This is a genomic window from Thalassovita sp. (genome assembly GCF_034670005.1).
GTDB lineage: Bacteria > Pseudomonadota > Alphaproteobacteria > Rhodobacterales > Rhodobacteraceae > Thalassobius.
In genome coordinates, this window is the sequence record NZ_JAXMOH010000007.1 from 1 (window position 1) to 57,671 (window position 57,671).

The following is a 57,671-nucleotide window of genomic DNA, read 5'->3' on the forward strand; positions in this document are numbered from 1 at the left end:
TCTCGACCGCACCAGTTTTTCAACGCAAATCGTTGAAATTATTGAAGGTTGTAGGGTGGGGTAATGATGTAGCCCCCATTCAGCCCTTAATTTTCAATCACTAAACTAAGTAAGCTTCGCGATAATGAACACACCAATAGCGTGACCGATTGCCTTGCCAAAGATCATGTCGATGATCGAAAGGATCGTGCTGATCGTCCAGGCAACCCAAACCTGCCCCATCCGTACCTACTGAAAATCCACGCGACAAGAGGCAACCCCAAAACCGTCACGCGCCGCCAAAGGATACATCCGTCGAATGCGCCGTATACAGGATGTAAAGATGGCGGGTGATGACAGAACCGAATTTCGAACAGCTTCAGAGAAGGACTGCAGAAGTTTGGCATCCGTCGCCAACAAATTACGCAGCAGTCGTGTGAGCTCGAGCTGTACACCCTAATCGGAGCGCGTCCGGTTGCAAATGTTTACCTAGTCCAAACCTGACAGTCTTTCGTTGAGCTCAGCCTCAAAGCCGGCATCGCGCAGGTGGGTGGCGTGACCACTTAACCACACCATGTCAGTCCCGTCGTTCCGCCTTAAATGGATTGAAACTGCGGTCCAAGATCTGCCGACAAGTCCGACGGCCGTAGGTTCGTCGAAACGATGTGAAGTTATGTGAAAATCGCCGTGAGTTCCAATCCTTATAGCCTCGAAGGTGTAAAACGAGAGATCGGTTCTAGCGATTGCATAGGCTGTCTCAGATGTCTTGGGCTCGATCCATCCGCCGTGCGGCACCAAGATTACTGCCTCTGAACCACGATCCAAGGCTCGAATGCGATAGTCGATGTCGAGCCGCTCGTTGGCGGCAGGTTCGTTGAAGGATTTGTAGCGGTCGACCATTAAGCATCTTTCAGGCATTTGAAAGAACGCGTCATCCAATCACAAACTCCCAGATGATGTCGGCCCATGCCGGCCTTTCGTCTGTCTCGTACCGAATGACTGCTCCCAGCCCATTCTGTTGAAAAAGTCCCTGTGCAGCTCCGTGCCCTCCAAAATGTAGAACAATGTTCCTGCCTGGCGGTCTATTTTCCGGATTTCGAGGTCCTTTGCGAAGATGTCGGAACAGCTTCCCTCAGCTTTGCTCCTTCGAACGTGGTTGCCGAGTTTTTCAACAGAGTTAGCCCGAAGCAGACATCTAGTCGAAGGCTGGGCACATAGGTCGTACATGCATTTCGGGCGGAAAGCCGAGGAACGCTACGCCTCTCATTACCGCGAACCTATGGGACTAAACCGCCGCAAATTGGATTCGGTAACTTGCAATGGCAGCGCCCAAGTCAACATTCCTCCGGTCGCCGCCAAAACGACAAAACGCTGTCAGCCGTCCGGCGTCGGGCTGGCTTGAGATCTCCTTCGAAAGTGCCGATGGTTATGAAACCAACAAGATGTGCCCCTTCCCCGAGGCCAAAGGCTGATCGCAGCGCCATACTCCCAACGCGCCGACCACTGACCACCTTTCCCCTGCACCCTAATGCCGCGAGCGCCAGCAGGACGTTTTGCAGGCCCGCGCCGACCGAGATCCATTGTTCACTGACAGGCACCAATGGGTGGCCATCATCAATATTCGCAACGACGGCAATCAGGGTCGGAGCGGCGAGCGAGCAGCCGCGCGACCGGTCGAGGTCTTCGTCCGTGGCAGCGGGATCCGCTTCGAGCGCGGCTGCGGCAAAGACCTCGGCCAGGGCGGCACGGTCTCCGTGGGCCACGGCGACCAGATGCAAGGGCCCGAGTCTGCCGTGGTCGGGGGCGGCCGCCGCGGCCTCAGCGAGCAAGGTAAGTTCTTCGTCAGACAGGGCACGACCCGCCAAGCGGCGGGGGCTGACCGATCTGCGTGCATGGATCGTGGCCAGGATCGGACTCATTCGAGAAGCGGCTCCACCTTCAGCGGTTGGCCCACACTGACACGCGGCATCTCCTTGTCGATGACGGCGATGCCGCGCGCCATCGCGATCGGACCAAGGCTAGCGGATGCCCCCCGGCCAAGACGCTGAAGGATTGGCCTGCCCATTGCATCGCGCTGATCCCAGGTCACTGGGACATATTCACGCCGGCCTGTCCTGCGGGAATAGTCGAATCCGGACACGGCCGGAAGCCAGATGTCCGACACCTCGGTCATCCCGGCGGCCTTGCGCAGCGCGGGCCGCGCGATCTGGCTGAAGGTCACCGCCGCAGCATAGGGATTGCCCGGCAGGCCCACATAGAGCGCGTCCGCGACCCGGCCCACGGTCAAAGGCTTGCCCGGCCTGATCGCCACTTTCAGCACGTCAAGCGTGGCGTCCTCACGGCGCAGGGCGTCGAGGATATGATCCTCTTCGCCCGCCGACACCCCGCCCGAAGAAATGACGACATCATTCTCTTCTGCGGCGCGGCGGATGGTGGCGCGGATCGTGTCGGCGTCATCGCGAAGGATGCCGTAATCGGTCAACTCGATCCAGGGCTGCGCCAGCAGGGCGCGCAGCATGACGCGGTTGGAATTGTAGATCTGGCCGTGCTGCAACAGCGATCCCGGCTCTCGCAACTCGCTGCCCGTCGAGAATAGGCCGACGCGCAATTTCCGGAAAGCAGAGATCTCGGGAATGCCGGTTCCCGCGAGAAGGGCCAGGCGCGGCGCGGTCAGCAGGTGTCCGGCAGGCAGGGGCCATTCTCCCGCGCGGCAATCCTCTCCCCGGCGCCGGATGTTTAGCGATGTACGCGGGGCCTCGGCAACGATCAGCGTGTTGCCGTCGCGGCGCACGCGTTCCTGCAAAATAACGGCATCCGCACCTTCGGGGATCGGGGCGCCGGTGAAAATCCGTGCCGCCGTTCCGGGCCGAAGGATGACTGATCTTGTGTCGCCCGCCACGATCCTGTCCGAGACGGGAAGCCGCCAAGGGCCATGCCCGGAAAAATCACCGGTCGAAACCGCATAGCCGTCCATCGCGGCGTTGTCGAAAGGGGGCAGGTTGACCTGCGCGGAGGGGGGATCAGCCAGAACGCGGCCAAGGGCAAAGTCGAGTGGCAGCGTCTCCGCCTCGCGCATAGGAGCTACGGCGGCGACGGTTCTCAGACGCGCCGCATCGACCGACAGCGTTGCCCCCGTATTCCCGGTGGAACAAAAATCTGGCTGGGCCATCGCGCTCTCCCCTTCGCGCATGGAAAAAACGCCCGCCCCGGTTTCGGGGCGGGCGCGGTTTGCGATGCTCAGAGCACCACTTCCTTGGACTTGAAGGATATCGCCTGCGTCTCGGGCGTCGCGTTCGCGATCTTGCGAATGTCGCCCCAGCAGTGCTTGTAGTCGGGCAGCACCAGTTCGTTCACACCGGGATTGACCACGTTGCCCTGGCTGCCCGCAGGCGAGCCGAACACCATCGCCACCTGGCCGCGCTTGGCCGTCGGCGTCGGATAGGCCATGCCCTGGGTCACGCCGTTGTCGTTGACGATCTCCAGCAGGTCGCCCGGGTTCAGGCCCAGGTCGACCATGTCGTCGGGATTCATCTCGACGAAGGGATGCGGGAACCGGTCCTGGATGAAGTCGTTTTCCTGATCCAGGAACTGGTTCTGCCAGAAGATGTTGGCCCGGACGTTGTTGATCCAGAACTTGTGGGCGGCCTTTTCGCGCGCCTTGCCCGGCGCCTGCCAGCCCCGCCAACCGGCGGCACAGAACAGCGCCTTCTTGTCATCGCGCCCGTGCCGGTCGAAGGTGCCCTCGGCATAAAGCCGTTCGGTCCCGACCAGTTCGCCGTTCTCGAAGCCCACGACCGGTTCCTGAACCCCATTGTTCCCCATCGCGCGCAGGCGGTCATAGGTCACTTCCGGGTTGCCCTGGTTGTAGCCGTCCATGAAGGCGTCTTCCTCGGTCTGCCAGTCATAGCCCTTGAACTGATCGGCATAGGCATCGTTGCCCATCTCGCGCAGCACACGTTCCATGTTCTGCGCGACGCCGGCCGCGATCAGGCAATCCGGCTTGGAATTGCCGAACGGGTCCATGTAGCGTTCCGACAGGCGCATCCGCCGCTCGCCGTTCATCGAGGTGAGGTTCATCTCGTTGGCTTCGCAGGCGGGCAGGATGACATGGGCGTTCTGGCCGATCTGGCTGTGGATGATGTCCACGTCCACCACGAACAGCCCGCCCGCGTTGATCGCCGACACGATCGCGTCGACAACCTGTTCACGGGTGCCGCCCGCGGCGGCGTCGATGGCGTCCTTCACCATGTCCGAACGCCGCTTGTGAACGCGCTTGAACTCGGATGCGTTCAGCGTGGTCTTGTAGTGGTCGCAGGCCCAGATGTGGTGCACGCCGCCCAGACCCCGGATCAGGAACTGGTCGATATATTCGGCGGGACGGCCGACATGCGCATCCGACGGACGGTAATACCCTTCCTGATGCCCACCCAAGCGGCAGACCCCACCGCCTTCGCGGCCGATATTGCCGGTGGCCAGGGCGATGTTCACCAAGGCACCGATGGTGCGATAGTTGTCGTTGCCCCAGATGATGCCCTTTTCATAGGCGGTGACGCATTTGCGGCGGCTGCCATCGTCATGCGGTTTGGCGATCCATTCGGCTGCCTTGACGATATCGGCCGCCGGAACGCCGCAGATATCCGCCGCTTCCTCGACCGAGGTGCGGCAGCTTTCCATCGCGAAGTCGAGGCTGCCAAGCCCCGCCGGATGGGCTTCGTCCTGCGCCACCGCTTCGCCGCTCTGGAAGGTCGAATTGGCGATGAACTCGGCATCCACCCAGCCGTTGTCGACGATATGGGTCAGGATGGCGTTGAACAGCGCCATGTCGGTGCCTTCGTTGATCGCAAGATGCAGGACGTTCTCCTTACCCGCATATCGCTCGGAGGCGCTGATCGTCAGTGTGCGACGCGGGTCCACCGCGATGAACTTCGCCCCGTTCTGAAGACCGGGCACCATGTGGTTCAAATAGAGGTTAGTCTGGGTCTCCATCGAGTTCGCGCCGACCATGAAGATGGTGTCGGTCAGCCCGTAATCCTTGTAGGCGTAGTTCAGTTCACCCACGCCCATGTCCCGGGTCGAATGCACCTCGGAATTGTAGGCCGGGCGGTTGTGGATCCGGCAGTTCTTGACCTTCATGCTGTCGAAATAGAGTTTTCCGGTGCCCCAGGTGTTTTCGTACCCGCCGGCCGAACCGCCGTGGTCGAACATCGACACGACAAGATCGTCCTCGGAGCCTTCGGTCACCACCCGCGCCGTCACCCGCGCCACGAGGTCGAGAGCGTCCTCCCATGTCGTGGGCTGCCAGACGCCGTTGCGCCAGACCATCGGATCCGACAGGCGCTGCTGCTGCGTGCCCGTAACCTTGGAGGGACGGTTTTCAGCCATCCGTGCCCCGCGGATCGAACCAAGCCCGGAATTGACTTCGCAGTTCACGTCCGGCTTGACGACCAGCTGCACATCTTGGCCGTTCTGCTTGACGATGTTGTACATCGACGGCGCGTACCAAGCTTCGGTATCCTGATACTGCTGTTCGCTCAGGTCGACGCCGAACTTGTTCTCGCCGGGGGCCGTGCCGCCCTGCTTGTTCATCGGCCATGTGTAGGCCTTGTAGCCGCAGCCGACGATGCAGTAGTGGCAGGTTACGTTGTGTTCCTTCGCATCCGCCGGGATGATCGGAAGCCGGTCTATCTGTCTTTTGTAAGCCATGATCTTTTCCCCCTCACAACACGTTGGACAGACGGCCGTAAATCAGCTCGTCCACCCCTTCGGCATGAATGTCGCCCTTGTCGTCCACGCGCAGGACGAATTGCGGCAGGTTGTTGGTGGCATGGCCCCATATCTGCTGGCCGCCCGCTTCCGTATCGAACCGTGAGTGGTGACCGGGGCAGTTCAGCGTCCGATCCTCAGCGCTATAGCTGAGTATCCATCCCTTGTGCGGGCAGAGCACAGAATAGGCGACAATATCGCCATCTGGTCCGACACCGCCCTCGACCGCTTGTCCGAGTTTGAGCAGCACGCCCGGGCTGTCTGCGTCGGGATATTCGATGTCCATCGGCTCGTTGACCACGAGGTCCGAGACATTGGCGATCCTGTTGGGCGGATAATCCACCCGTGCGAGGCTTCGCGCCTGCGCCTGTTGCGCAGGCAGCACCGTGGACGCCGCAGCCCCCGCAGCGCTTATTAAGCTGCCGCGAAGGAACTGACGACGGCCCGCATCGACCAGCCGATTGCATTTCATGAAAAAAATCCTCCCTTGTTTTTCTGTATACCATGGTAGGCGCTGACACGGCCCCTGCCGACGCCCAAGAGAGGAATGCCGCAGTGCGGCTGTTGACTGATTTTTAAAGGTTTTTTTAAGCGTTCGGAAATCCGAACATTTTCAGCAGCAGATCAGAGGCCGAATTTCTGCATCTTTTCCCACAGAGTCGTGCGTGAGATTTTCAGCAGCTTGGCCGCTTCGAGGACATGACCATCCGTCCGCGCCAGCGCCGCGATGATCTGCTGCCGTTCGGCGGCGTCGCGCGCCTCGGATAGCGTCGAGAAGCGGTCGTTCTCCGCTCCGAGTTCGGGGAAGATATCGGAGGGGAACACCCATTCTCCCTGAGCCGCTTCGACCGCTCGAAGCAGCCGCGCCCGAAGCTCCCGGCCGTTGCCGGGCCAGTCGTGGACGCGGATGGCGCTTTCTGCATGCGATGACAGCCCTTTCAGGGGCAAATTGCGCCGCTGGTTGAGCGCCTCGAAGAACTGTCTGGCCAACCATATGGCATCGTCCTGTCTTTCGGTGAGCGGAGGAATGAAAACCTCATGCGCCTTGAACAGATAGAGAAGGTCCGCTCTCAGTTCCCCTGCGATGATATGCTCGTCGACGGTGGGCCAGACCGACGCCACGGCGCGAAACGGTGTGTCGGCCGCCAGAGTTTCAATGAGATGGTCCTGCGTTTCCGCTGCAAGGCTTTCCAATCCATTGAGATACAAAGTTCCTTCGCCCACCTCGGCGACGGCCGCTGTCAGCGCCTGATCGTCAATATCATTTCGATGCGCACGAACCTCTATGAAGGAGGCGGCACGCCGGTCCGACAGGTCGTGAATCCTGCGCGCAAGACGTGCCTTGCCCAATCCCTTGTCGCCCCGGATCAGGATCGGATGGTCACCTTCGGCGTATTCGGCGGCCAGTGCATCGACCTGACGCGCGGCTACCGAAATCCCGGTTTGATGTGGCAGGTCGACATTTTCTTCGGGGCGCAGGATCCGCGCCAGCCGGTTGAGGAAACCGCCCATATCGAACGGCTTGGTGATATAGTCTGCAGCTCCCGCCCGCAACAGCCGCACAGCCTGGTCGATCCCCCCTTGGCCCGTGATGAACAGAAAGGGTGGCGGGGTTGTCGTGCGGCACAGCGTTTCGTACAGTTCTTCCCCGGTCCCGTCCGGCAGGCGGATATCGCAGACCACGCCGTCGACCGGCTGTCGCGGTGTCCTGATCGCGGATAGCCCGCGCCCCATTTGCTTGATCCAGGTAACGGAGGCACCTTCCAGCTCCAACCGCTGATGAATCGATCCGCCCATGATCTCGTCATCTTCGACGAGCACGATATGCCGGCCTTTCAGTGTCATGCAGTCTTACCCTTGGGAAGGATGACCGCCAGCGAGGTCCGACCTGCCCCCGTGGTATGCAGGATGTGCCCACCGAGCCCGCCAACAAGATCATGAACAAGCCGCAAGCCGACGCCGCCGCCCGGCGCGACCGGGGCCGAAGACATCAGGCGGTCGAGATCCTGCGTGCTCAGCCCCATACCATCGTCGGTGATGGTCAGTTCCACGCTATCATTATCGGAAGACTGTACGCTCAGGCTGATGTTGCCGCCTTCAGGCGCCGCAGCCGATGCATTCAGAAGCAGATTGAGAATAATCTGCCGCACCGGCGCTGCTGGCAGGTACGACAGATTGTCAGTGTCCGCCCGCACATCCCATTCAAGGCGCTGACCCTTCTGCGCCGCCTCGGGCTCGAACAGCAATTTCAGATCATCGAAATCCATTGGCTGCAAAGGAAGGCCAGCCCGGTCGAGGCGGTTCTCCTCCAGAATCGCCTGGCTCACGTCCTTCAGATGCACAAGGCCGCGTTCCAGAAGATCGACGGATTTCTGCACCACTTCGGGCCGGCTCGCATAGGTGCGGATCGTGTCCACGGTATTCAGAAGCCCGCCCAGCGGATTGTTGATCTCATGCGCCAGGGACGAGGACAACCGCCCGAGACTGACGAAGCGTTCACGTTCCGCGAGGCGCCTTTCGGCCTCGGTCCGTGCGTCGATCGCCCCCATCATCGTGTTGAATGTCCGAAGCAGTCGGGCCAGTTCGGTGTCCGACTTCGGTATCTCGGATTCCGGTATCCGGCTGGGCGCGCCGCCTGCGTTATCCATGTGCTGGGCCAGCAGCGTCACCGGCTTGAGCATCCGCGCAACAAGGAAATACCCCGCAAAGACAAGCAAAGAGGTAGCCCCCGCATTGGCGAGAAGAAGATAAAGCGTAATCCTTTGCCGTTCGGCCACGAGGTCGCCGACATCTATTTCGCTGACGATCTGACCAACAATGCGTCCGGCCACCAGAAGTGGCGCGCGAACCCGGACCTGTGGCGCGTTTCCCGATGCGGTCAGTCCCGACAGGTCCGACGCATTTTCGGAAAACGGCGTGGCATCGCTGTCGACTGGTGCGCGCAACGGATCGGTCGCGGCCAGAACCCTGTTTCGGTCATCCGCCACGACCGTGAACAGCATCCGCTGCCCATCAGATGCCACCCGCGCCCGGTCCAGCGTGTCGTAGACCTCCCACACATCCTTGTGCAGGACGAGAGGCCCAAGCGCGACCGACAGCCCTTCGACATGCAGCCGGGCAATTTCCCGCAACCTGTCGTCGTGCAGGCGGCTGAGTGAACGGAGCACCTGCTGTGATGCGACCATTCCCAACACGATCATCAGAATGCCCACAGCAAGGGCGACCCGAAGCGTGATCGGGATTCGGTTGATCGTTCCGTGCCTCATCCCGCCTGTTCCAGTACCGACATGCGCGAGGCAATGCCGTCGAATAGACGGATGTCAGGTTCCGCGATCTCATCAAGGAAAAGCAGATCGAGCGCCGCGCGCCCGGCGTCGGTTTGATCCATCGAAAGCAGCGCGTTCTGGAGCGACGAGACATCTGCATCCGCCATCCGGTCGGTCCGCGCTGCGAAGGGTGGGAATCCCAGCCATTCGGACTTTGCCACGATCCGCGTTCGCGCCACGAGGTCGGGTTCGACCTCAGCGAGGGTTTCCCAGACATAACCATCAACGCTGCCCGACCGGACCAGACCACCAGCGACCGCCCGCACCACGTTCCTGTGTCCCCAGGTGAAGATGGTACGCGCGAAATACGTGTCAGGCGTTTCACCCATCCGGGCGAGATCCGAGGCCGTGACAAGGAAGCCGGAATTGCTGTCGGGGTCAGAGAAGGCGTGCATGCCGCCGCGTAGGTCTTCGAGACTGGCAGCCATATCTGCGACCGAGGCGATAAGATAGGACTGGTACCGTGGCTGGCCGCGCCAGACCGGCACGCCGAGCAGGTTCAATTGGGCGCGGTGCTGCAGGAAGGGATAGCCACAGACCCATGCGGCATCGACGGAGCCATCCAGAAGCGCACCGGTGATTTCCTGGTAGGTCCTGCGCTGCACAAGGTCGATATCACGCCCCATTCCTTCCGAGAGCGCGTCGCGAAGCCGTGCGATCACCACCGCGTCGTTATCAAGGAACACCGGCGTCAGGGCGAGCCGGAAAAGTTGCTCGGCCCGCAGCACAGAGGGGGACGACAGAACGGTCGATGCGGCGATCGCCGCGATCAACTCCCTTCGCTTCATGAATATTTCCTCCCGCTTGACAGCCTACGCCTCATGCGCGCGACAGGGCAATCCCCCCTTCTTGCCGGGCTTCCCGGTTTGACACCGGGAGTTTCAATGGGCATTCGTCTTGCCCGGGTTCTGTTCGCAAAGGCGGCAAGAGAAAGCATCACCGTGACCTTCACCAGTACGTTCACAACAGTGGCCAAAGCGGCGCCGGAATTCAGGCTGAAAAGGCTGATCGCTACGGCGACAGCAAGTTCGAAGAAGTTTGATGTTTCGATCAAAGCGCAGGGCGCTGCGATCCGGTGCGGCACTTTCAGAAGCCAGGCCGAGGCTTAAGCCAGAAAGAAAATACCGTAGGATTGAAACAGGATCGGGACCGCGATCAGCGCAATTACCAGCGGCCGACCGAGGATGTCGTTGGCGCGTACCGCAGCGAAGGTCTGGAATGAGCCCGGAGCTGAACTTCGTTGGCTCGATGACCGCTGTCCCGGAGCATGTCCGAGACCTGCGCCAATGATCCGCTCTGGAGTGATTTCACAAGCGAGTAATTTCGGCTCCACTGCAATGTGGATAGCGCGAGCATCCGAAATGCGCCGACAAGTTTGCCGATTGCCTGAGGAACAGGTTCCGAACCTTGGTTCGGGCAATTTTTCCGGCTGTCACCGGCGGCGCTACATTGAGTAGCGCCGCTGATATTTATTGCTGCAAATCGACAAAGATTTGCGAGTCGACACCTGCTTCAAGCAATGCATCCTTGATCTGATCGACCGCATTGACGTCGGCCGAACTGACGATGACCACATCATTGACCACCAGTGAATACAGCGGCGCGTCAGGCTCGAGGTTTGCCAGGTATTTCTCGGCGGCCAGCTTGGACTTTGGCCCCCATTTTCCGTCATGGCCGACGCCGATCGTATACTGCACGTCCATGATCATTTCCTTGCTGACCGACTTGCCGCCGTTCAGATCCAGCAAGGCCTGTCGAAGCCTTTCCTCATCCGTGACGCGCTCGGGAATGAAAACGTTCGTGCAGGTTTCGACGTCTTTGTATTTGGTGACGGTCCTCTTGCTCGTCTCATTGGCGACGGCGCCGCCGATGATGGCGCCGGCGGCAGCACCGGCATTTTCCTTTGTCACGACTTTCCCGAGCACCCCGCCGATAATCGCCCCGCCGATTACTTTCTCGGGAGTTCCGCCTTTGACGGTTTCCTGATACGGCACTTTCGTTGTCTCGCATCTTACCTCGTACGAGCCGGCAAATGCCTGAGATGCAACCAGAACAGCCGTCGCTGTTGCTATCAAGAGTTTCATGTTCTTGCTCCTTCTTACCGCAGGTCGCGGTGGTAGTATGGCGCTTGTGCTTCAGGATTGTCGCCAGTTCGCCGTGTTGCCAGACAAACGCGTTAACCGGTCGTTTGTCGTAATCTTGTGGCCAACAAGATATGACCTCACGTGTTAGTCAATAACCCTCAAGTGTTATTCAATAACATGGGTGGGATTCCGCCAGTTCCGCAGGGCTGGGTAGGCATTCGTAGCGCTCCGACAGGGGGCAAATGCCTTTCCTCTGAAACAAGTTGCCGAGGGGGGGCGAAGCGTCCAGGCCGCAGTGTCAGCAAGCTCCGCGTAGCCTATGTTCTCATTGGGCGTGGCGAACGACCGCTTCACACCCGAACCGGTCATGCGTGCGATTTGACGCGAATGGCCGGTTCCCGCCCTTCGCTCCGAAATTTCTGCAAGCTGGGGGGCATGAAGTGCAACGGTCTGGCGTTGGACCTGTCGCGGGATTGTGCCGCTCCTTTGACCACGTATCGTGTCGCAAAGGAGAACAGATATGGCATCACGACCGAGAGAGGAATTTCGCGCCAAAGCAGTGCGCGTAGCGTTGAGCAGCCCATTCCTTATATTCAGCGATCCTTAGAATTACTGCGCCTTGATCAAACGGCTTTTCCTCATTCATCTGCTCCTTTGCGGTTGGTTCTATTAAATCAAACTGAGGGACCTCTGGGGTAGGCAAGCTGCGATACTTAGCTGCCGAGGTAATCCCCCATTAAAAATGGGGGGATTACCAGATCATTTCGAATTGGTCTGCCCGCTCTGTCAAAAGCGATAATTTAGCGCAACCGTGAAGACGTCTGACGATGTATCGAATTGATCAACACCCGTGCCATAATTGACCTGATGTGTTCCGTGATCGAAGTGCGAATAGTCGAGCTGAAGATGGGTTTTTGGGCTGACAGCGATTTCAAGCCCGGCACCAATGCGAGTACCATTCAAATTAACGGTCCCGGCAGTTACGATTCCAGATTCAAGATAACTGCTGTCAAAACTGGAACGGACCAATCCTGCCCGAATATAGGTTAGGACACTATTGTTGATCACATAGCCCGCGCGCAGCGATGCCCCGATGGAGTTCTTCTTCTTCAGCGAGTACACCCTTCCAACCGGGCTTCGCTCGATATTCCAGTTGGCGGTCGAGGCCTCAACGTCAACTTCGCCACCAAGGTAAAACGCACCAAATTGCTTTCCATATCCGCCTTGAATACCCAGTGAAAACCCTTGTCCCGAGCGCGTTGCGTCAAGTGTGAAAGCTGGTGCGGATCCGCTTGGTCTTGGGCCAGTGTTATTGCTTTGCAATGTACCATGACTAAGAAAGCCGCCTGCATAGAGGCCCGAGAAATCGACGGGTTCGGCCTTGATCTCGTTTTGGGCGTTGAGGCGATACAACAAGCCAAATCGGGCGACTGCCTGGACATTGGCAAAATTATCGTCGTTCCCGCCACCAAGAGGCGCACCGATCAAGTAATCGTCGTAGGCCCGGATTAGGTACTCGACACGACCGGATAAACCGCCGCCCAGTGGAATTTCCGCCCCCACGCCCACATCGAAACCAAGCTTTCTGTCATTCAACACAGAACTGCTTCCGTGCTGTTGATAGTGACTGGTGAACTCCGTGCTGTTCAGGCCAAAGCGACCGTAGACGAAATTGCCGTGTTTGGTCCGAAACCCGGTGATTGCCGACAGCCCAACCGCGTTCCCGGCCTCAACCGAGAAGCTTCGGTTCGCATTGTGGCTCCAAGTCGTCTTCCCAAGCTCCGCATCAAGCTCAACCCCAAGCACGAATTGATCAAAACCCACACGATAACCGGCAAACACACCACCAATGGTGTTGCTGCCGCCAAAATCTGCAATCAGGTTCCCGCCCGAGCCGCGCGGACTATCCACTCTGGTTTGGAGAGCGCTGATCCCGGTCATGGCGCCCGCATAAAACTCGCTCGAACCGAATGAAGCGACGTCACCGGCGCGTTTCTCGTAGCGGGGTTTCAAGTCGGTGCCCAATCCAAAGAACAACCGGTGCTCGTCAAAGTCAAAACCCGCTGAGTCCGACGATCTTTGTCTGTAACCATATGAAAAATCAATATAATTACGTGGATTCAGGTTATACCTCAGGTCAATCCCGGCTTCTCCGAGGATGTCTTTTCGGTTGATTCCCTGATAGTCATTCTGGGTCAGGAAAAAATAGCTGCCCAGAGAAAAATCCTGCGCGATGGAATGGCTAATTCTTACCCCTGCCGTTGTCGCGATGTAGCCAGACGCGCCGAAAGCCGTCGTTTCTTCGAGGGTCCGTTTTACTTTCCCAGTTATCCGGGTTTTCGGTCCCGTACGCCAGGCAACATCAGCACCGATCGTTGGCGTGGTCACAGTGCCAAACCGCGGGTCGTCATAGTTGCGGCTAAGTACCCCCACCTGTGCCTCGCCTGTCAGAGATCCGATTTTACCGGAGTAACCCAGGATGGCATGAAATCCTTTGGACGATCTTTGGAACCCGAAATCGTCGATCGCAGTGTCATAGTCGCGCTGTTCGTAGATGCCTTGCAGGAAAATTTCGCCTGTCGCGGTTTTCTGAAGGCCGAAGCGTCCACCAATCTCGACGTCTCGACGATCTCGGTCGTCATTGTTGACCGTTAAGCCGCCGGCTGCCGGAGTGTCGTCGAAATCCAGGTTGCGTACATTCACGCCCAACCTGAAAGACCTGCCGTTTTGATTGCCGCCAACGCCGAAATACCCGGTGGCTTCGCGTAATTGCGTTGGCCCAAGCCCATTCACGTCATCCGGAGAGGTGCGATCCTCATGTTCCCAAGCGTGGTCAATACCTCCAAAAACGAAAATACCATTCTCCATCCGGTACCGCGCATCCATACCGATCTGGTAGTCTTCGGTGTTTTCAGAAGCGAAGCTCGAATAGCGACTGATTTCCGCGTTGGCGTTCAGATCGAGTTTGAAGTCTTGGGTTCCGTACGACCAGGTCAGCCATGGTGAAACAGTCGTGACAAAATCGCTGCGCTTGAAATTGGATGTCAGAAAGACGTTGTCAGTGAAGGTCTCGGCAACCTCAACACCCATATTGAATTCGATGTTTGGGTCATCTGCTTCGGAAGCGGCAGGTGAAACGGTTGCGAAAGCGGTGCTTGCCGACAACACGAAGATCACCTTGGTCTTGTTTGCCATTTTCCCCAAGTCTCCGGCTTCGCCTCTGCGTTAGGTTCTTTCCCGATATTCAACTTCCGTGAACCAGCATGAAGTTGCTCAAATGGCGACGTGAAAAGTGTAATATAGCATTTTCTAACAGTACAACCCCTTCGTCTTTGTTCCAAATCAAAACTTGAATGTGTGTTTTTTTGTTATCATTTGCTGGCAGGGCGGCTGTTAGAGTGCCCTTCGTTTTTTTTAATCTGGATGGCTTGGGAGGAAAATCGATGCGTGCTCAGAGGAACATTTTGAAAACTGTCAGAACGGGGCTTTTTACAGGTTGTGCGTTGTTAGCGCTGGAGACTTCGCCCTTAGTTACTAACGCCGCTTATGCAGAAAACGACAACGGTGCCCGTAATCAGGGTCAGAACGCTGGCGGCATGGGCAACGAAAACGCAGGCCGCAACGCGCGTGACTCTGGTGGGGGCGGCTTGAATGATATCTTCCGAAATATCACCGGAATGGGCAACGGTTCGCAAGCCGCCGACCCGGTGGCGCCCTCGGCGGGGGGCGCAGGGAATTCCAACCGCCCGGCAGCTTCGGAAAGCGATGAGGACTCCGATCGCCCCGATTGGGCCGGTCAGCCCGGTGGAAAGGACGGTGCCGGTGGCGGACGACCCGCTTCGGCAGGTTCGAATAAGGGGGATCTTTTCGGCGATCTCTGGATCATTCTTCGTGATGAAAATGGGGTTCCGATCCTGACACCGGAAGGTTTTGTCCAGCCTTTGGATTCAGAGGGCAACCTGATACCGCTGGACGAAGAGGGCCATCCTGTGGATGAAACCCTGACGATGGAAGTCGAACTGGGCCGGTTGAATGTCGGACGTTCACCTTCTCAGGTGCTTGACACGCGCGCAGACGAAGTTATCGCCCTTCTGAACGCAGCCACGGCCATTACTTTGGATCCGGCTGGGCGAATTGTTCTTACCGTCGATGGTGTCGATAAAACAATCGATTCTCCGCTTGAAAACTTGGCGATTTATGTCGCCTTGCTTACAACCGGTACTATCCCGGGTGTTGCCGATCTTCCTGGAACAGAGTTTGACTTTTTGGTTGATGGTGTCTTCACCGCCGAAGATCTTGCCGCATCGACTGCTTTCCTCGCGGCGGCTACGGACAAGACCGGCGTGTTCACGGCAGACGAGATCGCCTACATCAATGCGTTTCTGGGTATCAACACCGCGACGATTGGCAGTGTGACCTACTCGGAGATCGATTACTCGACCTTCACCTATAGCCGGTTGGACACCTATGGCGACGTCACGGCCGTGGTGCTGATCGAGCAACCGGACGGCAGCTTTGTCCCGACCGAGGTCAACATCTACGACGCTGTTTTCGGAACGCTCGATGCAAGCGCTGCAGGTAGTTTGGAAGCCTACACCCTCGCGGCAGACGATGCTCGCATGGTCGTGGAGTATATTCACGAATATGCGGTGCCTGAAGATCTGTGACCTGCTCGAAAAAAGCCGTTGGGCTGCAGGAATTTCCTGTGGCCCTTCCCGGTCTGGAAAAGGAGCCCAATATGACTCGTTTTGAAATACGCCGCTCTTTTCTTTTGGCTGGTGCCGCATTTCTAACTAGCGGCGCCTTCATGACATCAGGTGTTAGTGCGCAAATTCGCCCTGCCGAGACGGATCAGCAAAGCCCTGAAGAGCGAAGCGGGGCAGGTGGCAATCACGAAGACGGCGGTCACGAAGATGGCGGTCACGAAGATGGCGGTCACGAAGATGGCGGTCACGAAGACGGCGGTCACGAAGACGGCGGTCACGAAGATGGCGATCATGAAGATGGTGACCATGAAGACGGTGGGCAAGGCAGCCGTGGAAATGGTCCACGTTACTATGGCGGGCGCAACTTTCAGGGGTCTGGCGGCAATCGCGGGCACACTTTGGAAGAGCGGATTTTGAAAGTGCCGTTGCCAGACTAGCAACTGTTCTGTCAGCCTTGCTGAGCTGATGGGATGAACTGCCTTCCCGCCAGATCGCCGCTAGTGTTGCGGGGATAGTGCGTGGAAAACGTCATATACTTAAGTCGATAATTTACCTAAGTCGATAAATGCTGTTTTGCTTCTGGCGACCGGCATCGTCTACGCATTTGGAACTTTCGGTATTGAACCGATGTCACTGATAGGAGGATTTGCCATCGGGAAAGAGCATAGTTAGCTGATTGAAAAATTTAGTCTTGGATGCTGCGCTAGGTTCCAGACTCATTGCCTCTCACAGCCGGCCACCCTGCTCTTAGCGGGCCGCCGAGAAGTGCTGCTGCGCTGGTGTCATCGCTCACATGGTCGGCGGTCATGAAGAGCCGGATCGGGCGCCCTTTGGTGGTGGTAACTGCGTGGAGCTTGGTGTTCAAGCCTCCTTTGGTTCGCCCGACCAGTCGTCCACGCCCCCCTTTTTTGCCGCGCAGACTGGAGGCCCTGAGATCGGCTTTCAAATAGGTTGCGTCCACTGGCCGGTAACGGCCACCGGATCGAGCAGGCTAAAGAACACCAAACTTATCGTAACTTTGTGGCCCTTTCTTCCGGCTTGTGGCGTTTGATTCCCCTGTTTTTGGCTCCGTTATCTGACTATGCGGGCTGACCACTTCTGCGGGGAACGATTAGGTGATTTTTCGTGGCATAACCACATCTCGTTCCAGATCAGACTGGATATTTGGCTCAGACCCATTTGAAACGTCCTGCTGATGCCGCTGGCACGGTGTCAAAAATCCAATTTAGTTCAATTCTTTAGCGGTTTCCGCTTTGAAAATCTGCGACTGATCTCGCTCGTTCCTGACATACTGGGGAACGGGCCGTTGCGTTTCCACGATACGGAAAATATTTCCATAATTGGCGAATATACTTTACCAATTCTTGCCCGGTTGTAACACTCAATCACTGACGCGTGCCCGGATCGCTGAGATTTCGGACGAACGTCAGAAAATGGGAGGAGAACCATATGACCAGCAAACCAATTTCCCGCCGCGCCGCGCTGAGCGGTTTGGCGACTGCGGGTGCGGCCAGCTTGGCAGCACCGTCGCTTGCAACCGCTGCGGGCCAAACGACGACCTGGAAAGTTCAGACGTCCTGGCCGGGCGGTATCGGGCTGCAGATATTCAAGGACTGGGCGGCTTCGATCGAAGAGAAAACTGGTGGCGAACTGGCCTTCAAGCCTTTCGGTGCCAATGATGTCGTCGGCGATTTTCAGCTTTTCGATGCCGTGAAAAACGGCGTTCTGGACGCGGTGAACCCGTTCACCATCTACGCTCAGGGCATCATTCCCGCGGCCATGTTCCTGACCAGCTACCCGCTGGGCCTGCGCAACCCGCATGAATTCGACGTCTATTACTACGGTCTGGGCGGTCTGGAACATGCGCGTGAACTTTACGCCAGACAGAACATGTATTTTGTCGGCCCGATCCATCACGGCCCGAACATCATCCACTCCAAGGTGCCGATCCGGTCGGTCGACGATTTCGCCGGCCGCAAGATGCGCGCGCCCGGCGGTATGGTGGCCGAACTGTTCTCGGCGCTCGGCGCCAAGACGACGCTGCTGCCCGGTTCGGACATCTTCCCGGCACTGGAAAAGGGCACCATTGACGTGGCCGATTATGTCGGTCCGGCGGTGAACTATGCTCTCGGCTTCAGCCAGGTGACCAAATACATCTCGATGGGCCCTCCGGGCTTCATGTCGGTGTATCAGCCGGTCGATATCATGGACCTGACCGTGGGCATGGACAGCTGGAACGCGCTGAGCCCGCAGATGAAGCAATTCGTCGAAATGGAAACTCACAGCTATTCCGACGCGCATCACGCGGCGATCCAGAAAGCCGACCAGGAAGCCTGGAAAAAGTTCGAGGCCGACGGCACCGAAGTCACCCGTCTCAGCCAGACCGACGTCGAAATCATGACCGAAGTGGCCGTGCCGATCTGGTTCAAATACGCAAACCGCGACAAGGATGCCGCGCGGGTCTTCAAGACTCAGCTCGACTACATGATGTCCGGTTCGCTGGGATACGTGACGCCCGAAATGGTCGCAGGGCAGACCCTGGACCTGTAATCCGGATCGCAACCTGAAAACCCGTCGCGCCCCCGGACCAATCTCGGGGGCGCACTTCATCCGACAGACCGAACGGAACCACCCATGCCAAGCATTAGCTTCATCCTGCCCCATTGGGTCTATTGGGGCACGCTGATCGTTTTCCCGATCGTCGCCATGATCATGGCACGGCGGACAAAGACCAGCGGCTATTCAAGCCCAATCGCCTACATGATCTTGATTTCCGGGGGAATTCTTGGACTTCATCGCCTATACCTTCGCAACCTGTGGGGGCTCCTTTACTTACCGATCTTCTTCGCCATCCTGTTTGCGAACGCGCAGGGGAAAGTCGCGCGCGAAGCCGAATCTCAGGCGGCCAACGAAGTAAATAGCGCTCAACGTGTGATCGAGCGCCTGGAACCGAAACTCGCCGCAGCCGATGGCAAGATCGCGACGCTGCGCGCCAACTTGGCCGACGCCGAACAAGGCAGTTTCGCCGAGAAACGCGCGAAACTGACGTTGGAAAAGGCCGAACAGTCCGTGATCGACGACACCGCGCGGATTGAAAAGGCGCGTACCGGCAAGAAAGCCGCTGAACCGGCTTTGGCAGAGGCCAAAGCCGCGCGCGCCAACTGGGCGAACAGGGCCTTCTATGCCTTCATGATTATTTGCGCCTTCATGCTGGTCGATGTGGCCCTGCTGCCGGGCCTGGTCAATCGGGCCAACCTGCGCAGCGCCGAAGAGGGCGAAGACCCCTCGGGGGGCAGTCTGGATGCGATCGAACACGAGGCGGTGGAACGGCTTGAACAAGTCGAAGCCGAAGAAACCAAGAAGGACGAGGATCATATCGGCACCGGCTGGACTGGCGCGATCGACCGGCTGTCCTTCTATACCGGGGAATTTGTCAGCTACTGGATGGTGATTGCAGTGATCGCCTATTACTACGAAGTGGTGGCGCGCTATGTCTTCAACTCGCCCACCATCTGGGTGCATGAAGGCATGTACCTGATGTTCGGCATGCAATATCTGATCGCGGGCTCTTATGCCGCGCTGACCGATGCGCATGTCAAGGTCGATGTGTTCTATGCGGATTGGTCCCCTTTGCGCAAAGCGGTGGTGGATCTTTTCACCTCGATCTTCTTCTTCATCTTCGCAGGCACGTTGCTGGTGACCGGTTGGATCTTCGCGATGGATGCAACGGTCGTGGACGAGGTTTCGTTCTCGGAATGGCAAATCGCCTACTGGCCGTTCAAATGGGCCATCGTCGTGGGGGCTGTTCTTCTGATCCTTCAGGGGATTTCCAAGCTTGCCTCCGATCTCAACTCAGTCCGCAACAGCCTTCAGGGAGCGTAATCCATGGGAATTGAAATGGAAATTGGCTGGCTGACGGCCCTTATGTTCGGCAGCCTCATGGCCCTATTGATGGCGGGCCTGCCCTTGGCCTTCGTCACCGGTGGTCTGGCTTGTGTGTTCCTGTTCATTCTGGGCGACGCGCAGACCCTGAACATCGTGCCGTCGCGGATCTTCCCGTTGATGACGAACTATCAGCTCTCGGCGATCCCGCTCTTCATCTTCCTTGCAGCGATGCTGGAAAGGGCGGGGATCATCAACGAGATGTTCGATGTGATCTACAAGCTGATGGGCGGCGTCAAAGGCGGCCTTGCGGCGGCGACGATCATCGCTTCGACCATCCTCGCCGCCATGGTCGGGGTGATCGGCGCGGCTGTGGTGACGATGGGCATCATCGCCCTGCCGGCGATGCTGGAACGTCACTACGATCCGAAGATCGCGATGGGATCAATCATGGCAGGCGGTACGCTGGGCATCCTGATCCCGCCCTCGATTCTGGCGATCATCTATGCCGTGGTGGCCGAACAATCGGTGGGCGAACTGTTCATCGGCGCGGTCCTGCCCGGTCTGCTGTTGTCGGGCATGTACATCTTCTACGTTACCGCGATGTGCTATCTCGATCCCAAGAAAGGCCCGCCGATCCCGGTCGAGGAACGGATCGACACCCGTGAAAAGCTGCGCCTTCTGGGTAATATGGCGGCACCGATTACGCTGATCTTCGTTGTTCTGGGCGTGATCTTTGCCGGCGTGGCGACCCCGGTGGAAGCGGCTGGTATCGGCACATTCGGGGCGTTCATCGTCGCGGCGATCCATCGCAAGCTGAGCTGGCAAACCATCCGCGAAGCCTGCATGACCACGCTGAAAGCCAGCGCGATGGTGATCTGGATCATGTTCGGCGCGACCATCTTTGTCGGGCTCTACGTTCTCGAAGGCGGCCAGCAATTCGTCGAACAGACGATGACCGGTCTGGGCCTTGGCCCTTGGGGCATCCTGATCCTGATGCAGGTCGTGCTGATCATCCTCGGCATGTTCCTCGACTGGGTTGGCATCTTGCTGCTCGCGGTTCCGATCTTCGTGCCGATCATCCGGGCGCTTGGCGCACAGGCCTTCGGTCTGGGATCGGAAGGTGATCTGGTGCTGTGGTTCGGGGTTCTCTACCTTGTGAACATGCAGATGAGCTTCTTGTCGCCGCCCTTCGGCTATGCGCTGTTCTACCTGCGCGGTGTGGCGCCGGCGGAAATCCCGATGAGCGACATCTTCAAATCGGCCCTGCCTTTCCTCGCGCTGCAAATCGTCGGGCTGGTGCTCTGCATGGTATTCCCACAGATCATCACCTGGCTACCGCGGCTCGTCTATGGCGGGTGATCGCGAACAGCGGTGATCGTATCGTGAAACCGAAAGGAGCCCGGGTTTATCCCGGGCTCCTTTTGCATTGCTGACACTGCATCCCGACCGGGGCAGATGCCCCGTTACGGAGCCGCTTTCAAGCATATCATGTTTTGGAACCGGTCCCGGGATGCTTGATGGGCCGCATCGTTTGCTTTTGCGCTGGCCGGGTCCCGCAGTCGGTCCAATGGCAGTTGCGGCGGTCGAAAATCTCATCGCCAGATTGATCGGGGGCTTTTAATAAGCCACGATCCGGCGTTCAATGCGCCGGGCCCAAAACGGCAGAACGGCCGAACCGGCGGCAGCGCCGCCTCGCGCCGGGGCCAGACGTGAATGTCCATAGATCCGGATCGGTAAAGATGACGCAAGCCTCAGCCACCGCAGACGCTCTCGCCAAAGCGATCCGATCCATTGGAACAGCGGACTTCGTTCCTTCGGTTCTGGACTATATGCGGACGGTAACGCCGTTTCGCGGCGCATTTGTCAGCCGACTCAGCCCGGGCGCATTGCCCGAACACATTTTTGATAATGTCAGGCAGGAACGGCGCTCTGTCGTCGTTGACAGATGGTTGGACCGGGCCTGGCTGCTGGACCCGTTCGTCGTCAGCTTCATAAGCGACCGTTTCGACCCCATCATGGTGCTGGACGATGTGGCGCCGGACCGGTTTTCGCAGACCGACTATTTCCACATTTACTACAAATCCGTCCGCCTGAAGGATGAGTTGGCCGTTTTTGTCACCCTGTCGGACAGCACACTTTTCTTCTCTTTGGGGCGACTGGTCGGAGAAATGCGGTTCTCGCGCCGGGATGTGAACCGATTGTTGCAGGCCCATCAGGTCATTTCGGCCCTGTGTGAGCAGCATTTCCATCGCAGCCCACGCACAGCCCCGGATCAATTGAGCGGCGCCATGCACCTGGACACAATGATTGAACAGGTTTGCAAGGGTCTGACCAGCCGCGAAATCGAAATCGTTCAGCATCTGTTGCGCGGCCATTCCAGCCAGTCGATCGCCCTGTTGCTGGACCTGTCGCCAGCGACCGTCAAAGTGCACCGCAAAAACATCTACCGCAAACTGGGAATCTCATCTCAGTCGGCGCTGTTTTCGATCTTTCTGCAATCGGTCATCTGACCCGCGCTTACCCCTTTGGGGGTAGGCCGGATACCCTTCTCTAGGGGTATTTCCAAGACCGTGTGCCCGGTCTTAGGGTGAGTCCCAACAGCGCCAAAAGGGAAGTGCCGGGACAAACCATGATTGACGTGAGACATGTGACCAAAAGATTTGGCGAAGGCGCTACGGCGGTGACGGCGCTGGAAAATGTTTCGCTGGCCGTTCCGGAGGGTAGCTTTTTCACCCTGCTTGGGCCGTCGGGCTGCGGCAAGACCACTCTGCTCAGACTGATCGCCGGTTTCGAACTGCCCAGCGAGGGTGAAATCCGGCTGGACGGGGAATCGATCGGTCATTTGCCGCCGCATAAACGGCCGGTGAACACGGTGTTTCAAAACTATGCCCTGTTTCCGCATATGAGCGTTGCCCGCAACATTGGCTTCGGGTTGGAAATGCTGAAACGGCCAAAGGCCGAAATCGCCGCGACGATCGAAGAAATGCTTGATCTGGTCCAACTGGGGGCCTTTGCCGCGCGCCGGGTGGATCAGCTTTCGGGCGGGCAACAGCAACGCGTGGCACTGGCCCGCGCCCTGGCCCCAAGACCAAAGGTGTTGCTGCTGGATGAACCGCTGTCTGCGCTGGACCTGAAGCTGCGTAAGGGGATGCAGAGCGAATTGAAGCGGTTGCAGAATGAAACCGGCATCACCTTCGTTTTCGTGACCCATGACCAAAGCGAAGCTTTGGCCATGTCCGACCAGATCGCGGTGATGTCGGCAGGGGCGGTGCAGCAGGTCGGCACGCCCGAAGACATCTATACCGCCCCGCAAAGCCGCTTCGTCGCTGATTTCATCGGCGATACCAATATCGTGACCGGTGAATTGCTGGGATACGAAGGCCCGATGGCCCGGATCAGGTTCGCAGATGGCCCGCCGCTGACCGTCAAGACGGCCAGCGCCACGCTGGTGCCGGGCCCCGTCCATATCGCGCTGCGCCCTGAAACCATCACGGTTTGCGATGCGGCGTCCGAGGCCGCGTTGCTGAGAGGAACCGTGCGCGACGCCACCTATTTCGGAGCCGGGTCGCAGATGCTTGTCTGCCTCGACGACGGCACCGAAATTCAGGCTCAGGTCGACCGGCCAAGTCCGGTTGGCACCGTGGTCGGTCTGAGCTGCGATACCTCCATGTTGCAGGTTCTGGCAGACTGATGGCAGAGCTTGTGCAACAGATCCCGAAAGCATCGGAAAACCTGCAACAGGCGTTGCACGCGCGTGCCAAAGGCAAGCGTCGCGTCAGGCTGTTTCTTCTGCTTCCCGCGCTGATGATCATCGGGATATTCGGGTTGGCCCCGTTGTCGATCGCGCTGATCTATTCCTTTCTGGAACCGGGCACATATGGCGGCGTTGAATGGGTTTTTTCGACCGACGCCTATGTCCAGTTCCTGTTCGAGCGGGACATCTTCGACGACACGCTGAGTTTCAACAGCGCTTACCTGCAGATTTTCGGGCGGTCCTTCGGGCTGGCGATATTCACGATGTTCGGCACCTTGATGCTGGGGTTTCCGGTGGCCTATTTCATCGCTGCCCGCCCGCCTGAACAGCGCAACGCCTGGCTTTTTGCAATCACCCTGCCGTTCTGGACAAACCTTCTGATCCGAACCTATTCGATGCTGCTGATCGTGCGCGACGAAGGTTTTATCAACCTCGCCCTGATGAAGCTGGGCGTGATCAGCACGCCGATGCAGATGCTCTATACGGATGGTGCCGTTCTGGCCGGTCTGGTCTACAGCTATCTGCCCTTCATGATCCTGCCGATCTATGCGTCGCTGGAAAAATTCGACTTCTCCCTGCTGGAGGCGGGCCACGATCTCTATGCCTCGCGGATGCAGGTTTTCCGTCAAATCGTCATTCCGATCAGCCGCCCGGGCATCGTGGCGGGGTGTGCTTTGGTGCTGATCCCTGCGCTTGGCGCCTATATCACGCCCGAGCTTCTGGGCGGGGGCAAGAAACTGATGATCGGAAATCTGATTGCGATGCAGTTCGGGTCGGGGCGCAACTGGCCGTTTGGCTCTGCCGCGGCTCTGATCCTGATGGGGGTGGTGCTGATTGCTTTGCTGCTCTCCTTGCGTGCGGGTGCAGAAAAGGAAAACCGTCATGGCTGAACCTCTCCGCAGAAAACCAAACTTCCTGACCCGTGCGACCGGCACCCGTGAATTACGGCGCCAACCCTTGTTTACCGGCCTGTCTTGGTTTGTTCTGCTGCTGCTTTATGCGCCTATCGCCATCCTGATCGTGTTTTCGTTCAACGACAACCGATCGGTGGTGCGCTGGACCGAATTCAGCCTGCGCTGGTACGCGGCGGCGATGGATAACGGGGATATCCGGCACGCGGCGGGCATCTCGATCCAGGTGGCGCTGACCGCCACTGTGGTTTCGACGATGATCGCAACCATGGCGGCCCTGGCGACAACACGGGGCGGCGGTTTTCTTGGCCGGTCGGCGGCCATTGCCCTGATCAATCAACCATTGATGATCCCTGAAATCGTGACTGCGATTGCCACGCTGGCGTTCTTTTCAATGCTGCGTCAACTGACCGGACTGACCGGGCTGGGCTGGCTTATCCTTGCGCATACGGTGTTCTGTATCCCGTTTGCCTTCATGCCCGTCCGTGCCCGTCTTGCGGATATGTCCGAGACCTTCGAATCCGCCGCGGCCGACCTCTATGCCACGCCTTGGCAGGCTTTCCGCCATGTGACGCTGCCCTTGCTGATGCCGGGCATTCTGGCCGGGGCGATGCTGGCTTTCGTGGTGTCGCTGGACGACGTGATCATCACCTTGCTGGTCGCAGGGCCGGGCGAGACGACTTTGCCAATTTATATCCTTGGCCAGATCCGCCGCGGCGTCACACCAGAGGTCAACGCGGTATCGACCGTCCTGATCGTGCTGACGGTCGCAATGGTGGCGATGACCTTCCTGCTTCAACGCAACCGCAAATAACCAGAAGCCCGTGCGACACGGGCCAATCCCAACCAACGAGAGGACCTGAAATGAACTCGAAACTATTCAAGGCGGCGGTCACATCCGTCATCGCCCTAACCGCTGTGCAGGCACAGGCCGAAGGCAAGCTGAACATCTATAACTGGGGCAACTACACCAACCCCGAGATGATCAAGAAATTCGAAGCGCAATACGACATAGACGTCACGCTGGATGGCTATGACAGCAATGAAACCATGCTGGCCAAGGTCAAGGAAGGCGGCACCGGCTATGACATCGTGGTGCCGGGCGATTACATGGTCGCCATCATGGTGGAAGAGGGGCTTCTGGCCGAAATCGATGCCTCGGAAATGGAAAACTTCAAGAATCTCGATCCGAACTGGGTCGATGTTTACTGGGATCCGGGCCGCAAATATTCGGTGCCCTATCAGTGGGGAACCACCAGCTTCACCGTGGATGCGGACGTTTACGGCGGCGACATCAACACGCTTGAAATCGTGTTCAACCCGCCGGCCGAACTTAAGGGCCGCATCAACATGCTCAACGACATGAACGATGTGATCAACGCCGGTCTGCGCTATCTGAATTATCCGCGCTGCAACTCGAACCCGGAACAGATGAAAGAGCTTCTGAACCTGTTGGTGAAGGCCAAGGAAGACTGGCGCACGATGGACTATGCGGTGATCGAAAAACTGACGTCGAAAGATGTCGATCTGTCGCAAAGCTGGAACGGTGCTGCGATGCGTGCGCGCAACGATCGTCCGACCCTGAAATACGCCTATCCCAAGGAAGGTTTCACCGGCTGGATGGACAATGTGGCGGTGCTGGCTGACGCGCCCAACATGGAAAACGCGAAACTGTTCGTGAATTTCATGATGGAACCGGAAAACGCGGCCCTGACCTCGAATTTCGCGCGCTATGCCAACGGTGTTCTGGGGTCGGACAAATTCATGGATGCCGAAATGCTGGACGCCCCGGAAATCGTGATGCCTGCGGATGCACCGGCCCCGGACTTTGTCAAACCCTGCGATCAGGACGTGGTTGAGCTGTACAACAAGGTTTGGACACGCCTGAAGCAATAATCCAACCCGGCAACAACGTGGTGGCCGCCCCTTGGCCACCACACAAATATTGACTGTGGTCCACCCCCTGTGGGCCGCCCAGCGGGAGCGTGCCGAATGCAGCGGACATCAAACAGCCTGAAACCCAAGACAGCGCGGGAAATCGGCATCATGCAGGGCTTTCCGCCGCCGCCGGAAAAGCGGCCGACGCTGGAAAATTGGGATCTGGCACCGTTCAACCGCTGGTCCTTCCAGAACATGCGCACCCTGTTTCCCACCGTGGATGTGCGGGCCGGTGGTGGCCCTGTTCGGGGATTTGACCACGCCGCGCAGGACTTGTCGTCGATACGGTTCGACAGCTTCGACGGGCGGTCCCTGCCGATCAGCGATTGGATTTGGGAAAGCTATACCGACGGTCTTCTCATTCTTAAGGGCGGGACGGTCGTCACAGAATTTTATGCCAATGATTTCAACTCCGAAGCCGCGCATCTGGGGCAATCGGTTTCAAAATCTGTTATCGGGGCCTTGGCTGGTATCCTGCATGGCGAAGGTCTGTTGGATCTGGCCGCCCCGTTGCAGGACATCATTCCCGAACTGAAAGGCACAGGTTACGCGGGATGCACGGTGGATCAGGCGCTCGACATGTTGTCGGGGGCGCGGTTCAGCGAAGATTACGGGCTGGCAGGCAGCGACATGACCCGGGTCGACGTCGCCTCTGGCTGGCGCCCGGTTCGCGACGGTGAAATCAAACCCACGATCCGCGATGTGATCCTGACCTTGCCGCAGGAACGTGCGCACGGGCTCAGTTTTTCCTACCGGTCGATCGAAACGGATGTGATCGCCTGGGCTTTGGAACGCGTCGGCAGTGCCGATCTTGCCTCCTTGCTGTCCGACAGGATTTGGCGGCATTTGGGGTGCGAACATGATGGGTTTTTCACGGTTGATGACGCGGGCACCGCGCTGGCCGATGGCGGTTTCAACGCGACGCTGCGCGACTATGCCCGGTTTGGCAAGATGATGCTGGACGGTGGCCGGGTGGGCGATCGGCAGGTCGTGCCCGGGGGCTGGATCGACGCCATTTGCGGCGGTGCCGACGCGTCGAAATTCGGCGCACCTTACGACCAGTTGTCACCGGACGGGGCCTATCGGCGGTTCTGGTGGGTTCATAATCCCGAACGGGGTGTTTTCATGGCGCGCGGCGTCTTCGGGCAGATGATCTTTATCGACCGCAGCGCGGATGTCGTGATCGTCAAACTGTCCAGCTGGCCGGATTACCTGATCCCCTCATTCGGTCAGGATGCCGTCCGCGCCTGCGAAGCCATCGTCGACGGCCTGTAAAATTCATCCCCGGGCGGGACTGTTCAAGCGGCGCATATGGGCCTTGCATCGCAAATTTGCTACCTTCATGGTTTATGCCACCCATGACCGGATCGAGGCGATGACATTGGCCACCAGAATTGTCGTGAAGAAGGGCGGCGTGATGCAGCTGATCCCGGTCACGGCGCTTAACCGTAATGGTCAGGCCTGGCCCGGCACGCCGCATCCGTTGTCTTTTGACCGGAACAAGCTGTCCTGTCTCGCGCCGGATACCGGCAAGTGGCTGAACTGACCCGATGCGCTTGGTAGCCGATATCGGCGGGACCAATTCCCGCCTTGCGCTGGCACAGCAGGGTATGGTTCTGCCCGGTACGGCCCACAGCTACTGCAATGATGATTTTACCGGCTTCGACGCGGTGGCGGACCGGTTTCTGGACGATACCGGCGAGGCGCGGATCGACGAAATCGTGGTGGCGGTGGCGGGGCCGGTGAACGGTACGCGCGCGCGGTTGACCAACCGTGACTGGCTGTTCGATGCTGACCTGATCACAGCGCGTCTGGCCGGCGCGCAGGTGCGCCTGATCAACGATTTGACCGCTTTGGGCCATGCCGTCCCGGTGCTGGACGATCAGCAATTGCTCCGGGTTGCACCGGGCATCGTGCCGGACGGACCGATCCGGCAGTCTCTGGTCGTCGGCATCGGCACCGGCTTTAATGTCAGCCCGGTGATCCAGTCGGGCGGCGCGGTGCTTTGCCCGAGTGTGGAAATGGGCCACGTGACCCTGCCGGCGGGGATCGGCGCGGCGCTGGAGGCACGGCAACCGGGGCTGTCCCCGGCGTTTCCGACGGTCGAGGATTGCTTTTCCGGACGCGGCCTGTCCCATCTTTGTGCGGCGCTGACCGGACAGGGCGATCTGACGCCTGCACAGATCATCGACGGCTATGGTACTTCTGACGAATTGACCGGGCTGGCCGATTTCTACGGCGATCTGATCGGCTGGCTGCTGCGAGATCTGCTGTTGGCCTATATGCCGATGGCAGGTATCTATTTCGCTGGCAGCGTGGCCCGCGCGGTGCTGTCGCTGCCTGCCGCCACCCGGACGATCGCGACTTTCCGGCAACCGTTGCCTATCGACACCCGGGCGCAATGCCCGCTCTGGATCATCCAGGACGACCGCGCCGGATTGCTGGGATGCAGCAGGATCGCGTTCTAAACGCTTGGTTCCACAGGGATTTCAATGAAAACTATCGGTGCGGGCGTACTGAATGGATACCTCTTGCTTTGGTGGTGCGGGCTGTACTTTTGAGATTGAAACGCTCCAAATCTAAGCTTGTTTTGCGCCTCCGGCTGGTCTTAGCTCAATTGAGCAGAGAATTTATCAGGTTATCCGATGGTATCCTTGGCGGAAGCTGCATTTGAATACGCGCCCTATCCGATGGCTGTGCTGGACCGGACCGGTTCTGTGGTACGGCACAATTCGGCGATGTCCCAGTTTCTGAATATCGAAAACGCAGCGCCGACCGGAAACATGCTCACCGCCCTGTGGACTGGACCCGATCCCGAGGGATTGGCAGATTTTCTTCAAAACCTGACGGTTCAGAACGACGACAGCCTTCTGACATGGGCGGCCCGGACAAACAGCGGTCCCGGCACCGCAATCAGTTTGACCGGGCGTGTAATTGACGACGGCGCAGGCCGAAACCTGTATCTCATTTCCGTCGATCCGACGGCTCCCCCCGGCAATCAAAACCGGGCGCAATCAGCCGGGCAAACAGATGCAGCCATTCCCCTGAGAACAGCAACAGATATCGGTTTCTGGTATATCGACTTGAAAACCGGCGAAGGGGGCTGGTCGCAACGCGAGATGCAGTTGCTGGGCTACACAGAAGAGGATTACGAAGATTTCAGCGAACACCGGCTGGACGTTGTGCATCCGGATGATCGGGACAGAATGTTCAAGGCTATCGAAACGGCCGCCGAAACCGGTGAAACTGGTGAAATCGTCCTGCGTATCCGCGATGCCCGAGGCAAATACCGTTCGATACATCACAGCTTCAAGATGGTTTTCGACGATGCGGGCGAACCGTTGCGCCTGGTCGGAACCGAACATGATCTAACCGAACTCCTTGATGTGCAGGACCGCCTGATCAGGGCCGAAAGCGTCGCCGGAATTGGCACTTGGGAAGTCTCCCTGAAGACCGGTGAAATCTATTGGTCGCCCGGTGTCTACAGGCTTCACAACTTCGATCCCGAAACGTTTCAGCCCACACAGGAAAACATTACCAGCGTCTTTCATGAAGACGACCGCCAACTTTTCCTGAATGCGCGTCAACGCATGATGGTCGACGGCCGCTTGAACAAAGGCGATCACGACGTTGTCCGGCTGCGCATTCTGCAAGCTGACGGCAGTTTCAGGCATGCAGAATTGAACAGCGCCCATATCCTCGATGATCAAGGTGAAGCCATCGGTCTGATGGGCACGATGCATGACATTGACGATCTGGTCAAAACCCAAGCGCAGTTGTTGCAGGCGCAGAAAATGGAAATCGTTGGCAAATTCTCTGGCGGCGTGGCGCATGATTTCAACAATCTTCTGGCAGTCATCGTCGGCAATCTGGAACTGATACAGGACAGCGAGGACCGGCAGGAAATCGAAGAATGCATCGAGTCCGCTCTGGCCGCTTCGAAACAGGCCAGCGACCTGACCCGCAAACTGCTCAGCTTCGCGCGCAAGGCGACGCTGGACCCGCAATCGACCGATCTGAACGGGCTGATCGGCGATATGAAGTCGATGCTAGAACGGGTTCTGCCTGATCGCATCGATCTGTCGACCTCTCTCGATGACGCGCTCTGGCCGGTTCATATCGACCGCAGTTCGTTCGAAAGCGCCCTGCTCAATCTGGTGATCAACGCCCGCGACGCGATCGGGGACCGCGGGGCGATCACTATCGAGACCGGCAACAAGGTGCTGACCGAGGTCGATATCGACGGCGGGCTCGATCATCTGCATCCGGGTCCATATGTCGTGGTTTCGGTGTCCGACAGCGGCGAGGGAATTCCCCCGGAAGTTATGTCGGAAATTTTCACCCCGTTCTTTTCAACCAAACCAATGCATCAGGGCAGCGGCTTGGGATTGTCGATGGTGCAGGGGTTTGCCGAACAGTCTCAAGGCGGGGTGCGGGTCTATTCCGAACCGGGGAACGGCACTTCGATCAAGCTGTTCTTCCCCGCCTCGGTGAAGGACACGTCAATCATGAAAATGGCTCAGGCCGGCCTGAACGGGTTCCAGATTGAGGGGAGGGTTCTGCTGGCTGAAGACAATCCGTCTTTGAACCAGCTATTGCAGCAGAATCTGCATGGTTTCGGGCTTGACTGCATCGCCGCCTCTTCGGGCGATGAGGCGTTGCAACTCTACAATCTCCATGGTCCGTTCGATCTTCTTTTGACCGATATCGTCATGCCCGGCACGCTCCGGGGGGCGGCTTTGGCGCAGCGGCTGCGCCAATTTCAACCCGATCTGAAAGTGATCTTCATATCCGGCTTTCCGAACGAAGCAGCGCTTCATGGCAACGTGATTTTGCCGGACGACATCCGGCTGATGAAGCCGATCAATAAATCCGATCTGTACCGGGCGCTGCAGCGCGTCTTTGCCATCAACCGCGACGACTGATCCTGTCAGCTTTCGCTGAGCGGCTCGCCCCCGGATTCTTTCACCGTCTCCATCGCCACATAGGTCGAACTGGATGCGACATGGGGCAGGGTCGAGATATTTTCGCTCAGAACCCGGCGGTAATCACCAATATCGCGCGCCCGCACCTTGATCAGGTAATCGAACCCACCCGCGATCATGTGGCATTCTTCCACTTCGGGGATTTTGCGGATCGCGGCGTTGAACGCAGACAGCGCCGCTTCGCGGGTGTCGCTGAGTTTGAGTTCGATAAAGGCGACATGATCCAGCCCCAGCTTCTTGGTCGACAACTGCGCCCGGTAGCCGGTGATATACCCGTCTTTTTCCAACCGCCGGACCCGCGCCAGAACCGGGGTTTTTGACAATCCCACCCGCTGTGCCAGATCGGTCATCGAAACCCGCGCCTCGACCGACAGAATCTGTAAAATCCGACGGTCGAACCTGTCCAGCCCGGGCAGGGTTTCGGTCTTCTGCGCCATTGGTCCAAGTTCCCTGACTAGTATGGTCTTATTGACTGGGAATTTAATTCCTATGGACGAAAAGAACAATATTTTTGCGATATCATTATCGAAACGTTACCCTAGCTTCCCGAGGCCAGCATGATCGACCTTGACCCCCGTTGGGACCGCAATAAACGCCAGAATGAAACCGAAACCGTTTCCGCGCTGATCGCGCAGGCGGATCTGGATGCCGCCGCGCGAAAAGCGATTTCCACCCGCGCGGCCAAGCTGGTCACCCGTATTCGCAACGACGCGGCACCGGGGCTGATGGAGGTGTTTCTGGCCGAATACGGCTTGTCCACCGATGAAGGCATCGCGCTGATGTGTCTGGCCGAAGCGCTGCTCAGGGTGCCCGATTCCGTCACCATCGACGCGTTGATCGAAGACAAGATCGTGCCGTCAGACTGGGGCAAGCATCTGGGCCATTCGGCTTCACCGCTGGTCAATGCCTCGACCTGGGGTCTGATGCTGACCGGGCGGGTGCTCAAGGCTGATGCGCCGGGACTGGCAGGCAATCTGCGCCACGCGGTCAAGCGGTTGGGCGAACCGGTGATCCGTACCGCCGTGGGGCGCGCAATGCGTGAAATGGGCCGTCAATTCGTGCTGGGTCAGGACATCAAATCCGCCATGGATCGCGCCAGAGGGCAGGAAGCCAAGGGCTATACCTATTCCTACGACATGCTTGGCGAAGCGGCGATGACGATGGAAGATGCCGAACGCTATACGGTGTCTTATGCCACCGCGATCGAAGTGATCGCCAAGGGCTGCACGCATTCCGATATCCGCTCCAATCCCGGGATTTCGGTCAAACTCTCGGCGCTGCATCCGCGCTATGAGGTCGCCAAAACAGACCGTGTGATGGATGAACTGGTGCCGGTGCTGCGCGATCTGGCCCGGAGGGCGGCAAAGGCTGGCATGGGGTTCAATATCGACGCCGAAGAAGCCGACCGTCTTGGCCTGTCGCTGAAAGTGATCGAAGCCGTGCTTGCCGATCCCGAACTGGCGGGCTGGGACGGGTTCGGCGTGGTGGTGCAGGCCTATGGCCGCCGCGCCTCGGACGTTCTGGACGGGCTTTACGAACTGGTCAGCCGACTGGACCGCCGGATCATGGTACGACTGGTCAAGGGCGCGTACTGGGATACCGAAATCAAACATGCGCAGGTCGAAGGGTTGACAGATTTCCCGGTATTCACCCGGAAATCTGCCACCGATGTCAGCTATATCGCCAATGCGCGTAAACTGTTGCGGATGACCGACCGGATTTATCCGCAATTCGCCACCCATAACGCCCATACCGTGGCTGCCGTGCTGGAAATGGCTCAGGGCCTGCCACGCGATACCTTTGAATTCCAGCGCCTGCACGGCATGGGGGAAGCGCTGCACGATCTGGTGCTGCGGGACGAAGCCACCAAGTGCCGGATCTACGCGCCGGTCGGTGCACATCGTGATTTGCTGGCCTATCTGGTGCGGCGGCTGCTGGAAAACGGCGCCAATTCTTCCTTCGTAAATCAGATCGTCGACGAAGACATCCCCGCCGACACCGTCGCCGCCTGTCCCTTTGCCCAGCACGAGCGGGAAATGGCAGCACACGGACCTACAATCGCCACCGGCCCAGAACTGTTCGGGACGCGGCGCAATTCCGCGGGCTTTGACCTGTTCGACGTGACCGAACTGGCCCGCATCGACGAAGCCCGCAGCAACGATTTTCCGACCAGTGCCGAACCGCTGATCGCCGGTCCGTTGCAGGGATCTGCCCCGGTGAAGGCCACAAACCCCGCCACCGGCGACGTGATCGGCAAGGTCGTCACCGCCAACGCCAAGGATGTCGAAACCGCGCTGGCGGCGGCGCGGCCCTGGGCCGCCCCGGCGGTCAAACGCGCCGCCACCCTGCATCGGGTGGCCGATCTTTATGAACAGAATTTCGGTGAAATTTTCGCCCTGCTGGCGCGAGAAGCGGGCAAGACGCTGATGGATGCGGTTGGCGAATTGCGCGAAGCGGTCGATTTCCTGCGCTATTATGCGGTGCAGGCGGAAAAGCTGGAACATCCGGCGCGTGGTGTGTTCACCTGTATCAGCCCGTGGAATTTCCCGCTGGCCATCTTCACCGGTCAAATCGCGGCGGCGCTGGCGGCTGGAAACGGTGTGCTGGCCAAACCCGCCGAAACCACGCCGCTGATCGCCTCCTTCGCGGTCCGCCTGATGCACAAGGCCGGTGTCCCTGCCTCGGCGCTGCAATTGTTGCCGGGCGAAGGCCGGGTGGTTGGCCGGGCGCTGACCTCGGACCCTCGGATTTCTGGCGTGGCCTTTACCGGCTCAACCGCGACGGCGCGAATGATCCAGGCCGCAATGGTTGAAAACATGGCTCCCGGCGCGCCTTTGATCGCCGAAACCGGGGGGCTGAACGCGATGATCGTGGACAGCACCGCCTTGCCCGAACAGGCGGTGCGCGACATCGTCGCCTCGGCGTTCCAGTCAGCCGGTCAGCGCTGTTCGGCCCTGCGCTGCCTTTATGTGCAGGAAGATGTCGAACCGGCTTTCCGCAAAATGCTGATTGGCGCGATGAACGAACTGGAACTGGGCGATCCGTGGGCGCTGGAAACCGATATCGGGCCGGTGATCACCGAAACAGCCCGCGCCGATATCGACGGCTATATCGCCGAGGCACAAAGAACCGGGCGCCTGCTGCACGCTCTGACGACGCCGAACCGGGGCAACTTCGTCGCGCCGACACTGATCCGGGTCAACGGCATTGCCGATCTGGAAAAGGAAGTGTTCGGCCCGGTGCTGCACCTTGCGACCTTCAAGGCTAGCAAGGTCGACAAGGTCATCGCAGACGTCAACGCCACCGGCTATGGGCTGACCTTCGGGCTGCACACCCGGATCGACACACGGGTGCAGGACATTGCCGACAGCGTGAATGCCGGCAATATCTACGTAAATCGCAATCAGATCGGTGCCATCGTCGGCAGTCAGCCCTTTGGTGGCGAGGGCCTGTCGGGCACCGGCCCGAAAGCAGGCGGGCCGAATTACCTGCCGCGCTTCACGTCTGACAAGGTGGAACAGATCGGTGCCGAAACTGGTGAACCGATCGACCCGGCGCAGCTTGAAGCCGCCATCGCGGCGGCGCAGGCGGACTGCGCCAAGCTTGCCAAACGGCAGATCGACATGCCGGGGCCGACCGGTGAACTGAACCGCCTGACGCTGGTCGCACGCGGTCCCGTCCTCTGCCTCGGCCCGGGACAGGTCGCGGCGGCGGAACAGGCGGCGCAGATCGCCGCGCTGGGCGGTGCCGCAGTCGATCTCGGTGCCTACGCGGTGCCTGCCGGTCTGTTGCGCGATATCTCCGGGATCGCCGGGGTGGTGTGGTGGGGGGGTGGCGAAACTGCCGCCTCCTATGGCCGTGCGCTGGCGGACCGTCGCGGCCCGCTGACCGCGCTGATCACCGATATGCCCGATACCGGTCACGCGGTGCACGAACGCCATCTGTGCGTTGACACCACCGCAGCGGGCGGCAATGCCAGCTTGCTGGCTGGGTTGGAAACGGCCTGACCCAATGCCGCTTTAGCTGGGGCGGCGCCGTATCGCCGCTCCAGCCCCAAATCTTCCGGTTCTTCTTGGTCGCAATACTCCGGGGGGACGCGGCAAGCCGGCTCCAGCCTGCGCTTCGGTCGTCCGCTTACGGGCCGATCATGGTCACGCCGGGAATGCGTGAAATCTGGAACACGTCCTCATCGTACAAATCGGTCAGCTCGTCGACCAAAGCATCCGACCAGCCGGGCAGATCGACCTCTTCCTCGACCTCGTCATCGATCACGTATTTGTCCAGAAAGGCCGCGATCACCCGGCGTTTCTGGATTTCGTTCATGTCGGGATGTTGTTTCAGATAGGCGCGGAACCGCTTCATGCCTTCCTTGGACATGATATCTGACAACAGATCGAAGCCACCGATGATCTTGGCGTTATGTTCCAGCCCGGCCAGATCGCGGATCAGCTGGGCCCAGATCATCGGCGTGTCCTCGTTGCACCAGATCGTCATCGGCACGTCGGGGGCCTGCGTCCTGAGCCGGGCGATCAGTTCGCTCCAGCGGATCTGCCGGGGATCGGCACCGGACATAAAATCCAGGAAATCCGCCCCCGGTGACTGGGCAAACACGGCGGGCAGAAACGTCGCAGGATTGCGGATTGCCAGAAACAGTTCGACCTGATCGCCGCTGAACAATTCGCACAGCCGCGCCAGCTTGCTTTCCGCGCCGGGATAGATCACGCCCTTGTTGATCGCCGCCTTGGGGACCGAAAAGAAATTTTCATTCGACAACAACAACCGGTCCGGCGTTTCGCCGTCGACGATCGCATCGACCAGCAAATCGCGCGAATCGGACGAGGTATGACCGGTTTCCAACGCGTTGACCGTATCGCGGATCAACCTGCGATATCTTGATGGTCCCGGCACCGCCACGCCGATCTTGGAAAGATCGCCCGCGTTTTTCAGCAGGCACTTGATCAGCCTGTCGTCATCGGTGTTATGGGCGCCTGCGTGTAGTACGACCTGCATGAATGTTCCGTGACGTGGTTCTTGTTTATTTCCTGCACTATAAGGTGTTTTCTGGACAGTTAAACCGGTTTCCGGCAAGAGACGGGTATGAGTGCCGCTACCAAATCCAATTTTTTCCGCAATCGGTCCCGGTTCCGGGTGAACCCGTGGTCCGCCGGGGCCGCGGTGATCGCGGCGCTGGTGCTGCTGCCGATCGCGGCGGTGATCTGGATCGCCTTCAATCCCAGTGACAATATCTGGCCGCATCTGCTGTCGACCACCTTGCCGCGCTATATGCGTGACACCGTGGTGCTGATGCTGTCGGTCGGGGTGCTGGCTGGCGGGGCGGGCACCGGCGCGGCCTGGCTGATCGCGCGCTACCGGTTTCCGCTGTCGCGCTGGCTGGAATGGCTGCTGTTGCTGCCATTGGCGATCCCGGCCTATGTCGGGGCCTATGCGCTGGTTGATCTGCTGGAATATGCCGGACCGGTGCAGACCGGGCTCAGGACGGTGATGGGCTGGCAATCGGCACGCGATTACTGGTTTCCCGAAATCCGGTCGCTGGGCGCCGCGGCGGTGGTGCTCTCGGCGGCGCTTTACCCTTATGTCTACCTGCTGGCACGCACCGCGTTCCGTGAACAATCCGGCGCGACCGAAGAGGTTGCGATGTCGCTCGGGGCAGGGGCCTTTGGCCGCTTTTTCCGGGTCGGGCTGCCGCTGGCGCGCCCCGCCATCGCCGCCGGAATGGCGATTGCGATGATGGAAACGGTGAACGATTTCGGCACCGTCGATTATTTCGCGGTACAGACCCTGACCACGGGCATTTTCACCGTCTGGCTGGAAAGCAACAACGCCGGTGGCGCGGCGCAGTTGGCCAGCGTGGTGCTGATGCTGGTGATCGTGCTGGTGTCGCTGGAAAAGGTCAGCCGCCGCAAAACCCGGTTTTTTGCGATGTCAAACCGTCACCGGGTGATCGAACGGACACAGCTGGCACCGGGGGCGGGGTTGATTGCGACGCTGCTCTGCCTGATCCCGTTCGTGATGGGGTTCTTGCTGCCCGCCGGGGTGATCCTGCGCCACGCGCTGGCCAATGCCGAACTGTGGGCCGATCCCGACCTGATTTCGGCGCTGTGGAACACCGTCGTGGTGGGCGGCATCGCGGCGGTGATGACGGTGCTGGCGGGGGTGTTCATGGTCTATGGCGTCAGGCTGTCGGGGCGGGCGCTGCCCCGGCTGTTATTGCCGCTGACCACCATCGGCTATGCCGCGCCGGGCGCGGTTCTGGGGGTTGGTATCCTGATCCCGCTGGCAACGCTGGACAATGCGCTGGCCGACGGGATCGAGGCGTTGACAGGCTATGATATCGGTCTGGTGCTGACCGGGTCAGCGGTGGCGCTGGTGCTGGCCTATAGCGTGCGGTTCTTCGCCATCGCCCAGGGGGCCGCCGATGCGGCGATGGGGCGGATATCGCCCAGCCTGCCAATGGCGGCGCGCTCGCTTGGCCGCAGTCAGGGGCAGGTGCTGGGGCAGATCTATGCGCCGCTGATCCGCGGTTCGGTCGGGTCGGCGCTGCTGCTGGTCTTTGTCGATTGCGTCAAGGAATTGCCTGCCACGCTGTTGCTGCGACCGTTTAATTTCGACACGCTGGCAACCCGGGTGCATGAACAGGCGTCGCTGGAAAACCTCGGCGATGCGTCGCCCGCAGCGGTTCTGGTGATCGCGGTCGGGCTGGCGGCGGTGGCCATGCTGGCCCGCGCCAACCGTTAGGCCCGGCAGTCCCGAAAATTTGTGATCCCATCCAACCGCTAAGGGTTTCGGATTATTTGCGCACGCGCTAGGCTTTGGCGGCCGGGGCAGGATAATTGCGGGGGGGAATCGCGCCATGCCACAACAGCCGCAGCGTCTGCCGTACCAGCTTGGCACGGTTATTGCGCACTGGGTGAAGGTGGGGTCCGTCAACTGCGCCGGGCATCCCTGAACAAGTAAGGAAGGACGCAGGCGATGGAACGCTATTCAGTCTTTGGATTGGTAATTCTGCTGGCCGTGTTGTCATTGGTCGGATTGATTTTCAGCGGGTGGTTCCTGATCCCCTATATCCTGTTTTCGCTGCTGATGATCCTTGGCATCCGGGACGTGGTGCAACCGCGCCACGCGATCCTGCGCAATTATCCGATCATCGGGCATATGCGCTTCATGTTCGAAGGCATCCGGCCCGAAATCCGCCAGTACCTGATCGAAAGCGATCAGGACGAAGAACCGTTTTCCCGCGATGAACGTTCGCTGATTTATCAGCGCGCAAAGGGGATCGAGGACAAGCGCCCCTTCGGCACCAAACAACGGGTTTACGATTCGGGGTTTCAGTGGCTGACCCATTCGGTCATGCCGCATCATATCGAGGACCACGATTTCCGCATCCATGTCGGCGGCCGCGACTGCAAACAGCCCTATGACCTGTCGATCTACAACATCTCTGCAATGAGCTTCGGTGCGCTGTCGGCCAACGCGATCCTGGCGTTGAATACCGGCGCCAGGAAGGGCGGCTTTGCCCATGACACCGGCGAGGGTGGCATCAGCCGCCATCACCGCGAGGGTGGCGGCGATCTGGTCTATCAGGTCGGTTCGGGTTATTTCGGCTGCCGCACCCCCGAAGGCCGCTTCGACCCGGAAAAGTTCAAACAGCAGGCCCGCGACCCGCAGGTCAAGATGATCGAACTGAAGCTGAGCCAGGGCGCAAAGCCGGGCCATGGCGGGGTGCTGCCAGCCAAGAAGATCACCGAAGAAATCTCCGAAGCGCGCGGCGTGCCGATGGGGGTCGATTGCGTATCCCCGCCCAGCCATCCGGAATTTTCCACCCCGATCGAAATGTGTGAATTCATCGGTCGGCTGCGCGACTTGTCGGATGGCAAACCGGTGGGTATCAAGCTGTGCATCGGCCATCGGCGCGAATTCATGTGCATGGTCAAGGCGATGCTGGAAACCGATATCGTGCCCGATTTCATCGTCATCGACGGCAAGGAAGGCGGCACCGGCGCCGCCCCGGTGGAATTCGCCGACCGTCTGGGGATGCCATTGGTCGAGGGGCTGACCTTTGCCCATAACACCCTGCGTGGGGTGGGGCTGCGTGACCGGATGAAAATCGGCGCTTCGGCCAAGATGGTGTCGGCCTTCGATATCGCACGTATCCTGGCGCTTGGGGCCGATTGGGCCAATTCGGCGCGCGGCTTCATGTTCTCGATCGGCTGCATTCAGGCGCAGGCCTGCCATACCAACAATTGCCCGGTTGGCGTCGCCACCCAGGACAAGCTGCGGCAAAAGGCGCTGAACGTGACCAATAAATCCGAACGGGTCTACCGGTTCCATCAAAACACGCTCAAGGCGCTGGCGGAAATGACCGGCGCGGCGGGGCTGGACCATCCCGGACAGTTTCAGCCGCATCACCTCTTGATGCGGGAAAAGTCCCGCGACATGGTCACCGGCGACGAAGTTTACCCCTACCTGCCCGAAGGCTTCCTGCTGCGCGGCGAAGATGTGGGGTTCGGCTATCTCAAACGCTGGACCCGCGCCCGCGCCGAAAGCTTCGCGCCGGTCGATTACATGCCCTGAGCGGGCCGCCGGGCTTTACTGTCGTTCACGCCGCCGGAAGAACGGTATGTCCTTTCGGCGGCGCAAGACCTTACGGCCAGACTGGCGCTCCCTCCAGTCCGGCGGTTTCGGGCAGGCCGCAGATCAGGTTCGCATTCTGCACCGCCTGACCGGCCGCGCCCTTACCAAGATTGTCGACCACGCCCATCGCGATCACCAGGTTGCGCTCGGGATCGGCCGCGTAGTTGACGAAGGACAGGTTCGAACCGGTCGCCCATTTGGTCTGCGGCGGCTTGTCGGTCACCCGAACGAACGCCCGGTCCGCATAGAAACGCCGGGCCGCATCCTGGCACTGCTCCGTTGTGGCGTGGCCACGGCAGTAGATGGTGGTGAGCAGGCCACGGGTCATCGGCACCAGGTGCGGTGTGAACACCAGCCCGGCCGCGCTGCCGCCGCTCAGCCGCTCGACCGTCGTGGCCATCTCGGGCATGTGGACGTGTTCAAGCAATCCGTAGGGTTGCAGGTTCTCGTTGTTCTCGGCATAGCCGAACTTGCTGTCGCCGCCGCGTCCCGCACCGGAGATGCCGGTCTTGGCGTCGATCACGATATTGCCCGGTTCGATCAGCTTGTCGGCCAGCAGCGGCGCCAGCGCGTTCAGCGTCGCGGCGGGAAAACAGCCGGGATTGGCAACGCGGGTCTGCCCCTTGATCCGGTCCGGCCAAACGTCGGCCAGACCATAGGCCCAGCCCTCGGCGTAGCGATGATCGCCGCCGATATCGACGATCTTCACGCCCATGGGGACGCGCGCCAGCGCCGCGGCCGAGGCCCCCGTGGGCAGCGATGCGAACAGCACATCCAGTGCGGGCATGGCCGCGGGGTCCCATTTTTCAATCACCTGCCCGGCAAGCCTGACGGGCACGCCGGGGAAACGATCCACCAGCCGGCTGCCGGCGCTGCTGTCGCCCGCGGCGTAGACCAGTTCGAAAGACGGGTGGTTCGCGATCAGGCGCAGCGCTTCGCCGCCGCCAAAACCGCTGATGCCGACAATGCCGACGCGAATGCTCATGGTGGTATCCTTTCAGGTTCAGATTTCGGACAAAAGAAAACCCCCGAAGCCAGGGGCTGCGGGGGTCAGGAACGCGGGTCGGAATTGCTCCGGCGGGGGACCTACAGTGAGGTCGTCATCATGCCGAAGGACGCTGATCGACGCGCAGCCCAAAGAGCCACCGCTTGGGTAGAGCGGCGTCGGCGTCGATCAAAGAGGGTCTGGTTCCTGAGCATGGCCTGCAGCATTGTCGTTCTTCCCATTCATGGTCAAGCCGAATGTGTACGCATGCCGGCACCGTCACCAACGTGTGCGGCCGCTTCGCCGCCCGCACGTTGATCGTTTCTAAAACCGAGGAAGATAGGCTTCGATACTGCACACGATCGCCATCGTGGCGGGCTTTCGCGGTTGACCGAATGGCGGGCTTCGCGGCATGCCGCGCGGGTTCAGACCAGTGCGACGACGCGCTTTGATACAAGTCAAATCATGTCGAGCCCCTTGGTGTAGTCTCTGGTCAGCAGTTTTTTCGCCGGACACAACCAACGGACATAGCGAGCCATCATGCGTTTCAGCCTTCCAAAAGCATTGGGCTATTTTATCGGCGGGCGCTGGACAGCATGGGGCGGACGCAAGCGCATCGAAGCCAAGCAGCTTCGCAACCTGCGGCGTCTGGTGGAAAAAGCGCGGCGCGACTCCCCCTTGTTTCACAGGCTTTACGCGGATGTGCCGCCATCGCGCGATGTCGACCTGCACGACTTGCCGGTGACCCGAAAACCCGATCTCATGCGGGACTTCGACGACTGGCTGACAATTCGTTCCCTGCCCCTCGACAGGGCGCGCGAACATCTCCGGGATATCGGGAAGGCCGGTGTGCCGATCGACGACGTCGCCGTTTTCCAGACCTCGGGGACATCGGGAGAACCTGCTGTCATCGTCTTGTCCTCATCCTTCGTGGAATATGCCTATGGAATTATGATGGCGCGCTTCGAACGTTATCATTGGAAGCTTATCCGGGATGTCCGCAAGCTCGGGGTGCGGGTGACGATCACTGGCGGAAACGGTCACTTCGCCGGAAACGGGTTCAACAAATTGGTACAGCGGCTGTATCCGGCACTGGCAAAGGGATTGGGTTTGACGGTCATCGAGGCCGAGCAGCCGATTGATCGGATCGTTGACAGGCTCAATGCGATCTCGAACGTTGCCTGGATCGTGACCTACCCCAGCATGCTGAGCATCCTCACCAAGGAAAAGGAAGCCGGGCGGCTGCAGATTGCGCCTGCGCTCTTCACCACAGGGGGAGAAACGCTCACGGACGACCTTCGCGCGCGGGTCGGGCGGGCTTTCCCCTCGCTGAAATACGGCATTGCCGACCCTTATGGGAGCACAGAGTGCCTGGCGCTTTCGTTCGAGTGCAGCCACGGGCGCAAGCATGTGAACGAAGACTGGGTCATCTTGGAGGCGGTCGACGAGGCGATGCAGCCCGTTCCCGATGGCACGTTGTCGGAAACCGTGCTGCTGACGGTGCTGGCCAACGAGGTTCAACCGTTCATCCGATACGATCTCGGCGACTGTGTTCGATACTACGAAGACAATTGCCCCTGTGGATCGCCGTTTCGCAGTTTCCAGGTGGAAGGACGCCAAGCGACGCTCGTGCGTATAGGCGAGGTGACGCTGTCGCCGCTCGTCTTCGATCTGGAACACGAGCGCGCCCGGCGCATCCAACTGGTTCAGATCGATGAGAGAGAATTCGAACTGCGCATCCAATTGACCGATGGGGCGGCCGCAGGGCTTGTCTTTCAAGAGGTCATCGAGTCGGTGAAACGCGTGTTTCGCGATAACGGTCTGGACGATGTGGCGGTTCGGCAAAGCGAGACGCCCCCCGAATTCACCGCAAGCGGCAAATTCCACGAAGTCGTGCCGCTACGAAGCGCCGACGCACGAAACATGACATCCTCGGGCAGTTGCCAGCCTGCGACCGAGTGAGGGTATCGGTGCCCCCTCGGCCACGAAATCGTCGCTTGATAGAGGTCAAAAAGCCTGCGCAGCGATAATGGTACAGTTTCCATAATATTATAAGGCAACGATTTTTAAGGGTGGAGGAAATTGCAATGAAAACGACTGTCTTCGCATCGGCTGTTCTTGCCAGCTTGTTGGGGTGCACTCCGTTGCGGCGGATAGCGCGGGCGAAAAGGAATACATGATCGCCTGCGCGGGGTGTCATGGTGAGTCAGCGAAAGGCGATGGGCCGGTCGCGGCGGTTCTGAACGTCGAAACGCCGGATTTGACCGGGCTTGCCGCCCGCAACGGCGGGACATTTCCTTTCGAATACACGCTTTTCATGGTCGACCGGCGGAACGTGATCCCCGTTCATGGCGACGCTATGCCGATCTGGGGCGACCGCTTCCAGGCTTCGGCAATCAGCCAGCGCGGCGAAACCGCCGAGATGGTCGCGCGCGGCCGCATCCTGTCTCTGGTCTACTACCTCGAGTCGGTCCAGCAGTAACGGGGAAGGGGCGATTTCGGTTTCGGCCGAATGGCCGCTTCGCGGAGAGAGCGATTTGTCGCTGCAATTGCACCAATGTCGGTTTTGGGGATCGGCAAGGGGCCGTAAGTTGCGCCGAACTTCATGGTGGCATTATAACGTTGCAGCACTCTCGCTAGATTACCAAACGTCTGGAAAGAAACACGAAGCATGATTGCCTACGTCACAGTCGGTGCGGATGACATCGCGCGCGCGAAACGGTTTTATTCCGCCTTCCTGCCGGCCCTGGGGTACCAACTGGAGGAGGGGCCCGAGGGGCTAAGTTACGCGCTGCCCTTAGAGGCGGGCCAATCCCCGGTTCCGCCCGATTTCTACGTTAAGCCAACCTTCGATGGACGCCCGGCCTCGGCTGGCAACGGGTCCATGGTCGCATTCGAGGCGCGCAATCAGGCCCAGGTTCGCGACCTTCACGCCGCCGCGCTTCTCGCGGGCGGTTCCGACGAAGGCCATCCGGGCTTTCGCGCCTCTTATGGGCCTCACTTCTATGTCGGCTACCTTCGCGATCCTCAAGGCAACAAGATCGCGCTTTTCTCCAGCGATCCGAACGAACCGGGACGAGACGGATAGTGCGGGTCGCACGGGCGCCCAGCGGCCACTCTATTCCCCGCCCTTGATCTCGATTTCCTGCACCATTTTCCCGGTCTCGCGGCTGAACACCAGGATGCGGTTGTCGCCGGTCACCACCGCATACCACCGCTTGGTCTGGGTAAAGGCCTGCGCCTGAGACCCGTCGGGCAGGGTGATCGCGTCGGGAAAATCGGTGCTTTTATCGCGGAAGCGGATGACAATCAGCGTGAGGATCACTAGAAGGCCCACAATCATCGTTCCGGTCAGCACCGTCACCAGCAGACGCAGGAATTTCAGGTTCGCCGGCAATTCCGGTTCAGGGGTTTCATCCATGTCCACCACGCGCCTCACTGTCACGATACAGGCCGATCCGCCCGCCCGTCTTGATAAGGCGCTTTCGCGCGATGTGCCAGAAGAAGCGTCGCTGTCGCGCACAAGGCTGGCCCGGTTGATCGCGGCGGGGCAGGTGACCCGCGACGGCACACCCCTGACCGACCCCAAGGCCAAGGTGGCCGAAGGCGACGTGATCGACATCACCGTGCCGGTGGCCGAGGACAGCCATATCGGCCCCGAGGACATCGCGCTCGACGTGATCTACGAAGACGACGACCTGATCGTGGTCAACAAACCGGTGGGCATGGTGGTGCACCCGGCACCGGGCACGCCCGGCGGCACGCTGGTTAATGCGTTGCTGCACCATTGCGGCGATACGCTGTCTGGGGTGGGCGGTTCCAAACGCCCCGGCATCGTGCACCGGATCGACAAGGATACCAGCGGTTTGCTGGTGGTGGCGAAATCGGACCGCGCCCATCACGGGCTGGCCGAACAATTTGAAAAGCACACGGTCGAGCGTTATTACATGGCCGTCTGCTATGGCGTGCCAGATGCCTATGACCCCCGGTTGCGCGGTGTGCGCGGCGTCAATTTCGAAGCCGGGAACATCATGAAAATCACCACCCATCTGGCCCGTCACAAACATGACCGTCAACGTCAGGCGGTGCTGTTCCAAGGAGGCCGCCACGCGGTGACGCGGGTGCGGATCGTCGAACCGTTCGGCAGCCCGGCGGTGGCCGCTCTGGTCGAATGCTGGCTGGAAACCGGCCGCACGCACCAGATCCGCGTTCACATGGCCCATGCCGGTCATTCCCTGATCGGCGATCAGACCTATGGCGGGCGGCGCAAACTGTCGGAAAAAGCGGTCGGCGTGGCAGGGGCCACGGCCGCACGCGCCTTCCCGCGTCAGGCGCTGCATGCGGCGGTACTGGGCTTCATCCACCCGGTCAGCGGCGAAGCGCTGCGGTTCGAAGCCCCGATACCCGATGATATGCAGGCCCTGATCGATGCCCTGTCGTCTAAGCCTGCCCCGGAACCTTTACCCCAATCCTAGGCCGGTTGTGGCTGCGCCCTTCCGGCCCGCGCCGCGAAAAGAAGCCACAGGCAGAACCCGGTTTCAGCAATCAGCGGCAGTAAATAGGCCAGTTGCATCGCAGCATTGAAATCGGGCGCAACGAAGCGGCTCAGGCTGCCCACCAGGTACACCACACCAGCGGCCCCAAGCGCAGCACTCAGCCAGACCGGCGCGCGGTCCGACCGGCACAGTAAAACAGCGGTGATCAGCGTATTGGCCCCGAAAAACAAAAGCCCCAGATCATAGCCCGCCGCATGAAGGCTTAGCGGGATCAAAACATTGCTCCCCGACGCCAGAACCTGTTCGGCCTGCACCAGATACAGCGCGCTACCCATGACGATGGCCATTTGCACCAATCGCAACACCATCGCCAAAAGCGCCAGAACCTCGTCCACCGGGCGCAATATGCGATAGAGCAACACCGCCAGAACCACATCGCACAGCGCCATGATCATATCCGCGCCGATCGACAGCCGGAACAGGCCGCTATGATCGCGCAATGCCTGCGCCGTCGCTTCGGCGCTGGTCCAGTCGATCAGCGGGCCGCGCAGCGCCATTTCGGCGCCGATCCCAAAGAGTATGATGATCAGGTAACTCAGCCCCGCCGGACGGGCATAAGACCGGAAACTGTCGTCGAACTGTGTGCTCATGGTCGCGCCCCTTGATTGAAAATCGGATTGGCTGGGTCTAAGCGACCAAGAAATCATATGGAATTGTCGAAAAATGATCCATGCTTGTGCAAATATGCATGAAAACCCGGCTTGTGCGCTGCAAACCGGCCTGTCACAAACTGCACATCGGCGTGAAATGACTGACACATAGCTTCAACCGCGACGGATGCGCCCCGATATGGCGTATCATCAAATGAGCACCCCTTGAAAGAGCGTCAGCGCCTTCCTATGTGGATGTTAAGGTTGTAAACATTGAGAGTTGGAACAGGGATAATGGGTAATTACGCAAATCTGCCGGCCCCGACGCCAGAAGGTGGCCTGAACCGGTACATGCAGGAAATTCGCAAATTTCCGATGCTGGAACCGGAAGAAGAATACATGCTGGCGAAACGCTGGGTCGAGGAACAGGATACCGAATCCGCCCACAAGATGGTGACCTCGCATCTGCGACTGGCCGCCAAGATCGCCATGGGATACCGGGGCTACGGTCTGCCGCAGGCCGAAGTGATTTCCGAAGCCAATGTCGGTCTGATGCAGGCGGTCAAACGCTTTGATCCTGAAAAGGGCTTCCGGCTGGCCACCTATGCGATGTGGTGGATTCGCGCCTCGATTCAGGAATATATCCTGCGCTCGTGGAGTCTGGTGAAACTTGGCACCACCTCGGCGCAGAAAAAATTGTTTTTCAACCTGCGCAAAGCCAAGGCTCGCATCGGCGCGCTGGAAGATGGCGATATGCGGCCCGAAAACGTCGCCCGCATCGCCCATGATCTCGGCGTGACCGAAACCGAGGTGATCAGCATGAACCGCCGTTTGTCGGGTGGGGATGCGTCGCTGAACGCCACCGTGGGCAGCGAAGGCGAAGGCACGATGCAATGGCAGGACTGGCTGGAAGATGAAGGTGCTGACCAGGCCGGGGACTATGCCGAACGCGATGAATTGGAAGCCCGCCGCGAATTGCTGGCCGAAGCGATGGATGTGCTGAATGACCGCGAACGCGACATTCTGGTGCAGCGCCGCCTGTCGGACGAAACCGTGACATTGGAAGACCTCAGCGGGCAATACGATGTCAGCCGTGAACGCATTCGCCAGATCGAAGTGCGCGCCTTTGAAAAGCTGCAAAAGCGGATGCGCGATCTGGCCGCGGAAAAGGGCATGATGAGCGTGGCGTAACCGCCATCACACCTTGATTTGTCAAAGATCAAATGACAGTTCCCCGAACCGTGTTAGGTTCGGGGGCAGGAAAGTTATGTTTCATTCAACAAAGAGATTGCCATGACAGACGATTCAAACCTTCCAGAAGATGACGATCCGGTGACGCTGGACGAACCCGGAACCGGCACGGATGAAAACACAGGCGACAAGAACGCAATCTGGATGCGGCTGCTTTACATGATCATTTTCGCGGTGCTGTTCGGTGTCAGCGAAACGATCTTGGCCTTGGGCGCAATTTTGCAATTCGGATTTTTGCTGTTCACCCGTAAACGCAATGAAAAAATTGCCGAATTCGGTGTGACCCTGTCCGACTGGATGCGCGATGTGGCGCGGTTCCAGACCGCAGTGACCGAAAAAAAGCCCTTCCCCTGGTCGGAAACCTGACCGCGAAGCAGGGCGCAGATTGGCGGCGTTTTCCGGCCCGGAAAACGCCGCACGTCATTTCAGCCGTGCGCGCAGCACCCGCAGCATGTTTTCTCCCATGACCTTGCGGATCTGAGCCTCGCTCAGCCCCGCTTTGATCAGTTCGTCGGTCAGCGCCGGCAATTCCGAACTGTCAAAGGCGGTTTCCACCGATCCATCGAAATCCGATCCCAGCGACACGTGATCTTCGCCGACAACCGCGATGGCGGCCTTGATCATCTTGGCGATACCCGCGGGGTCGATCTGATCGCAGGCCACCTCGGCCCAGTATCCCATGCCGATCACCCCGCCAGAGGCGGCAATCGCCTGCATCAGGTCATCGGGGAAATTGCGTTTGACCGGACAATGGGAATGAATGCCGGAATGGCTCAGCACGATCGGAATATCGGTCATTTCCAATACGTCCCGCGCCACTTGCGGGCTGGAATGGGCGACATCGACGATCATATTGCGCCGCACCGCTTCGTCCACCACCTGACGCCCGAAATCGGTCAGCCCCTGATTGCCGACCCCGTGCAGCGATCCGCCCAGCTCATTATCAAAGAAATGCTGCAACCCGATCAACCGGTAGCCCGCCGCTTCCAGTTTATCGAGGTTTTCCAGCTTGCCTTCCAGCGGGTGACCGCCCTCGATGCCAAGGATTCCGGCGGTGATTTTGTCGCCCCGTGCCCGCGCTGCCAGTACCGCGTCCAGATCGGCCTCGCTGGTGATGATTTTCAGATGATCGGGCGCTTTGGCCTCGAACCGATGCAGCTTGCCGGCCTGATACAGCGCGCGTTCCAGCAGACTGTTCCAAGTGCGCATCGGCCAAAGCTGTCCAAAGGCCAGCAGGGTAATATTGTCGAATGCCTCGGCGCTGTTGCTGTCATAATTCTGTCCCGCCGGGCTTTTGGTGACGGCGGTGAAAACCTGTATCGCCACATTGCCGTCCCGCAGCCGGGGCAGGTCGACCTGGCCGTAATCGCTGCGTTCAGTCAGATCGCGGTTCCACAACAACGGATCGGCGTGCCAGTCGCCAATCGTCAGGCTGTCATGCAGCGTCTGCGCCTCGTTTGAGACCGGATAGGGATCATGCACAATCACATTGTTGCGCATCTTTTCCACGATCGCCGGGGCAAAGCCCCAGAACCCCGCCAGCCCGATCAGCGCCAGAACCAGCACTGCCAGGACCAGCCGTCCCAGCCATTTCCCGAATGTCCGCATGAAAAATCCTCCCGCTTGGCAGCAGGCTAAGCGGAACCGGACGATTCACCCAAGGGTGACGTCGGGGGATTGCGCTTTGTCGCGGCGGCGCTAGATTCACAGGATCAAAGGAGGCACATCATGGCCGGAGGATGGGCGCGCGACGGCGCGGTTAGCGAACAGATCGAAGCCTCGATCAGCGATGAATTGAAACGGATGCAGGCGCGGCAAAAACCAGTCGGTGACAGCCTGACCCATTGCGCCGATTGCGAAGAGGAAATTCCCGAAAAACGCAGGCGCGCCATTCCCGGGGTGAAACTCTGCATCGATTGTCAGCAGGACCGGGATGCGGCCTTCAAACCGCGCGCCGGGGTCAATCGCCGGGGATCGAAAGACAGCCAATTGAAATAGAACCGGCCGATTGAAAAACTCAGGGGCCAAAACGCAAAACGCGGCCCCCGGAGGGACCGCGTTTCAAATCGCGAATTGCGAAAGCCTTAGGCCAGCGCGATATTCACTGCCGATTCACGACCGTCACGGCCTGCTTCGACGTCGAAAGTCACTTTCTGGTCATCGGCCAGGCCGGTCAGACCCGAGCGTTCAACGGCCGAGATGTGCACGAACACATCTTTGCTGCCGCCATCGGGTGCAATGAAACCAAAACCTTTAGTAGTGTTGAACCATTTTACGGTGCCAGTAGCCATATCCGTAGTCTCCTAATAAATGCGATCCGCGTAGGTGCGATCGCCCGGCGTAGTTGTCTGGATCGAAAAGACTGAACGCCGTTGGACGGGAGACAGTTGGTCGACAAGAAAAACGTATGCAGGACCCATATGGGCACATGCGCCGAATATTACAAGTAAATAATGCGCAAACGATAAAACTTGATCGGAAATTTTCGGGGCCGGGGGAAAAAGTCCCGAAGTCGGCAAACAGCCTTATGCCGGGGGGGATTTCTCAATGGCGAAGGGCGGCCCGAAGCCGGACCGCCCCAAGGTTTGAAAGGTTCACCCCTCCATCGCCTCCAATTCGTCGATCATGCCGGAAATCATGCTCAGCCCCTTGTCCCAGAACTTGGGATCGCTCGCATCCAATCCGAACGGTGCCAGCAATTCCTTGTGGTGCTTCGATCCGCCGGCCTTGAGCATGTCGAAATACTTCTCCTGGAACCCGTCGGGGTTTTCTTCGTAAACGGCATAAAGCGCGTTCACCAACCCGTCACCGAAAGCATAGGCATAGACGTAGAAGGGCGAATGCACGAAATGCGGGATATAGGCCCAGAAACATTCATACCCGTCCATGAAATCGAACGCTTCGCCCAGCGATTCCGCCTGCACCGACATCCACAGCGCGTTGATATCGTCGGGGGTCAGTTCGCCCTCGCGTCGCGCTGCGTGCAGTTTGCATTCGAAATCGTAAAACGCGATCTGGCGCACCACGGTGTTGATCATGTCCTCGACCTTGCCCGCCAGCAGCACCTTGCGTTCTTCCTGTGTGGTGGCCTTTTCCAGCATCTTGCGGAAGGTCAGCATTTCACCGAACACCGATGCGGTTTCGGCCAGCGTCAGCGGGGTTGAGGACAGCATTTCACCCTGATCAGCGGCCAGAACCTGATGCACGCCGTGGCCCAGCTCATGCGCCAGGGTCATCACGTCGCGCGGCTTGCCCAGATAATTCAGCATCACATAAGGATGCACCTCGGTCACGGTGGGATGGGCAAAGGCACCCGGTGCCTTGCCGGGCTTCACCCCCGCGTCGATCCAGCCCTTGTCGAAAAACGGTTGCGCGATCTCGCCCATGCGCGGGTCAAATGCGCTATAGGCTTCCATCACGATATCGCGGGCGGCATTCCAATCGACCGTCTTGGTGACTTCCATCGGCAGCGGCGCGTTGCGGTCCCAGACCTGCATCCGGTCCAGCCCCAGCCATTTGCGTTTCAGTTCGTAATAGCGGTGCGACAGCTTCGGATAGGCCTCGACCACCGCATTGCGCAGCGCCTCGACCACCTCGGGTTCGACATCGTTCGAAAGGTGCCGCGCGGTTTGCGCCGTGGGCATGTTGCGCCAGCGGTCGACGACTTCCTTTTCCTTGGCCTGCGTGTTGTGGACGCGGGCGAAGGTCTTGATATTGTCACCGAACACCCGCGCCAGTTCGCGGGACGCCGCTTCGCGCTTGCTGCGGTCCTGCTCGGTCAGCAGGTTCAGCGTGCCCTCGATGGTCAGCTCTTCGCCATCAACCTCGAATTCCAGCCCGGCGATGGTTTCATCGAACAGCTTTTCCCAGGCGTCGCCCACCACGCCCAGATCGTGCAGGAATTTTTCCAGCTCGTCGGACAGCTGATAAGGCTTCATTGCGCGGATACGGTCGAACACCGCCCGGTAGCGCGCCAGATCGGCGTTTTCCGCCAGCATCGTGATCAGCTTGTCATCTTCGATCCGGTTCAGTTCCAGCGTGAAGAACACCAAAGGCGTGGTGAAATTGGTGATCTTTTCCTGACAATCGGACATGAACTTGGCGCGGTCCGCATCCACGGTCAGTTGATAGTAGCGCAGCCCCGCATAGGACATGATGCGGCCCGCCTTGGTGGAAATCGCCTCGTTGCGCTTGACGCAGGTCAGTAACCCTTCGGCATCCAGACCGGCCAGCTTGCCTTCGTAATCAGCGGCAAAGGCGGCGCATTCCTGTTCCAGCCAATCGAGGTCAGAGGCCAGCTCGGGCGCGTCGTCCGAGGTATAAAGGTCGCTCAAATCCCATTCGGGCAGATCGCCCAGATCCTTGGTGCCGGACCCGGCATTGATATCACGAAGGGGGAAGGGAAGCTTGAACATATCGGGGCACCTCTTGATCATGTTGCCCCAACACATATGCCGCGCAGCCCCGCGCCTCAAGGGGCGCTTGCCCCTGCGCCGCAGCGCGCTAAAGTGGCGCCGATAAATCAGGAGGAATATCAATGCGTTTTGTCCGCTATGGCGAAGTTGGGGCGGAAAAGCCCGGAGTGCTGGATCGTCAGGGGCGCATCCGCGACCTGTCCGGCGTGGTGGATGACCTGTCGGGGGCAACCCTTGGCGATCTGCCGCAGGTCGATCCCGACACCCTGCCGCTGGTTGCGGGCGATCCGCGTCTGGGTGTGCCAGTGGCCGGGATCGGCAAATTCCTGTGCATCGGGCTGAACTATTCCGATCACGCCGCCGAAGCGGGGATGGACGAACCGGCGATGCCGATTCTGTTCCTGAAGGCCACCAGCGCACTGAGCGGTCCCAACGACCCGGTATCGCTGCCGCGCGGATCGGTCAAATCGGATTGGGAAGTCGAATTGGGCGTGGTGATCGGCAAACCCGCCAAATACGTCTCAGAGGCCGAGGCGCTGGATTACGTGGCTGGCTATTGCGTGGTCAACGACGTGTCCGAACGCGAATATCAGATCGAACGCGTCGGTCAGTGGACCAAGGGCAAAAGCTGCGACACCTTCGGCCCGGTGGGGCCGTGGCTGGTCACCCCCGACGAAGCGGGCGATCCGCAGAACATGGCATTGACGCTGGATCTGAATGGCGAGCGCAAACAGGTCGGCAACACTGGGGCGATGATTTTTACCGTGGCGCAGATCATTTCGCATCTCAGCGAAATGATGACGCTGCATCCCGGTGACATCATCGCCACCGGCACCCCGCCCGGCGTGGGTATGGGGCAGAAGCCGCCGGTTTTCCTCAAAGAGGGCGACGTGATGGAACTGGAAATCGCAGGGCTGGGACGGCAGCGCCAAGAGGTGCGGCGCGATCCCTGAACGCGCCAAACCTTACCTTCGGGACCCGGTGAAATAACGTAAAACACCGGTACGGGGTGCGGCGGTGGTCCGGTCCGCCGCCCTCACGCTGATCAGGCCGACAACCGCAATCCGTCGCCATCAGTGCCGAAAGGCGATTTTCCCGCAGCAACGGCGGCGCAGAACGCTACGATTTCCTGCGTCACCTGCGCCCGGATCGCCGCACTCTCCATCAGCACCTCGTGCTCGGCGCCCGGAACCTCCTGCAACTGGCCGCCGGGCCAGCTTGCCATCCGGTTGCGGATACGCTGCGCATCGACGATGCGCTCATTGCTGCCCAGATAGGTCAGACAGGGCAGCGTCGGGGCGGGCAGCCGCGACAGCGCGCGGGTTTCGCGTAGCGCCGAATAAAGCCAGTTCAGGCTGGGGCCACCCAACGACAATTCCGGATGCGCCGCCAGTTGATCCTGCATCAATTTGTACATGCCCGGATCGGTGGTAAGGGTGTTGTCCGCGAACGGTTCGGCACTGACATAGGCCTCGTTGCGGGTGCCCGGCGAAAGTTTACCGGACAGGCCCAGCCGCCGGCTGGTCCAGCTCAGCGCCCAGGCCGCGGGCCGGGCGCTGGCCTCCATCTTGATACCCCACATCGGGCCGGTAAACACCGCTCCGCGCACCGGCATGTCCTGCATCAGCGACCGCAACCCGATACATCCGCCCATCGAATGAGCCAGCAGGAACCACGGTTTCGGCAGGTTCAATTTTTCGGCCGCCGCGACCGCCGCCTGCACATCCATCTGATAATCGGCAAAATTGCCGACATGGCCGATCATCGGATCGTCGATCAGCCGGTCGGCCAATCCCTGACCACGCCAGTCGATGGCCAGGGTGGCATAGCCGGCCTCGGCCATGTCCTGTGCAGTATGGGCATACTTTTCAATATATTCGGTCCGGCCCGGGAACAGCAGAACCGTGCCTTTCTCGGCGCCCTCAGCCCAGACACCAATGCGAATACGCACCGCGTCCGCAGTGGTCAGCCAATAGGCCCGACCAGGCACAGACGACCCGATACAGTCGGAAAAGAAAGGCGCAGTTTGCATTGCGTGGCCTCAGCTTATGACAGACCCAAGTTTCATGGCCATTCCCATGTCCCCGTCCAGCGCCAGCTTGCCGCTCATGAAGGCAGAGGTCGGGTTCAGGTCGCCGCTCATCATTGCTTCGAAGGTGTCGGCATCGGCGGTCAGGGTGACTTCGGTTTCCTCGTCGCTCGCGCGCGCGCCATTGGCATCGACCACGATCGCGCCTTCGCCTTCGATCACGAATTTTGCCGAACCATCGAAATCCGCACCGTCCAGCTTTGCGTTCAAAGCGTCGACGGCTGCTGCAATCTTGTCGCTCATGATAGACCTTTCCTAAGTTGTGATCAGTGGGGGTCTGTTATTTCCCCGATGATGGACTAAACTAAGTCCTATTATGAGCGCTGTTTCAACAAATCCGAAGCTTATCGTCGCGGCAATCGCGGCCATAGTCACGTTTTCCTTACCTTTGCAGGCGCAGGACAACCCGGCCGAAGGAATATCCGACCTGCTGCAACAGCTGGAACAGGCCGATCCAGCCGACGCCAAGCGGATCGACCGGCAGATCAAACTGGAATGGGGCAATTCCGGCTCGCCGGCGATGGACCTGTTGCTCAAACGGGGCCGCGAAGCGATGGAACGGGGGGATTTGCAAACCGCCGCCGATCATTTGACCGCGCTCACCGACCATGCGCCCGACTTTGCCGAAGGCTGGCACCAGCGCGCCAGCGCCTGGTTCCGGCTGGGCCGTTACGGGCTGGCCCTGTCGGATCTGGAACGCGCCCTGACGCTCAATCCGAATCACTACGAGGCGCTGTTCGGCATGGCGGTGATATTGGAACAGCTGGACCGGCCCGAATTGGCCTATCGGGCCTATGCGCTTGTGCAGCAGATATACCCGCATTACGACGAAGCAGAGAAAGCGTTGAAACGTCTCGAAACCCGTGCGCAGGGGCAGAAACTCTAAGTCAGGAAATACGGCCTATGGCCCAGTACGCCCGGATCGCGGCGGTTCTCGGACCGACCAATACCGGAAAAACCACCTACGCGATTGAACGTATGCTGGCTCACCGTACCGGGGTGATCGGCCTGCCGTTGCGGCTTTTGGCGCGCGAAGTCTATGACAAGATCGTGGAATTGCGCGGCCCGTCTGTGGTCGCATTGGTCACCGGCGAAGAACGCATCGTGCCCAAACGGACCCAGTATTGGGTCTGCACGGTCGAAGCGATGCCCGACGGCATGGGCTGCGATTTTCTGGCCGTTGACGAAATTCAGCTCTGCGCCGACCCTGATCGCGGTCATGTCTTCACCGACCGGCTGCTGCGGGCGCGGGGCTTGCATGAAACCCTGTTCCTTGGCTCGGACACGATGCGCAGCACCATCGCACAACTGGTGCCGGGGGTCGAATTTGTCCGCCGTGAACGGATGTCGCAACTGACCTATACCGGCTCAAAGAAAATCAGCCGGATGAAACCGCGCAGCGCCATCGTCGGGTTTTCCGTCGAAGACGTCTATGCCATCGCCGAACTGTTGCGGCGGCAAAAGGGCGGCGCGGCGGTTGTCATGGGCGCGTTGAGCCCACGCACCCGCAACGCCCAGGTGGAACTTTATCAAAACGGCGATGTCGATTTCTTGGTGGCGACCGACGCCATCGGCATGGGGCTGAACCTTGATATCAGCCATGTCGCCTTTTCTTCGCTGGCCAAATTCGACGGGCGGCGGATGCGGTTCCTGATGCCGAACGAATTGGCCCAGATCGCGGGGCGGGCCGGGCGCGGTATGCAGGACGGCACCTTTGGCGTTACCGGCGAAGCCGGCCCCCTGGACGAAGAGGTCGCCCGCGCGATCATGGATCACCAGTTTACCCCGGTGCGCAAACTCAACTGGCGCAACGCGGCGCTGCAATTCGGCTCCACCGATGCGCTGATCCGGTCGTTGGAACGCGCTCCCGACGATCCATTGTTGCTGAAATCACGCGATGCCGACGACCTCTTGGCGCTCAAGGCGTTGGCTCAGGTACCCGAAATCCGTGCCCGCGCCAGCGACGGCCCGTCGGTCAAATTGCTTTGGGATGTCTGCCGCATTCCCGATTTCCGTGGCATCAGCCATGCCGAACATGCCACCTTGCTGGACGATATTTATGCATTCCTGCACCAAAACGGGCGCGTTCCGAACGATTGGCTGGCACAAAGGATACAGCGGATCGACAGAACCGATGGTGACATTGACACATTGTCGAAACGTCTCGCATTTATTCGAACGTGGACATATGTCGCGCAAAGATCGGGCTGGGTGGATGACGAAAGCCATTGGCGCGGCGAAACGCGCGCTGTAGAAGACAGATTGTCGGATGCTCTTCATGAACGTCTGACTCAAAGATTTGTGGACCGGCGCACATCCGTGTTGCTGCGCCGGCTCAAACAGAAGGAGGCCCTTTTGGCCGAAGTGAATGATCAAGGTGAAGTGACCGTCGAAGGCGAATTCGTCGGTCGTCTGGAAGGGTTCCGTTTCCGTCAGGACAAGGACGCGTCAGGGCAAGAGGCCAAGACATTGCGTCAGGCCAGTGTGCAAGCGCTGGTGCCGCATTTCAATCTGCGCGCGGATCGGTTCTATAACGCCCCCGATACCGAGATTGATTTTACCGAACAGGGCGGGCTGATGTGGGGCACCGAAGCGGTGGGCAAGCTGACCGCCGGGGCCGATCCGCTGAAACCGCAGATCGAAGCTTTCGTCGATGACGAGGCTGGCACCGAGGTGATCCAGAAGGTGCAGCGCCGTTTGCAGCACTTCATCGACCGCAAGATCGCCGCATTGTTCGAACCTTTGCTGGCGCTGGGCCGGGATGAAACCCTGACCGGTCTGGCCCGCGGGTTCGCCTTCCAGATGGTTGAAAACCTTGGCATCATTCCGCGCGCGCAGGTCGCGGACGACGTCAAGGCACTGGATCAGGAGGCCCGGTCCGCCTTGCGCAAACACGGGATTCGTTTCGGTCAGTTTACCATTTTCATGCCGCTGCTGCTGAAACCCGCACCGACCCGGTTGCGTCTGGCGCTGTGGTCGCTGGCCAAAGGGCTGGATGTGTTCCCCGAAGCGCCGCCGCCGGGGCTGGTCACCGTGCCCACCGATCCGCAGTCCCCCGAAGGCTACGATTCGATGGCGGGTTACCGCGCCGCGGGCACCCGTTCGATCCGCATCGACATGCTGGAACGTCTGGCCGATATGCTGCGCGCCGAAGACAGCCGCGCCGGATTCGAAGCCAAACCCGACATGCTGTCGATCACCGGCATGACGCTGGAACAATTCGCCGACCTGATGCAGGGGCTGGGCTATCATGCTGAACAGGGCGAACGGCCCAAGGTTAAGCCCGTTGCGTCCGCAGCCCCGGCAGTGACTGAAACGGCTGAAACGCCAGAAGAATCCACGGCAACTGCTGAAACCCCGACCGCCGATGCGGTGGAACCGGGTCTGCAAGCGGACCCTGCCGCCGAGGCCGATGCGCCAGCGCCGGACGACGCCGCGCCGGACGCCGACGTTCAGCCACAGGCCGGCGACAGCGCTACCGACGGCGTTGCCAATACAGACGTGGTCGCCGACGAGGCCGAATCGCACTCCGATGCCGCGCCCGAGACCGAGGTTTTCTATACCTTCACCTGGGGCCGACGGTCGCAGGGCAATCGCGCGCGCGGTGGCCGGGGGCGGCCGCAACAGGACCGCGAGCAGGCCAAGGGCGGCGGTAAGCCGCGTGGCAAGGGCAAGCCCCGCGACGGCAAACCTCGTGGCGGTCCCAAGGGGGCTAAATCCTATCAGGCCCGGCCACCGAAAAAGGAAAAGCCGATCGACCCGGACAACCCCTTCGCCGCTGCGCTGATGGGGCTGAAAACCA

General features: G+C 59.6%; 47 protein-coding genes and 2 pseudogenes (1 of these 49 running past the window's edge). 27 read left to right on the forward strand and 22 right to left on the reverse strand.

The window, feature by feature from the left end; translation table 11 throughout:
* Window positions 1–468: 468 nt before the first annotated feature.
* The 11 genes and pseudogenes from VOI23_RS12750 to VOI23_RS12800 all read right to left on the reverse strand — a co-directional run bounded on the left by VOI23_RS12750 (window position 469) and on the right by VOI23_RS12800 (window position 14,347).
* Window positions 469–918 carry a poly-gamma-glutamate hydrolase family protein gene (locus VOI23_RS12750; RefSeq protein ID WP_323785247.1) on the reverse strand — a complete coding sequence of 150 codons (450 nt, stop codon included), beginning with the start codon at window positions 916–918 and terminating at the stop codon, window positions 469–471.
* A 395-nt stretch (window positions 919–1,313) separates the two neighbouring features.
* Window positions 1,314–1,898: a nitroreductase family protein gene (locus tag VOI23_RS12755; protein ID WP_323785248.1), complete on the reverse strand. Its 585-nt coding sequence runs from the start codon at window positions 1,896–1,898 to the stop codon at window positions 1,314–1,316.
* Entirely contained in the window at window positions 1,895–3,148 is a 1,254-nt protein-coding gene (gene glp / locus VOI23_RS12760) for a gephyrin-like molybdotransferase Glp (RefSeq protein WP_323785249.1), read from the reverse strand. Before glp ends, VOI23_RS12755 begins: the two co-directional genes overlap by 4 nt.
* 68 nt (window positions 3,149–3,216) lie before the next feature.
* The gene (locus tag VOI23_RS12765) at window positions 3,217–5,682 is read right to left on the reverse strand and encodes an arsenate reductase (azurin) large subunit (protein ID WP_323785250.1); all 2,466 of its coding nucleotides are present in this window, start codon (window positions 5,680–5,682) and stop codon (window positions 3,217–3,219) included.
* Between the two features lie 13 nt (window positions 5,683–5,695).
* A complete protein-coding gene (locus VOI23_RS12770; RefSeq protein WP_323785252.1) occupies window positions 5,696–6,214 on the reverse strand; it encodes an arsenate reductase (azurin) small subunit in 519 nt (172 codons plus the stop codon).
* A 152-nt stretch (window positions 6,215–6,366) separates the two neighbouring features.
* Window positions 6,367–7,587, reverse strand: coding sequence for a sigma-54-dependent transcriptional regulator (locus VOI23_RS12775; protein WP_323785254.1), 1,221 nt, complete (start codon window positions 7,585–7,587; stop codon window positions 6,367–6,369).
* Window positions 7,584–9,008: a HAMP domain-containing sensor histidine kinase gene (locus tag VOI23_RS12780; RefSeq protein WP_323785255.1), complete on the reverse strand. Its 1,425-nt coding sequence runs from the start codon at window positions 9,006–9,008 to the stop codon at window positions 7,584–7,586. The genes VOI23_RS12775 and VOI23_RS12780 overlap by 4 nt, the downstream gene beginning before the upstream one ends.
* Window positions 9,005–9,856: a PhnD/SsuA/transferrin family substrate-binding protein gene (locus tag VOI23_RS12785; protein ID WP_323785256.1), complete on the reverse strand. Its 852-nt coding sequence runs from the start codon at window positions 9,854–9,856 to the stop codon at window positions 9,005–9,007. The genes VOI23_RS12780 and VOI23_RS12785 overlap by 4 nt, the downstream gene beginning before the upstream one ends.
* Window positions 9,853–10,254 (reverse strand): annotated as a pseudogene (locus tag VOI23_RS12790) (arsenic resistance protein); the annotation flags it as partial. The pseudogene VOI23_RS12790 and the gene VOI23_RS12785, both read right to left, overlap by 4 nt.
* Before the next feature lie 283 nt (window positions 10,255–10,537).
* Entirely contained in the window at window positions 10,538–11,152 is a 615-nt protein-coding gene (locus VOI23_RS12795; RefSeq protein WP_139193630.1) for a hypothetical protein, read from the reverse strand.
* A gap of 786 nt (window positions 11,153–11,938) precedes the next feature.
* Entirely contained in the window at window positions 11,939–14,347 is a 2,409-nt protein-coding gene (locus VOI23_RS12800) for an outer membrane beta-barrel protein (protein WP_323785257.1), read from the reverse strand.
* Window positions 14,348–14,595: 248 nt separating this feature from the next.
* On the opposite strand from VOI23_RS12800, the gene VOI23_RS12805 reads away from it, so the two are divergent.
* Window positions 14,596–15,819 carry a hypothetical protein gene (locus VOI23_RS12805; RefSeq protein WP_323785258.1) on the forward strand — a complete coding sequence of 408 codons (1,224 nt, stop codon included), beginning with the start codon at window positions 14,596–14,598 and terminating at the stop codon, window positions 15,817–15,819.
* A 140-nt stretch (window positions 15,820–15,959) separates the two neighbouring features.
* Window positions 15,960–16,295, forward strand: a complete 336-nt coding sequence (locus VOI23_RS12810; protein WP_323785259.1) for a hypothetical protein — start codon at window positions 15,960–15,962, stop codon at window positions 16,293–16,295.
* Between the two features lie 299 nt (window positions 16,296–16,594).
* Here VOI23_RS12810 and VOI23_RS12815 read toward each other — a convergent pair.
* Window positions 16,595–16,819, reverse strand: a pseudogene (locus tag VOI23_RS12815) (IS5/IS1182 family transposase); the annotation flags it as partial.
* 488 nt (window positions 16,820–17,307) lie between these two features.
* Between VOI23_RS12815 and dctP the strand changes: the two are divergent.
* The 12 genes from dctP to VOI23_RS12875 all read left to right on the forward strand — a co-directional run bounded on the left by dctP (window position 17,308) and on the right by VOI23_RS12875 (window position 31,271).
* Entirely contained in the window at window positions 17,308–18,408 is a 1,101-nt protein-coding gene (gene dctP / locus VOI23_RS12820) for a TRAP transporter substrate-binding protein DctP (protein WP_323785260.1), read from the forward strand.
* 84 nt (window positions 18,409–18,492) lie between these two features.
* Window positions 18,493–19,740: a TRAP transporter small permease subunit gene (locus VOI23_RS12825; protein WP_323785262.1), complete on the forward strand. Its 1,248-nt coding sequence runs from the start codon at window positions 18,493–18,495 to the stop codon at window positions 19,738–19,740.
* 3 nt (window positions 19,741–19,743) lie between these two features.
* Entirely contained in the window at window positions 19,744–21,102 is a 1,359-nt protein-coding gene (locus VOI23_RS12830; protein WP_323785263.1) for a TRAP transporter large permease subunit, read from the forward strand.
* Between the two features lie 380 nt (window positions 21,103–21,482).
* On the forward strand, window positions 21,483–22,253 hold the full coding sequence (locus VOI23_RS12835) for a helix-turn-helix transcriptional regulator (protein WP_323785264.1): 771 nt from the start codon (window positions 21,483–21,485) through the stop codon (window positions 22,251–22,253).
* A gap of 119 nt (window positions 22,254–22,372) precedes the next feature.
* Window positions 22,373–23,434, forward strand: coding sequence for an ABC transporter ATP-binding protein (locus VOI23_RS12840; RefSeq protein WP_323785265.1), 1,062 nt, complete (start codon window positions 22,373–22,375; stop codon window positions 23,432–23,434).
* Between the two features lie 113 nt (window positions 23,435–23,547).
* Window positions 23,548–24,387: an ABC transporter permease gene (locus VOI23_RS12845; RefSeq protein WP_323785434.1), complete on the forward strand. Its 840-nt coding sequence runs from the start codon at window positions 23,548–23,550 to the stop codon at window positions 24,385–24,387.
* A complete protein-coding gene (locus VOI23_RS12850) occupies window positions 24,380–25,222 on the forward strand; it encodes an ABC transporter permease (protein ID WP_323785266.1) in 843 nt (280 codons plus the stop codon). The genes VOI23_RS12845 and VOI23_RS12850 overlap by 8 nt, the downstream gene beginning before the upstream one ends.
* A gap of 50 nt (window positions 25,223–25,272) precedes the next feature.
* Window positions 25,273–26,304 carry an extracellular solute-binding protein gene (locus VOI23_RS12855; RefSeq protein ID WP_323785267.1) on the forward strand — a complete coding sequence of 344 codons (1,032 nt, stop codon included), beginning with the start codon at window positions 25,273–25,275 and terminating at the stop codon, window positions 26,302–26,304.
* A gap of 96 nt (window positions 26,305–26,400) precedes the next feature.
* On the forward strand, window positions 26,401–27,621 hold the full coding sequence (locus tag VOI23_RS12860; protein WP_323785268.1) for a serine hydrolase: 1,221 nt from the start codon (window positions 26,401–26,403) through the stop codon (window positions 27,619–27,621).
* Between the two features lie 43 nt (window positions 27,622–27,664).
* Complete coding sequence (locus VOI23_RS12865; protein WP_323785437.1) at window positions 27,665–27,892, forward strand: hypothetical protein; 228 nt, start codon at window positions 27,665–27,667, stop codon at window positions 27,890–27,892.
* Window positions 27,893–27,896: 4 nt separating this feature from the next.
* Window positions 27,897–28,814: a glucokinase gene (locus VOI23_RS12870; RefSeq protein WP_323785269.1), complete on the forward strand. Its 918-nt coding sequence runs from the start codon at window positions 27,897–27,899 to the stop codon at window positions 28,812–28,814.
* Between the two features lie 177 nt (window positions 28,815–28,991).
* Window positions 28,992–31,271 carry a hybrid sensor histidine kinase/response regulator gene (locus VOI23_RS12875; protein ID WP_323785271.1) on the forward strand — a complete coding sequence of 760 codons (2,280 nt, stop codon included), beginning with the start codon at window positions 28,992–28,994 and terminating at the stop codon, window positions 31,269–31,271.
* A 5-nt stretch (window positions 31,272–31,276) separates the two neighbouring features.
* On the opposite strand, the gene VOI23_RS12880 is transcribed toward VOI23_RS12875, so the two are convergent.
* Complete coding sequence (locus VOI23_RS12880; protein ID WP_323785272.1) at window positions 31,277–31,768, reverse strand: Lrp/AsnC family transcriptional regulator; 492 nt, start codon at window positions 31,766–31,768, stop codon at window positions 31,277–31,279.
* Window positions 31,769–31,888: 120 nt separating this feature from the next.
* Here VOI23_RS12880 and putA point away from each other — a divergent pair, with 120 nt between their 5' ends.
* Entirely contained in the window at window positions 31,889–35,338 is a 3,450-nt protein-coding gene (gene putA / locus VOI23_RS12885) for a bifunctional proline dehydrogenase/L-glutamate gamma-semialdehyde dehydrogenase PutA (RefSeq protein WP_323785274.1), read from the forward strand.
* 127 nt (window positions 35,339–35,465) lie between these two features.
* Here the strand turns inward: putA and VOI23_RS12890 are convergent, their stop codons facing one another.
* Window positions 35,466–36,341, reverse strand: coding sequence for a hypothetical protein (locus tag VOI23_RS12890; protein ID WP_323785276.1), 876 nt, complete (start codon window positions 36,339–36,341; stop codon window positions 35,466–35,468).
* A gap of 87 nt (window positions 36,342–36,428) precedes the next feature.
* On the opposite strand from VOI23_RS12890, the gene VOI23_RS12895 reads away from it, so the two are divergent.
* Both VOI23_RS12895 and VOI23_RS12900 read left to right on the forward strand, forming a co-directional pair.
* Window positions 36,429–38,087 (forward strand): iron ABC transporter permease, encoded by a 1,659-nt coding sequence (locus tag VOI23_RS12895; RefSeq protein ID WP_323785277.1) that lies wholly within the window; start codon window positions 36,429–36,431, stop codon window positions 38,085–38,087.
* 234 nt (window positions 38,088–38,321) lie between these two features.
* On the forward strand, window positions 38,322–39,923 hold the full coding sequence (locus VOI23_RS12900) for an FMN-binding glutamate synthase family protein (RefSeq protein ID WP_323785278.1): 1,602 nt from the start codon (window positions 38,322–38,324) through the stop codon (window positions 39,921–39,923).
* A gap of 70 nt (window positions 39,924–39,993) precedes the next feature.
* Here VOI23_RS12900 and argC read toward each other — a convergent pair whose 3' ends face one another.
* Window positions 39,994–40,968, reverse strand: a complete 975-nt coding sequence (argC, locus tag VOI23_RS12905; protein WP_323785279.1) for an N-acetyl-gamma-glutamyl-phosphate reductase — start codon at window positions 40,966–40,968, stop codon at window positions 39,994–39,996.
* Window positions 40,969–41,508: 540 nt separating this feature from the next.
* On the opposite strand from argC, the gene VOI23_RS12910 reads away from it, so the two are divergent.
* The 3 genes from VOI23_RS12910 (at window position 41,509) to VOI23_RS12920 (ending at window position 44,056) form a co-directional block, all read left to right on the forward strand.
* Complete coding sequence (locus VOI23_RS12910; RefSeq protein WP_323785280.1) at window positions 41,509–42,930, forward strand: phenylacetate--CoA ligase family protein; 1,422 nt, start codon at window positions 41,509–41,511, stop codon at window positions 42,928–42,930.
* 214 nt (window positions 42,931–43,144) lie between these two features.
* A complete protein-coding gene (locus VOI23_RS12915; protein WP_416376533.1) occupies window positions 43,145–43,450 on the forward strand; it encodes a c-type cytochrome in 306 nt (101 codons plus the stop codon).
* Window positions 43,451–43,639: 189 nt separating this feature from the next.
* Window positions 43,640–44,056, forward strand: a complete 417-nt coding sequence (locus tag VOI23_RS12920) for a VOC family protein (protein ID WP_323785282.1) — start codon at window positions 43,640–43,642, stop codon at window positions 44,054–44,056.
* A 30-nt stretch (window positions 44,057–44,086) separates the two neighbouring features.
* Here the strand turns inward: VOI23_RS12920 and VOI23_RS12925 are convergent, their stop codons facing one another.
* Entirely contained in the window at window positions 44,087–44,389 is a 303-nt protein-coding gene (locus VOI23_RS12925) for a DUF6476 family protein (protein ID WP_323785283.1), read from the reverse strand.
* On the opposite strand from VOI23_RS12925, the gene VOI23_RS12930 reads away from it, so the two are divergent.
* The gene (locus VOI23_RS12930; RefSeq protein ID WP_323785284.1) at window positions 44,388–45,443 is read left to right on the forward strand and encodes an RluA family pseudouridine synthase; all 1,056 of its coding nucleotides are present in this window, start codon (window positions 44,388–44,390) and stop codon (window positions 45,441–45,443) included. The two genes, VOI23_RS12925 and VOI23_RS12930, sit on opposite strands and share 2 nt — an antisense overlap.
* Here VOI23_RS12930 and VOI23_RS12935 read toward each other — a convergent pair.
* A complete protein-coding gene (locus VOI23_RS12935) occupies window positions 45,440–46,114 on the reverse strand; it encodes a DUF4386 domain-containing protein (RefSeq protein WP_323785285.1) in 675 nt (224 codons plus the stop codon). The genes VOI23_RS12930 and VOI23_RS12935 overlap by 4 nt on opposite strands.
* A 294-nt stretch (window positions 46,115–46,408) precedes the next feature.
* On the opposite strand from VOI23_RS12935, the gene rpoH reads away from it, so the two are divergent.
* Window positions 46,409–47,305 carry an RNA polymerase sigma factor RpoH gene (rpoH, locus tag VOI23_RS12940; protein ID WP_323785286.1) on the forward strand — a complete coding sequence of 299 codons (897 nt, stop codon included), beginning with the start codon at window positions 46,409–46,411 and terminating at the stop codon, window positions 47,303–47,305.
* Window positions 47,306–47,407: 102 nt separating this feature from the next.
* Complete coding sequence (locus VOI23_RS12945) at window positions 47,408–47,731, forward strand: DUF4389 domain-containing protein (protein ID WP_323785287.1); 324 nt, start codon at window positions 47,408–47,410, stop codon at window positions 47,729–47,731.
* A 54-nt stretch (window positions 47,732–47,785) separates the two neighbouring features.
* Here the strand turns inward: VOI23_RS12945 and VOI23_RS12950 are convergent, their stop codons facing one another.
* Entirely contained in the window at window positions 47,786–48,973 is a 1,188-nt protein-coding gene (locus VOI23_RS12950; RefSeq protein ID WP_323785288.1) for a dipeptidase, read from the reverse strand.
* Window positions 48,974–49,093: 120 nt separating this feature from the next.
* Here VOI23_RS12950 and VOI23_RS12955 point away from each other — a divergent pair, with 120 nt between their 5' ends.
* On the forward strand, window positions 49,094–49,363 hold the full coding sequence (locus VOI23_RS12955; RefSeq protein WP_323785289.1) for a DksA/TraR family C4-type zinc finger protein: 270 nt from the start codon (window positions 49,094–49,096) through the stop codon (window positions 49,361–49,363).
* Between the two features lie 86 nt (window positions 49,364–49,449).
* On the opposite strand, the gene VOI23_RS12960 is transcribed toward VOI23_RS12955, so the two are convergent.
* Together VOI23_RS12960 and VOI23_RS12965 are read right to left on the reverse strand one after the other, a co-directional pair.
* Window positions 49,450–49,656 carry a cold-shock protein gene (locus VOI23_RS12960; protein WP_058261673.1) on the reverse strand — a complete coding sequence of 69 codons (207 nt, stop codon included), beginning with the start codon at window positions 49,654–49,656 and terminating at the stop codon, window positions 49,450–49,452.
* 303 nt (window positions 49,657–49,959) lie between these two features.
* Window positions 49,960–51,780, reverse strand: a complete 1,821-nt coding sequence (locus tag VOI23_RS12965; protein ID WP_323785290.1) for a M3 family oligoendopeptidase — start codon at window positions 51,778–51,780, stop codon at window positions 49,960–49,962.
* Window positions 51,781–51,902: 122 nt separating this feature from the next.
* Here VOI23_RS12965 and VOI23_RS12970 point away from each other — a divergent pair, with 122 nt between their 5' ends.
* Entirely contained in the window at window positions 51,903–52,733 is an 831-nt protein-coding gene (locus VOI23_RS12970) for a fumarylacetoacetate hydrolase family protein (RefSeq protein WP_323785291.1), read from the forward strand.
* A 92-nt stretch (window positions 52,734–52,825) separates the two neighbouring features.
* Here the strand turns inward: VOI23_RS12970 and VOI23_RS12975 are convergent, their stop codons facing one another.
* Window positions 52,826–53,812, reverse strand: a complete 987-nt coding sequence (locus VOI23_RS12975) for an alpha/beta hydrolase (protein ID WP_323785292.1) — start codon at window positions 53,810–53,812, stop codon at window positions 52,826–52,828.
* Between the two features lie 9 nt (window positions 53,813–53,821).
* On the reverse strand, window positions 53,822–54,112 hold the full coding sequence (locus VOI23_RS12980) for an SCP2 sterol-binding domain-containing protein (RefSeq protein WP_323785293.1): 291 nt from the start codon (window positions 54,110–54,112) through the stop codon (window positions 53,822–53,824).
* Between the two features lie 73 nt (window positions 54,113–54,185).
* On the opposite strand from VOI23_RS12980, the gene VOI23_RS12985 reads away from it, so the two are divergent.
* A complete protein-coding gene (locus VOI23_RS12985) occupies window positions 54,186–54,755 on the forward strand; it encodes a tetratricopeptide repeat protein (RefSeq protein ID WP_323785294.1) in 570 nt (189 codons plus the stop codon).
* 17 nt (window positions 54,756–54,772) lie between these two features.
* On the forward strand, window positions 54,773–57,671 hold the 5' portion of the coding sequence (locus VOI23_RS12990) for a helicase-related protein (RefSeq protein WP_323785295.1). Its footprint extends 8 nt past the window's final position; 2,899 of the gene's 2,907 nt are visible here — the first part of the coding sequence; its start codon is at window positions 54,773–54,775; its stop codon lies beyond the right edge, outside the window.

Excerpts from the sequence above, each read along its gene's own strand:
- VOI23_RS12755 (WP_323785248.1), bottom strand. The coding sequence starts at position 1,898 with ATGAGTCCGATCCTGGCCACGATCCATGCACGCAGATCGGTCAGCCCC.
- glp (WP_323785249.1), bottom strand. The coding sequence starts at position 3,148 with ATGGCCCAGCCAGATTTTTGTTCCACCGGGAATACGGGGGCAACGCTG.
- VOI23_RS12765 (WP_323785250.1), bottom strand. The coding sequence starts at position 5,682 with ATGGCTTACAAAAGACAGATAGACCGGCTTCCGATCATCCCGGCGGAT.
- VOI23_RS12770 (WP_323785252.1), bottom strand. The coding sequence starts at position 6,214 with ATGAAATGCAATCGGCTGGTCGATGCGGGCCGTCGTCAGTTCCTTCGC.
- VOI23_RS12775 (WP_323785254.1), bottom strand. The coding sequence starts at position 7,587 with ATGACACTGAAAGGCCGGCATATCGTGCTCGTCGAAGATGACGAGATC.
- VOI23_RS12780 (WP_323785255.1), bottom strand. The coding sequence starts at position 9,008 with ATGAGGCACGGAACGATCAACCGAATCCCGATCACGCTTCGGGTCGCC.
- VOI23_RS12785 (WP_323785256.1), bottom strand. The coding sequence starts at position 9,856 with ATGAAGCGAAGGGAGTTGATCGCGGCGATCGCCGCATCGACCGTTCTG.
- VOI23_RS12795 (WP_139193630.1), bottom strand. The coding sequence starts at position 11,152 with ATGAAACTCTTGATAGCAACAGCGACGGCTGTTCTGGTTGCATCTCAG.
- VOI23_RS12800 (WP_323785257.1), bottom strand. The coding sequence starts at position 14,347 with ATGGCAAACAAGACCAAGGTGATCTTCGTGTTGTCGGCAAGCACCGCT.
- VOI23_RS12805 (WP_323785258.1), top strand. The coding sequence starts at position 14,596 with ATGCGTGCTCAGAGGAACATTTTGAAAACTGTCAGAACGGGGCTTTTT.
- VOI23_RS12810 (WP_323785259.1), top strand. The coding sequence starts at position 15,960 with ATGACATCAGGTGTTAGTGCGCAAATTCGCCCTGCCGAGACGGATCAG.
- dctP (WP_323785260.1), top strand. The coding sequence starts at position 17,308 with ATGACCAGCAAACCAATTTCCCGCCGCGCCGCGCTGAGCGGTTTGGCG.
- VOI23_RS12825 (WP_323785262.1), top strand. The coding sequence starts at position 18,493 with ATGCCAAGCATTAGCTTCATCCTGCCCCATTGGGTCTATTGGGGCACG.
- VOI23_RS12830 (WP_323785263.1), top strand. The coding sequence starts at position 19,744 with ATGGGAATTGAAATGGAAATTGGCTGGCTGACGGCCCTTATGTTCGGC.
- VOI23_RS12835 (WP_323785264.1), top strand. The coding sequence starts at position 21,483 with ATGACGCAAGCCTCAGCCACCGCAGACGCTCTCGCCAAAGCGATCCGA.
- VOI23_RS12840 (WP_323785265.1), top strand. The coding sequence starts at position 22,373 with ATGATTGACGTGAGACATGTGACCAAAAGATTTGGCGAAGGCGCTACG.
- VOI23_RS12845 (WP_323785434.1), top strand. The coding sequence starts at position 23,548 with ATGATCATCGGGATATTCGGGTTGGCCCCGTTGTCGATCGCGCTGATC.
- VOI23_RS12850 (WP_323785266.1), top strand. The coding sequence starts at position 24,380 with ATGGCTGAACCTCTCCGCAGAAAACCAAACTTCCTGACCCGTGCGACC.
- VOI23_RS12855 (WP_323785267.1), top strand. The coding sequence starts at position 25,273 with ATGAACTCGAAACTATTCAAGGCGGCGGTCACATCCGTCATCGCCCTA.
- VOI23_RS12860 (WP_323785268.1), top strand. The coding sequence starts at position 26,401 with ATGCAGCGGACATCAAACAGCCTGAAACCCAAGACAGCGCGGGAAATC.
- VOI23_RS12870 (WP_323785269.1), top strand. The coding sequence starts at position 27,897 with ATGCGCTTGGTAGCCGATATCGGCGGGACCAATTCCCGCCTTGCGCTG.
- VOI23_RS12875 (WP_323785271.1), top strand. The coding sequence starts at position 28,992 with ATGGTATCCTTGGCGGAAGCTGCATTTGAATACGCGCCCTATCCGATG.
- VOI23_RS12880 (WP_323785272.1), bottom strand. The coding sequence starts at position 31,768 with ATGGCGCAGAAGACCGAAACCCTGCCCGGGCTGGACAGGTTCGACCGT.
- putA (WP_323785274.1), top strand. The coding sequence starts at position 31,889 with ATGATCGACCTTGACCCCCGTTGGGACCGCAATAAACGCCAGAATGAA.
- VOI23_RS12890 (WP_323785276.1), bottom strand. The coding sequence starts at position 36,341 with ATGCAGGTCGTACTACACGCAGGCGCCCATAACACCGATGACGACAGG.
- VOI23_RS12895 (WP_323785277.1), top strand. The coding sequence starts at position 36,429 with ATGAGTGCCGCTACCAAATCCAATTTTTTCCGCAATCGGTCCCGGTTC.
- VOI23_RS12900 (WP_323785278.1), top strand. The coding sequence starts at position 38,322 with ATGGAACGCTATTCAGTCTTTGGATTGGTAATTCTGCTGGCCGTGTTG.
- argC (WP_323785279.1), bottom strand. The coding sequence starts at position 40,968 with ATGAGCATTCGCGTCGGCATTGTCGGCATCAGCGGTTTTGGCGGCGGC.
- VOI23_RS12910 (WP_323785280.1), top strand. The coding sequence starts at position 41,509 with ATGCGTTTCAGCCTTCCAAAAGCATTGGGCTATTTTATCGGCGGGCGC.
- VOI23_RS12915 (WP_416376533.1), top strand. The coding sequence starts at position 43,145 with ATGATCGCCTGCGCGGGGTGTCATGGTGAGTCAGCGAAAGGCGATGGG.
- VOI23_RS12920 (WP_323785282.1), top strand. The coding sequence starts at position 43,640 with ATGATTGCCTACGTCACAGTCGGTGCGGATGACATCGCGCGCGCGAAA.
- VOI23_RS12930 (WP_323785284.1), top strand. The coding sequence starts at position 44,388 with ATGTCCACCACGCGCCTCACTGTCACGATACAGGCCGATCCGCCCGCC.
- VOI23_RS12925 (WP_323785283.1), bottom strand. The coding sequence starts at position 44,389 with ATGGATGAAACCCCTGAACCGGAATTGCCGGCGAACCTGAAATTCCTG.
- VOI23_RS12935 (WP_323785285.1), bottom strand. The coding sequence starts at position 46,114 with ATGAGCACACAGTTCGACGACAGTTTCCGGTCTTATGCCCGTCCGGCG.
- rpoH (WP_323785286.1), top strand. The coding sequence starts at position 46,409 with ATGGGTAATTACGCAAATCTGCCGGCCCCGACGCCAGAAGGTGGCCTG.
- VOI23_RS12945 (WP_323785287.1), top strand. The coding sequence starts at position 47,408 with ATGACAGACGATTCAAACCTTCCAGAAGATGACGATCCGGTGACGCTG.
- VOI23_RS12950 (WP_323785288.1), bottom strand. The coding sequence starts at position 48,973 with ATGCGGACATTCGGGAAATGGCTGGGACGGCTGGTCCTGGCAGTGCTG.
- VOI23_RS12955 (WP_323785289.1), top strand. The coding sequence starts at position 49,094 with ATGGCCGGAGGATGGGCGCGCGACGGCGCGGTTAGCGAACAGATCGAA.
- VOI23_RS12960 (WP_058261673.1), bottom strand. The coding sequence starts at position 49,656 with ATGGCTACTGGCACCGTAAAATGGTTCAACACTACTAAAGGTTTTGGT.
- VOI23_RS12965 (WP_323785290.1), bottom strand. The coding sequence starts at position 51,780 with ATGTTCAAGCTTCCCTTCCCCCTTCGTGATATCAATGCCGGGTCCGGC.
- VOI23_RS12970 (WP_323785291.1), top strand. The coding sequence starts at position 51,903 with ATGCGTTTTGTCCGCTATGGCGAAGTTGGGGCGGAAAAGCCCGGAGTG.
- VOI23_RS12975 (WP_323785292.1), bottom strand. The coding sequence starts at position 53,812 with ATGCAAACTGCGCCTTTCTTTTCCGACTGTATCGGGTCGTCTGTGCCT.
- VOI23_RS12980 (WP_323785293.1), bottom strand. The coding sequence starts at position 54,112 with ATGAGCGACAAGATTGCAGCAGCCGTCGACGCTTTGAACGCAAAGCTG.
- VOI23_RS12985 (WP_323785294.1), top strand. The coding sequence starts at position 54,186 with ATGAGCGCTGTTTCAACAAATCCGAAGCTTATCGTCGCGGCAATCGCG.